Here is a 55184-nt window from a genome sequence, read left to right as displayed (position 1 = left end):
GTGGAGCACGGCCCGGCGGCCGAGGTGCTGCACCGCCCGCGGCACGAGTACACCCGGCTCCTCGTCGCCGAGCACGAGAGCTACGGCCTGGAGAAGTTCCGCGCGCCGCAGGAGGCATCGTGACCACCGCTCCCGTACTCGACGTCACCGGCCTGGACGTGCACTACGGCCTACGGCGCCGGCGGCGCCGGGTCCTGCACGGCGTCTCGCTGAGCGTGGCGCCCGGCGAGACCGTCGGCGTGATCGGCGAGACCGGTTCGGGCAAGTCGACGTTCGCCCGCGCCGTGCTCGGCCTGACGCCCGCCTCGGCGGGCCGGATCGTGATCGGCGGCGAGGACGTCGGCCGGTACGGCAGGCGGCAGTGGCGCGGTCTGCGCCGGCGCGGTGTGGTCCAGTACGTCTTCCAGGACCCGCTGCGCAGCCTCGACCCGGACCTGACCGTCGGGGAGTCGCTGATCGAGCCGCTGCTCGTGCGGGGAGTGCCACGCGCGGAGGCGGCGGACCGGGCCCGTACGTTCCTGGACCGCGTCCGGCTCTCCGAGGAGCTGCTCGGCCGGCTGCCCGGCGAACTGTCCGGGGGCCAGCGGCAGCGGGTCGCGGTCGCCCGTGCCCTGGTCACCGAACCGAAGCTGGTCATCCTCGACGAACCGGTCAGCGCCCTGGACTCCGCGAACCGGGTGCAGATCCTGCAGATCCTCAAGGAACTCCGCGACGCGGGCACGGCGCTGGTCTTCATCTCGCACGACCTCGGCTCGGTCGCCGGGATCGCCGACCGGATCGCGGTGCTCTACCGCGGCGAACTGGTCGAGACCGGCACCGCGCGGGACGTGATCACCACCCCGAAGCACGTGTACACCCGGCTGCTCGTCAGCTCCGCGCCCACCCTGCGCTCGGCCCCTGCGGACCGGGCCGGCCGCGAGGCCCTGCGCGCCCTGCTGCACGCCTGAACCGCCCGACTCCCGCCGCACAGAACGGACTCACCGATGGCACGCACGATCCACCTCGCCCTCCACCCCTACGGCGTCGGAGGCCCCGGCCAGCACGGGCTCTGGAAGGACCCACGGGTCGCGAAGAACGCGAGCATCGACATCAACTACTACATAGCGCAGGCGCAGGCCGCCGAACACGCCCTGTTCGACGCCCTGTTCATCGTCGACAGCCAGTTCATCAACGCCACCTACCCCGCGCACTACCTCAACCGCCTGGAGCCGCTGACCCTGTTGTCGGCGGTCGCCACCCACACCCGGCACATCGGCCTGGTGGGCACGGCGAGTTCGACGTACAACTCGCCGTTCAACCTGGCCCGCCGGTTCGCCTCCCTCGACCACATCAGCGGTGGCCGCGCCGGCTGGAACGTGGTGACCAGCTTCGACACCGGCACGTCGCGGAACTTCGGGCTGGACGAGCACCTCGACTACACCGCCCGGTACGGCCGCGCGCTGGAGTTCGTGCAGGTCGCCCGGGGCCTGTGGGACTCCTACGAGGACGACGCGTTCCCCGCGGACGTGGCGCGGGGCGTCTTCCTCGACCCCGCGAAGCTGCACGAACTCAACCACGAGGGAGAGCACTTCAGGATCGCGGGCCCGCTCAACCTGTCCCGTTCGCCGCAGGGCCAGCCGGTGATCTTCCAGGCCGGGGTCTCCGAGGAGGGCCGGGACCTGGCGGCACGGGTCGCGGAGGGCATCTACGCGCCGGGCGGCTCGCTGCAACAGGCGCAGGACTACTACGCCGACATCAAGAAGCGCACCGCGTCCTACGGCCGCGACCCCGAGCACATCAAGATCTTCATCCACGGCGGTCCGGTCGTCGGCCGCACCGACGAGGCGGCCCGGCTCCGCGAGCGGGAGATCTTCGAGGAGGACAACGACTTCGCGGGCAACCTCGCGCTGCTGGGCCGCTCGTTCGGCGCCTACGACTTCAGCGTGCACGACCTGGACGGCCCGTTCCCGGACGTCGCGCACCTCGCCGAGAGGGGCGGCCGCACCGGAGCGGCCAGGCTGATCGAGCGGGCCAGGTCGGAGAACCTCACCCTGCGTCAGGTCGCCAACCTGGTCAGCGAGTTCCGTCAGTCGCCGTTCGTCGGGGCGCCGCGGACCGTCGCCGACACCATCGAGGAGTGGTTCGACGCCGGCACCTTCGACGGCATCAACCTCGCCTTCCGCACCGACGAGGACCTCGAACTCTTCGTGGACGGCGTCGTCCCGATCCTCCAGAAGCGCGGGCTGTTCCGCACCGAGTACGAGGCCGACACCCTGCGCGGCAACCTCGGCCTCCCCGTCCCCGCCAACCGCCACACCGTACGAGCCGGAGCCTGAGATGAGCCAGTACACCGATCACCACGCCCCCGAGGGCCTGCTCACCCGCGGGACCGTCGTCGTGGTGCCGGGCCGGGGCGAGAGCCGCGCCGTCTACGGGCGGTTCGGCAGGCGGCTCGCCGCCGACGCGTACCGCGTCCGGGTCGTGGACGGCCCGGAGATCGACGCCGCGGACCTGGAGGGTTCGCTGGCCCGGTTCGGCGACCGGCTCGCCGCCGCCGTGGCCGGCACGGCGGCGGCCGGCGAGGAGGTGACCGGGCCGGTGGTACTGGTGGGTGCCGACTCCGGTGCCGCGGCCGTGGCGGCGCTGCTCGGTCTTAGCGGCTCCGCGGCCGCCGTACGGCCGCAGGCGGTCGTCCTGGCGGGTCTGCCCGGTGCCGGCCAAGCCGTCGCCGCGACCGCCGGCAGCGCGCTGACCTGGGACGACGAACTCGACGTCCGTACCTCCTGCCCGACCCACCGCGGTGTCCTCGGCGACGACCCGCGGGCCCGGTCCGGCGCGCTCGGCGTCCCGGTGCCCGGTGCGCTGCTGGACGCGGCCCACCACGCCGATCTCGCGGTCCCCGCCCTGCTGCTGGTCGGCGACGCGGACCCGCTCGCCGACCGCGACGCGCTGGCCCGCACCGCCAAGTCTCTGTCCCGCGCCCGGCTCGCGGTGGTCCGCGACGCCCACCACGACGTCCTCAACGACCTCCAGCACCGCTCGGTCGCGGCCGAGGTCGTGACCTTCCTGGAGGCACTGCGCACCGGCCTGGTGCCGGCGGTCGCGGTGGCGTCGAGCGCCTGGTGAGCCCCGGCGCCGCGGGCCACGGCCCGTACCACTCCCCCGCCTACCGAAAGGACAGGGCATGACCGTCCCGATCCGCCGAGGTCCGTCGCCGTCGGCCACCGTCCCCGACGGCGCGGACATCCTCCGCGACACCCTGCGCCGGCACGCCGCCGGCGTCACGGTGATCACCTTCCCCGGGCCCGTCGGCTTCACCGCCACCTCCTTCACCTCCGTCTCGCTGCGGCCGGCCCTGGTGTCGTTCTGCATCGGCCTCGAAGCGTCCAGCACTCCGGCCGCACGCCTCGCGGAACGCTTCGCCGTCCATGTCCTCGGGACCGCGAACGCCGGTCTGGCGGCACGGTTCGCGCGCAGCGGCATCGACCGGTTCGACGGCGTGCGCTGGCAGGCGCAGCCGGACGGCCTGCCGGTCCTCGACGGAGTCACCGGCTGGCTGTCGGCCCGTACCGTGCTGCGTCAGACCGTCGGCGACCACCTGCTGGTCGTCGGCGAGATCGACTCGGGCGCGGTGGCCGCGGACGCTCCGGCCCTCGTCCACCACAACGGCGGCTTCGCGTCGGCGCATCCGCTGGGGTGAGCACGGCCCCGGCCGGAACCGGCGGCGGCCGGCGGGGAGCCGGTCGCCGCCGAGGCGACGCGCGCCGTCGTCACCTCCGGTGCGGTCCCGGCCGATGGGACGTCCCGCCGCAGTTCTCGACGTCGATCCGGACGACCTGCGGGTCGTGGTCGCTCGCCTGGTCGGCGAACTCGGCGTTGACGTGCACGACGTCGTAGTCGAGGCGGGTCAGGGCGGGGCTGGTCAGGATGTGGTCCAGGGTCTGGCTGTTGCCGTCGTAGACGTAGCTGTACCGCTCGGACACCGGGAGGGTGTCGATCAGGTCGGTCAGGTCGTGGCCGTTGCCGGTGAGGGTCTTGACGGCGTCGGAGAACTCGAAGTCGTTCAGGTCGCCCGCGGCCACGATCCGGGCCCGGGGGTCGGCGGCGAGCAGCGACTTCACGAACGCGTTCTCCTGCGCGGCCTGGAGGCGTCGCCGCGTCTCCGAGGAGCGGGTCGGCTCCTGGTAACGGCCGTGGACCGGGTCGTCGCCGCCCTTGGAGACGAAGTGGTTGGCGATGACGAAGACCGTACGGCCCTGGAACACGAACTCGCCGACGAGCGGCTTGCGGCTGTCCGTCCAGGCGGTGCTCGCCGGGTCGATACGGCCCGGGGAGGCGGACAGGTGGGCCCGGCCCTTGCGGTCCTGGACCACGGAGACGGCGGTCGTGGAGGGGTCGCCGGCGGCGGCCCGGTCCACGAAGGAGACCCGCTTGGCGTTGAACAGGAACACCTGGCGGATGTTGCCGCCGGGCTCGCCGCCGTCCTTGTCGTTCACCGGATCGACGTAGCGCCAGGAGTACGTGGGGCCGCCGGCCGCGACGATCGCCGCGGTGAACTTCTTCAGGGTCGCCTCGGCGGAGACGGTGCCGTCGTCGGTGGCGCCGTTGTCGTCCTGGATCTCCTCCAGGGTGACGATGTCGGGCGAGGAGAGGTTCTTGACGACGCCCTTGGCGAGCCGGGCGAACTTGTCGTCGGCGTCGGTCGGGTCGAGGTTCTCCACGTTGTAGGTGGCGAGCGCCAGTTCGCCGCGGGACTGTCTGCGCGTCACCTCCTGCCTGAGGCCCTTGTCGACGGCCGTGCCGGTGCCGGCGGCGGAGGGCGCGAGCAGGTAGCCGCCGAAGTCGGAGTAGTCGACCGGGCCGGTGGTGGTGCCGGCCAGTTCGTCACCGACGTTGAGGACGGGGGTCGTTCCGTCGGCCGAGACGATCTCGATGCGGCCGGTGTTCTGCTGGTCGTAGCCGCCGTAGAGGGTGCCGCCGCGCCGGGTGGGGTGCTCGTGCGGCTTGGCCGTCACGAACATCTCGCCGTAGCTGTTCGTGGCACCGACCACGCGGGCGTCCGTGACCGAGGCGCGCATGCCCTCGATGGACTCGTAGAAGTCCTGGGAGTACACGGCGGGCTGGAGGGTGAGGCCCTCGATGCTGCCGCCGCCCGCGGTCGGCGTGTACGCGCCTGGGACGGTGGAGGCGTCGAGCGCGACCGGGGCCGGCAGGGCGTTGCCGGTGGAGAGGGTGGTGGAGACCGGGCTGCCCAGTTCGGTGACCGACTGGGCGGCGGAGGACGGGTAGTACTCCGAGACCTTGCCGCTGACCAGGACCGAGTCGCCGACCGAGACGGTGGGCGCGGCGGAGCCGGTGTAGACGAACAGGCCCTCGCTGGTGGCGGGGTCGGCGTCGGGGGCGGGGTCCTGGATCCAGTAGCCCTTGCTGCCGGTGGTGCGCACGGCGGTGACGACGCCGGGGACGCCCGCGACGCTCTGGCCCTTGAGGGGTGAGACGCGGGTGCGGCCCTGGATGTCGTGGATGCGGAAGGCGCCGGGCTCGGTCGGCCCGCCGGGGCCGGGGCCGCTGCCGCCGTTCGCGGTGTCGCCCGCGCTGTTGACCGGGGTGGGCGTGCCGGCCGTGAAGTCCGCCGCGTTGTCGTCGGTGTCGGCGAGCGAGGCGGCCCGGGACACGGAGGTGGTGTTGCTGGTCGCCGGGGCGTCGCGGCCCTCACGGACGACGGCGGTGCCGTAGCCGAGGAGGTCCACGACGTCGGGGTCGCCGGTGCAGTCGGCGGCCGTCTTGCAGGTCAGTGCCGCGGTGCCCTTGACCAGGGCCACGGTGCCCGCGGTGGCGGACATCGCGGTGGAGCCGGTCGCGTCGGCGGCGGGCAGCGCGGTCGTGCCGCCGGCGCCCGCGCCCTCGCCGACCAGGTAGGTGCCGCCGGCGGGCAGCGCGCCGGTGAGCGGGGTGACCTGCCAGGGCGAGTTCGCGGAGGCGGAGGCCGGGAGGTACTGGACGCTGTAGCCGTCCAGGGAGTAGGCGGCCGTGGAGCGGTTGGCCAGCTCCACGAAGTCGTTGGTGAGCGTCGCCCCGGAGTTGCCTCCGCCGCCGTACGCCTCCGAGATGACCGCGTTCGCCGACGGGGTGGCGAACGCGGCGGGCAGGGGCGCCACGACGACGGCCGCCGTGGCCGCCGCGGCCACGAACGCGGCGCCGGCTATCCGCGATGCGCTGGGTCTGTGAATCTGCACGAGGATGACTCCTTCAACGTCCGCCCGAGCAGGGGCACATGACGTGCCGTCGGCCGGTGGGATCCATGCGACCGGCTGAGGTTACGCGCGTAGAAAAGGCGTCACAAGGTGTCCGCGGTGAAATCTGCGCATCCACTGCGCTCGCGGCGGGCCGGTTCCTGGCGCTACCGCAGCACGCCGCGCGGGCCGAACGCCCGGGGCAGGAGGCGTTCGGCCATGCGTGCGTAGCCGGCCGCGTTCGGGTGCAGGCCGTCGGGCAGGTCGGCGAGGTCTCCGGTGCCGAAGAGCGTGGTGCCGTCGATGAGATGCAGGCGGTGGTCGCCCGCCTTGCGTCTGCGTTCGACGTGGTCGGCCAGCAGCTCCCGCACCCGGGTCAGCGTCAGTGCGCCCGCGGCGAGTTCGGCCGGGCGGTCCAGGGCGCGGACCCTGCCGTCGGGACCGGGCAGGGTGGGGCCCGGCCGGGTCTCGACGGCCGGGCAGACGATGGGGCTGATGACGAGGACCGGGGTGTCCGGGTGGCCGTCGCGGACGGTGTCGAGGAAGCCGTGGAAGGCCGGTACGAAGGTGCGCTCGCGCAGGGTGTCGGCGCCCACGACGTTGATGCCCAGTTCCAGGCTGATCGCGTCGGCGGGCAGGTCACGGACGGTCCGGGCCATGAAGGGGTCGAGGTGGCACTCGCCGCCGAGTCCGAGGTTGACCAGGGAGCGGCCCGCGCGCCGCGCGACGAGGGCCGGCCAGGTGCCGGTCGGGCGGTCCGCCTCCGAGCACTGGCTGATCGAGCTGCCGTGGTGCACCCACACCGGTCCGCTCGCCGGGGCCGGACGCACCGACGCCGCGGCCGGGACGCGGACGTCCACGAGCGTGGTCGCCCGCGAGTTGGACAGCCAGATCTCGACGCGGCGCTCGCGGGGTTCGGCGCCGATCGGGAACCGTACGGTGGCCGGCGGGGCCGGGTGCTCGTCCAGGGCCATGGTGTCGGGGTCGACCCGGATGAGGGTGCGGTGGGACGTGGTGACGGGAGGCCGCAGTTCGCCGTCGACGACCAGGTCGAAGACCACGTCGGCCGGCTCGGACCCGGCCATCACCACCTGGGTGAGCTGGGCGTCCACCTCGATCCCGGTGGCGTCCGTGAGCATCTCCAGCCGGACCCCGGAGGGGATGGTGCCGGCGAGCTCGAAGGCGGTGTCGGCCAGTTGGGCGCGGCCGGCCGCGGGGGCGCGGTGCAGGGCGAACCCGGCGGGACCGGGGGTCTTCTCCAGTGCACCGACGACGCAGTCGAGCGCGAGAGGGATAATGGAACGCACGGGGCGGATCTCCTTGGGACGTGGCCTGGAAGTGTGCTTCTTCCCCGGATACCGGCCCGTGCTCGCGAACCGGCCGCCGAACGGCTCCAGGACATGACGATCATGCCCGTTCCGGTCCGCCCGGCCGCCGTCCTGGCAGGATGTCGCCATGGAACACGTACTGGGAATCGGCGGACACTTCCTGCGGGCCGCGGACCCGGCGGCCCTGACCGCGTGGTACCGCGACTGCCTCGGCCTGGACGTCGACGGCCACGGTCTGTGGCAGCAGGAGGCCGGGCCCACGGTCTTCGCCGCCTTCGAGTCCGGCACGGACTACTTCGGGTCCCCCGCCCAGCAGACCATGCTGAACTTCCGGGTCCGCGACCTGGACGCCATGCTCGCGCAGCTTCGCGCGGCCGGAGCGGACGTGGCCGGGGAGACCCAGGACATGGACGGGGTCGGCCGGTTCGGCTGGGTCACCGACCCCGAGGGCAACCGGATCGAGCTGTGGCAGCCCGCCTGAGCGTGCCCGAGCAGCACGACGGACCCCGCGCTCAGGCCGCCCGTCAGTGGTGGTGGCCGTGCCGGCCGAGGGTCTCCACCGGGGTCGCGCCGGGCCGGGTCCACTGCGGCACCGGGCGGCTGGTGGGACCCCAGGTGGCGTTGCCGTCCGCGTCCGTCCGCCAGGACCAGCAGGGGCTGTCGCCCTTGGGCCGGCCCTCGGGGTTGTCCTCCCAGGCCTCGCCGCGTCCGTAGGGCGTCATGTCGAGCAGGCCGAGGGAGCCGTTGACCCGTTCGTTGCCGCGGCCGGTGGTGGAGTAGGTGAGGAAGACGCGGTCGCCGTCGCGCAGGTAGCTGGTGAGGTAGCCCATGGGTCCGCCGGCCGGTCCTTCCAGGCCGCGCACCGAGTACCAGGGCTGGGTGTAGCCCATGAACTCGACGTAGGGCGCGACCTCGTGCCAGGGGCCGGTGGTCAGGACGGCGAAGGAGACGCCGCGGGCGCCCAGGTAGGAGGAGTCCTGGAGGTGCCAGGCCGTGGTGGTGCAGCCCTCGCACTGCCCCTGGTGCGGCGCGCCGTCGTGCCACATGTGCTTGTAGACGACGAGTTCGTCGCGACCCTGGAAGAGGTCCAGGAACGGGACCGGGCCGTCGGCCCCGACGACCTCGGCCGTGCCGTCGAACTCCACCATCGGCAGCCGGCGGCGGGCCGCGGCGATCGCGTCGCCCTCGCGGGTGTGGGCCTTCTCGCGGGCCAGCAGCTCGTCCCTGGCCGCCTGCCAGGTGGCGAGGTCGGTCACCGGCGGCCGGCCGGGCAGGTCGGCGGTCGGTTCGTCGGATGTGGCGGCCATGGGGTCCTCCGTGGGGTCCGGTGGCGGGCGGCGGCGCCGGGCGGTGCCGTCCTGCGGTGCGGTCAGGGGGACAGACTCCCGGCCCGGCCGGAACTCATCGCCGCCGAACGCTTTGGCGCGCCGGTGGACGTCGGCGGAGATCGGGTGGCCTGCCGGAGCCCGCAGCGGGCAGGCGTACGACGAGGAGGTTTGCCAGTGACCGAGTATCCGAACAGCCCGGCTCCGCCGACGGCAGGGGCCACGGGGCAGCAGGGCACGGACGAGCGCAACAGGCGGCTGGCGCGCGACGGCGTGGCCCGCGCCGAGCGACTGCTGTGCCGGTACTACCGCCTCTCCTCGCCCGAGGAGTCCTTCGAGCTGCTGCGCGACACCTCCCAGCGGTTCAACCTGAAGCTGCACACGCTCGCCGCGGCCGCCGTCCGCCTCCCGGTCCCCGAGGCGACGGCCCCGCGCTGGGTGGCACGGCGGCCGCGCGGCGGCCCGCCGCCGGTGCCGGCCCTGCACCTGGACGGTGCCCCTGCGACGGACCGGGGCGCGGTCCTGGACGCGACGCTGCGCGTCACCCTGCGAATCACGGACACCGGGATGGGCAACGTGCAACTGGTGGAGAACCGCCTGCTGCGCATGGTCCGGCACACCGGGCTCAACCAGCGGTTCACCGACTACTTCGCCTTCGTCGACAGCGGGACCACCTCCTGCGCGCAGGCCGCCGAGGAGGTGCGGCAGGTCACCGTGAAGGACGTCGGCTCCTGCGACGTCTTCGACGAGCGCTCCCGGCACACGATCCTCCAGGCCGGCAGCCGCGCCTGCCACAGCGTGCCGCTGGTCAGCCCGCGAGGAGCGGTGATCGGCATGGTCTCCGCGCACCACGAGCGGCCGCTGCAGGACATGACGCCGGACCGGCTGGCCGCCCTGGAGCGGGTGGGCGGCGAGGCGGGCCGCTGGCTGGTCTGGCACCACAACACCGTCGTCGTCGACGCCCTGAACCATCTTCACGTCCGTGCCGTCCACCGACGCTGAACCCCGCGGCTGCGCGCCCGGAACACCGAGGAGTGAGAACATCCGTCTCATGGATCATGCGGGCGGCCGTACGGCCCGGTGGTGGGCGGCGCTGCGCCGCACCCCGGTGTCGGTCTGGAACGACGACATCACCGACTGGGCCGCCGCGCTGACGTACTACGCGGTCCTGGCCCTCTTCCCCCTCCTGCTGGTGATCCTCTCGGTGCTGGGCCTGACCATTCCCACGGCCAAGCCGGAGGTCATCGAACGGATCGCGCAGGCCGCCCCGCTCGCGTCCCGGGCCCTGCTGCGCGGCACCCTGCGGCAGATGGCCGAGCAGCCGTCGGCCGCCTGGACGCTGATCTTCCTGGGCGGGGCGGGCGCGCTGTGGTCGGGGTCCAGCTACCTGAGCGTCTTCCGCCGGGCGCTGCACGCCATGCACCGGGTCAGCTCGCACCGGCCGGTGTGGCGGACCGCGCCGCGCATCATCTGCACGGCACTGGTCCTGATCCTGCTGCTGCTCATCTCCGTGCTGGTGCTCTTCCTCACCGGCAGCCTGGCCGGGTTCCTGGGCCGGGCGCTGGACCTCGGCAGCGGGCCGCAGGCCGCCTGGTACGCGCTGCGCTGGCCGCTGGCGGTGGCGGTCGCCGTCGGCACCGTCCTCGTCGTGTACCACTCGGGTCCCGAGTCGTCCCGGCCGGTCAGGAAGATGGCGCCGGGCGGGGTGCTGGCGGTGATCCTCCTGCTGGTCGTCTCGCTGGGCTGCACCTTCTACACGTCCCACGTCGGCAGCTACCACCGGCTGTACGGCTCGCTGGGCGGCGTGGTGATCTTCCTGATCTGGCTGTGGCTGTCCAACCTGGCCCTGCTGTTCGGCGCCCAGTTCAACGCCGAGCTGGAGAAGATCAGGGGTGTGCCGACGCTGACCGCTCAGGACGCCTGAGCGGGTCCCTGCGGGCCGGCCGTGCGCCAGTCCAGGCGCAGCACGGCGAGGTCGTCGGTGTGGCGGTCCGCGTTGAGCGCGCGGGTGCGCGAGATGAGCAGGTCCAGGTGGGTGCCGGGGTCGGGGCTGCGCAGCGTGTCGATGATGCGCAGCAGGCCGTCCACGCCGAGCCGGGCGCCGGTGCCGTCCGCGAACCCCTCGATGAGTCCGTCGGTGTAGGCGATGAGCGCTCCGTCGGCGGGCAGCTCCAAGGTGGTGGCGGGCCAGTCGCCCAGTCCTGGTGCGATGCCGAGCGCGATCCCGTGGGCGGCCTCCACCTGCCGGGTGCCGTCGGGCGTGACGACCAGGGGTTCGTGGTGGCCGGCCAGGTGCAGGGTGAGGGTGGCGGCCTTCGGGTCCAGGGTGATCAGCGTGCAGGTGGTGAACAGGTCACTGCCCGCGCGCTCCGCGATGTGTATCTGTTCGAGCAGGTGCAGCAGGTGCTGGGCACGGTGGCCGCCGAGGGTCAGCGCACGCCAGGCGATGCGCAGGCAGACGCCGAGCGCGGCGGCGTCCGGGCCGTGCCCGCTGACGTCGCCGATGATCGCGTGGACCTGTCCGTCGTCGGTCTGCACGACGTCCAGGAAGTCCCCGCCCAGCAGGGCCTGGGCCCGACCCGGGTAGTACCGGCTGGAGGCGGTCACGGCCGGGGAGGAGAGCAGGGGCTCGGGCAGCAGCCCGCGTTCCAGACGGGCGTTCTCCTCGGCGCGCAGCTTCCCGATCTGGAGCGCGGCGCTCGCCAGTTCGACCTGCTTGCGCTGGACGGCGTAGCGGACGGCGCGCTGCATCAGGTCGGGTTCGACCTTGCCCTTGACGAGGTAGTCCTGCGCGCCGAAGGCGAGCGAGTCGACTCCGGCACGGGGCTCGTCCAGGCCGGTCAGGACGATGATCGCGGCGTGCGTGTCGGCCTGGATGGTCTGGATCGTCTCCACACCGGAGGCGTCGGGCAGGTGCAGGTCGAGCAGGACACAGTCGACGGGGCGGGCCGCCAGCGCCCGGTGGGCCTCGGCGGCGGTGTGGCACCGGGTCAGGGTGTACGGCAGGTCGGTGTCGTGGAGCAGCTCCTCGACCAGCAGGGCGTCACCGTCGTCGTCCTCCACCAGCAGGACGTCGTACTGCTCGGCGTACTGGCCACCGTGGCCTGCGGATGGACCGGTCACGGCTGTGTCTCTCTGTCCGGGGCGGCCGTCGCGGCCGCCGGGGCGGGTGTGGCGGGCAGGGCGGGCAGCGTGAAGACGACCCGGGTGCCCGACGGGTGGTCGGAGTCGATCGAGATGGTGCCGCCGTGGAACTCCACGACCTTCTTGCACATGGCCAGCCCGATCCCGGTCCCCGGATAGGCGTCCTTGGTGTGCAGCCGCTGGAAGATGACGAAGACCTTCTCCCGGAACTCCTGCGCGATGCCGATGCCGTTGTCGCGGACCTCGAGCTCCCAGTCGTCCCCGGTCCTGGCCGCTCCGACGTGGATCCGCGGCGCCCGGTCCGGGTGCCGGAACTTGATCGCGTTGGAGAGCAGGTTCTGCAGCAGCATGCCCAGCTGGGTCGTGTCCCCGAGGACGGTCGGCAGCGGGTCGTGGGTGATCTCGGCGCCGGTCTCCTCGACGGCCACGCTGAGGTCGCCCAGCGTCGTGCCCAGCACCCGCTCCAGGTCCACGGTCCGCTGCTCGTTGTGGACGCGGCCGACGCGGGAGAAGGCCAGCAGGTCGTTGATGAGGCTCTGCATGCGGTTGGCGCCGTCGACCGCGAAGGAGATGTACTGGTCGGCCTTCTCGTCCAGCTGTCCGCCGTAGCGCCGCTGCAGGAGCTGGGTGAAGCTGGACACCTTGCGCAGCGGTTCCTGGAGGTCGTGCGAGGCCACGTAGGCGAACTGCTCCAGTTCCGCGTTGGACCGCTTCAGCTCCTCCGCCTGCCCGTCCAGCAGCCCGCGGGCCTCCTCGCTGAACCGCAGTTCGTCCACCAGGCGCAGGCGCATCGACTCGACGTCGGAGGCAAGCTGTCGCAGGTCCGCGGGCCCCGTGGTGTCCAGGGAGCGGTCGAACCGGCCCTGCGTCACCTCCCGGACGGCCGCGCCGAGCCCGCTGAGCGGGCCGGTGACGCCGCGCCGCAGTCCCTCGAAGACGAGTCCGGCGACCAGGACGATGACGGCCGCGATGACGGCGAACGCCCAGTTGCGCAGGGTCACCGCCCGGTTCAGCTGGCTGGTGGCCGACTGCCGCTCCTGTTGCAGGCGGTCCTGCTGGCGGCTCATGGCACGCCGCAGGGCGTCGAAGGCGGCCTTGCCCTCGGCGGTGCGGGCCGCGCTGACCTGGGCGGCCTCGGCGGGAGAGGCCACCGAGACCGGCCGCGCGATGCGCTCCTGCCAGGTCCCGGCGAGCTTCTCCACCTGGGCCAGGTCGGCGCGGGCCCGGCTGTCGTCGGCCAGCCTGGGCCGCAGTCGCGCGAGCGCGGCCCGCTCGTCGATCACGCCCTGCGCGTAGGGCTGCAGGAAGTCCTTCTGGCCGGAGAGCCCGTAGCCGCGGATGCCGGTCTCCTGGTTGACCAGGGCCTCCTCGACCCGTATGGACTCGATCAGCGCGGGCGAGCGCCGGTCCACCAGGGCGGTGGTGAGCTGCGAGGTACGCCACATCGCCCAGCCGCCCAGCGACCCGAGGACGGCCAGGACGACCAGGGTGGCGGCGACGCCCGCCCGGAGCCAGCGCCGGGTGGTCCAGTCCGCGAACGCGCCGACGGCGCCTGACGGCTTGCTTGTCATAGCTGTGCGCTGCTCCCTAGGCCGGCCGTCCGGGCCGCACCTCGGCGCGCGGCAAGCACACTGTACTCGTGGCCCGACAACGCATGTTGTCCCGCCTGGATCAACGCCCTAGGGTGAGGTCATGTCCGCTGCCCCGCTCCTGCCCGGTTCCGTGAGCAAGAACACGGCGGACGAGGCCCGCCGGCATGCTCCGGTGCGGCCGCGGGTACTCGCAGGTGTCAAGCTGACCGTCAGACACCTGAAGGACCGGGCCGTCCACGCCGCCGACAGCGGCGCCGGACACCCGGAGACCGGCCGGGCCGTCGGCCTGAGCCGCCAAGGGCTCGGCGCCGCCGGGCCTGGCTCACCCCCCACAGCACAGACCACTCGACCCGCCCCACACACCGGAGTTCTCCCATCATGGCTGCCGCCGCAATCCGTCCGTACGATGTGCTGCTGGTCGAGGACGACGCCGCCGACGCGATGCTCATCCAGGACGCCCTCACCGAGCGCGGTACGCGCAATCTCACCCAGGTCTCCAACGGCGTCGAGGCGCTGGACTACCTGCGCGACCCGGACAACGAACGCCCCGACCTGATCGTGCTTGACCTGAACATGCCGCGGATGAACGGGCGCGAGTTCCTCGCCGTGGTGAAGGAGGACGCCGAGCTGCGGACCATCCCGGTCGTCGTGCTCACCACGTCCGTGGCCCCCGACGACGTCAACGGCGCCTACCACCACCACGCCAACGCCTACGTCACCAAGCCCGTCAACCTGGAGGAGTTCGAGAGGGCGGTGCGCAGCATCGACGCCTTCTACCTCGACATCGCCGTCAAGCCGCCGAAGAGCTAGCCGACCGGGCCGGTGGCCGGTCTTACGGAGTCGTGACGTGCGGGCGTGGGCGCGGGGTCCGGTGGCCGTGCGGGCCTAGCGTGGCCGTATGCGAGTACTGGTCACCGGCGGTGCCGGATTCATCGGGTCCCACGTCGTGGAGGCGCTGACGGCGCGCGGGCACGAGGCGGTCGTGTTCGACGTGCGGGACGACCCGGGTGCCGACGTGCGCAACCCGGCGGCCGTCGGGCGGGCGCTCGACGGCGTGGACGCGGTCTGCCACCAGGCCGCGATGGTCGGGCTGGGCGTGGGGTTCTCGGACGCGGCCGAGTACGTCTCCCGCAACGACCTCGGTACGGCCGTCCTGCTGTCCGCGATGGCGGAGGCGGGCGTCGGACGCCTGGTGCTGGCCGGGTCGATGGTCGTGTACGGCGAGGGCCGGTACGAGTGTCCGCGCCACGGTGTCGTGCGGCCGGGGCCGCGTGCGGTCGCCGCTCTGGAGGCCGGCCGGTTCGAGCCGGTCTGCCCGGTGTGCGGGGCCGACCTGGCGCCGGGGCTGGTCGCGGAGGACGCGCCGGCCGATCCGCGCAACGTGTACGCCACCACCAAGCTGGCCCAGGAGCACCTTGCCGCCGCGTGGGCCCGGTCGACCGGCGGGTCCGCGGTGGCGCTGCGCTACCACAACGTGTACGGCCCCCGGATGCCCCGCGACACCCCGTACGCCGGGGTGGCCGCGCTGTTCCGCTCCGCGCTCGCCCGGGACGAGGCGCCCCGGGTGTTCGAGGACGGCAGGCAGCGCCGGGACTTCGTGCACGTCCGGGACGTGGCCGCGGCCAACGTGGTGGCCCTGGAGGCACGGCCGGAGCCGGGTGCGCTGACCGCGTACAACACCGGCAGCGGCGAGCCGCACACCGTGGGCGAGATGGCCCGCGCGCTGGCCGACGCCTACGGCGGACCGGAACCGGTGGTCACCGGGGAGTTCCGGCTGGGTGACGTGCGGCACATCACCGCCGACTCGGCGCGGCTGCGGGCGGACCTCGGCTGGAAGGCCGAGATCGGCTTCGCCGAGGGCATGCGGGAGTTCGCGCGGGCCGGCATGCGCGGCGTGTGACACCCCCGGACCGGTCCTCCGCCCCCTCCCCCGGGGACCGGCCTGCCGTCCGGCGGGCGCCTGCGCGCCCCTCCCCGGCCTCGGCCGGAGCGGGGCCGGGGGGCCGATGAGCCGGTGGTGCTGCCCGCGATCACGAAGCGGCGGCGGGCAGCACCACCTCGAAACGGCAGCCGCCGGGAATGTTGCGCACGCTGGCCTGGCCCTGGTGGGCCTCCACGATGCCGCGGACGATGGCGAGGCCGAGGCCCGCTCCCGCCGGGGGCGTCCGGGCGTGGCTGCCGCGCCAGCCGGTGTCGAAGACGCGCGGCAGGTCCTCCTCGGGGATGCCGCCGCAGCCGTCCGTGACGGACAGCACGACGCCTTCGGGGCCGCGCTCGGCGGCGACCGCGACCGTGCCGTCGGGCGGCGTCCGGCGGATGGCGTTCACCAGCAGGTTGCCCAGCACCCGGCTCATCTCCTTGCCGTCCACCTCGACCGGCACCGGTTCCACCAGGCCGCCGACCAGCCGTACGCCCTGTTCACGGGCGAGCGGGTCGGCGCCCGCGAGGGCGTCGCCGACGAGGTCGTACAGCGACATCCGGCTCGGGCTCAGCGCGAGCGCCCCGGCGTGGATGCGGGAGAGTTCGAAGAGGTCGCCGACCATGTCGTTGAGGCGTTCGACCTCGGTGCGGATCTGCTTGAGATACCGGTCCGGGTCGGTGGCGACGCCGTCCTCCAGCGCCTCCGACATGGCCCGCAGCCCGGCCAGCGGGGTGCGCAGGTCGTGCGAGATCCAGGCGACCAGTTCCCGGCGGGAGGTCTCCAGCGCGCGTTCCCGCTGCCGGGACTCGGCGAGCCTGGCACTGGTGGCCGCCAGCTCGCGGCTCACCTCGGCCAGTTCGGCGGTGGCCGGGGCCGGCGGCGCGGCGAAATCGCCTTCCTCGCCGAACGAGCGGGCCGCGAGGGCGAGTTCGCGGCTGCGGGCGCCGACCCAGCGGCCCAGTATCAGCGCGCTGGCGAGCGAGACCGCGGCCGCCATGGCCACCACCGTCGTCACCACCGACAGGTCGTGCGAGGACAGGAACATCGCCCAGGCGACGGCCAGGGTGCCGGCGAGCATCGCGACCACGCCGACGGCGGCGACAACGGCGATGGACGCCGTGAGCGAGCGGCGCCGCAGCAGGCGCAGCGCGACCGCGCCGACGAGCCCGGTGAGGGCGGCGCCGCCCAGCGCGTACAGGGCGATCAGCAGGGTGTCGCGCACGTCAGTCCTCCTGCGGGCCGGCGGCCTCGGCATCGAAACGGTAGCCGACACCCCACACGGTCTGGATCAGCCGCGGCCGGGCCGGGTCGTCCTCGACCTTGGCGCGCAGCCGGCGCACGTGGACCGTCACGGTGGACAGGTCGCCGAAGTCCCAGCCCCACACCTCGCGCATCAGGTCCTCCCTGCCGAACGCCCGTCCGGGGTTGCGCAGGAAGAAGGCGAGAAGGTCGAACTCGCGCAGGGTCAGGCCGAGTTCGGCGCCGTTGCGGGTGGCCCGGCGGGCGCCGGGGTCCAGGGTGAGGCCGGCGGTGGAGAAGGAGCGGGCGGCGGGTGCGGGCCGGGCGCGGCGCAGGACCGACTCCACCCGCAGGACCAGTTCGCGGGGGCTGAAGGGCTTGGTGACGTAGTCGTCGGCGCCGACCTCCAGGCCCAGGATCCGGTCGTCCTCGTCACCGCGCGCGGTGAGCATGATGACCGGGACGGGGGCCCGGCCGCGCAGCCGCCGGCAGACCTCCAGGCCGTCCATGCCGGGCAGCATCAGGTCGAGCACCACCAGGTCGGGCCAGTGGGCGGCGGCGCGGGCCAGGGCGGCGGGGCCGTCGTCGGCGTGGTCGACCAGGTACCCGGCCCGGTCGAGGTATCCGGTGACGACCTCGGCGACGGTCGGGTCGTCGTCGACGACCAGGACCCGGGTGGCGGCGGGGGCGGCCCGGTCCTCGGTGAGCTCGTGCGGCTGCTGCATGCCTCCACCCTCGCACCGGGCCCTCGCGGGCGTCGCACCCGAGGGCGGCCGCGGGCCGCGACGTCCGCGTTTCGTAAGGAGCCGGCGCCCTTTATGTCCGGTTCGCGTTCGTAGGGTGACACCGTGACCATCTCACCGGACTGCCCGACGACGGACGTGGACGTCGTCCTTCCCTGCCTGAACGAGGCCGATGCCCTGCCCTGGGTGCTCGGCCGGATCCCGCCCGGCTGGCGGGCCCTCGTGGTGGACAACGGCTCCACCGACGGCTCGGCGGACATCGCCCGGTCGCTCGGCGCGACCGTCGTCCACGAGGAGCGGCGCGGCTTCGGCGCCGCCTGTCATGCCGGGCTGACCGCGGCGACCGCCGGCATCGTCTGCTTCTGCGACTGCGACGCCTCGCTGGATCCGGGGCTTCTCGTGCCGTTCGTGCGGGAGGTCCACGACGGTGCGGCGGACCTGGTGCTCGGCCGCCGGCGGCCGCAGGGCCGCGGGGCCTGGCCGGCGCACGCCCGGGCCGGGAACCTGGCGCTGGCGCGGATGCTGCGGCGCCGGACCGGGCTGCGGCTGCACGACCTCGGTCCGCTGCGCGCCGCCCGGCGCGAGCCGTTGCTCGCGCTCTCCCTCGACGACCGGCGCAGCGGCTATCCGCTGCAGATGGTGGTGCGGGCGGCGGACGCCGGCTGGCGGATCGTCGAGCACGAGGTGCCCTACCGGCCGCGGACCGGCGTCTCGAAGGTCACCGGCACCTGGCGCGGCACCTGGCAGGCGGTGCGGGACATGAGCCGGGTGCTGAAGGAGGCGCCCCGGGTGCCGGCCGGCGCGGACCGGCCGCGCAGTTCCGCGCGCCCCTGAGGGCGCGCGTCGCGCCGACCGTCCGCACCAGCCAAGGAACCCTCACATGACCACTCTCCTCGTCATCGCCAAGGAGCCCCGGCCCGGCCGGGTCAAGACGCGGCTCACCCCGCCCTTCACACCCGAGCAGGCCGCCGGCCTCGCCGAGGCGTCCCTCGCCGACACCCTGGCCGCCGTGGCCGCGGCCCCCGCCGACCGCCGCGTCCTCGTCCTCGACGGGGACCCGGGGCCCTGGCTGCCGGCCGGCTTCGACGTCGTACCGCAGTGCGCGGGCGGCCTCGACGCGCGTCTGGCCGACGCCTTCGGCCACTGCCGTGGTCCGGCCCTGCTCATCGGCATGGACACCCCGCAGGTCACCCCGGCCCTGCTCACCGTGGACTTCGCGGACTGCGACGCGTACTTCGGTCCCGCCGAGGACGGCGGGTTCTGGGCGCTGGGGCTGGCCGACCCGGACCCGGCGCTGCTGCGCGGGGTGCCGATGTCCACGGCGGAGACCGGCGCCGTCCAGCGCCGGCGGCTGTCCGCCGCCGGACTGCGGGTCACCGACCTGCCGCGGCTGCGGGACGTGGACACCGCCGCGGACGCGGCCGCCGTCGCCGCCCTCGTCCCGCACGGCCGCTTCGCCGCCCGTCTCGCGGAGTGTCCGGCGCACGGCGGGACGGGCCGCCGATGACCACCTCACCGCCCCTGCCCTGGACCGGCGCCGACCCCTACGCCGCCGCCCTGCGCACCGGCCGCGGTCCGCTGTTCCTGCGCCGTGCCGACGGATGGCTGCTGCCGCTGGAGGTGGAGCGCTGGTGCGCGCGGGCCGACCAGGTCGACCGGCAGGTCCTGGACCGGTGCGAGGGCGCCGTCCTCGACGTCGGCTGCGGGCCCGGACGGCTCGTCGCCGAACTCGCCGGACGCGGCCGTACCGTTCTCGGGATCGACGTCAGCGCGGCCGCCGTCGACCACACGGTGCGCCTGGGCGGCCAGGCCCTGCGCCGTTCGGTCTTCGACCCGCTGCCCGGCGAGGGACGGTGGGGCACCGTGCTGCTCATGGACGGCAACGTCGGGATCGGCGGCGATCCGCGCGGCCTGCTCGACCGGACGGCCCGGCTCCTGGCGCCGGGCGGCCTGCTGATCGCCGAGACCGCCCCGGTGGACGTGGACGAACGCGCCCGGGTCCACCTCACCGACGCCCACGAGGCGGTCGGTGCCCCGTTCCTGTGGGCGCGGCTCGGCACCGCGGCCCTGCTGCGGTACGCGCGGGGCTGGGAGCGGGCCGGTCAGTGGGCGGCCGGCGGGCGCCGCTTCGTCGCCTTGCGCAGCCGGAAGGCGAGCAGCAGCGCTGAGCCGCCGAAGAGCACGGCGGTGATCAGCAGCCAGCGGGCCGGATAGCCGTCGGCGGACCGGCCGGTGGCCGACCGGTAGTGCCCGGCCACCGTCCCGCTGATCAGCGGGAACCACACCAGCAGGAGCAGCAGGGAGAGCGCGGCCGGCACCCGGACGTACATCGCCCACCGCCGGCGCCCGGCGGCGCCCAGTTGGCGGACCGCCGCCCGGTCGGCGAGCGAGTACAGCGGCAGCAGGACGAGGTCGTGCAGCAGGGCCGCTCCCACCACCCACAGCACCACACCGAGCCAGTCGCCGGACAGCAGCCGTACGCCGGCATAGGCGGCGAGCGCGAACGAGCAGGCCAGCAGCAGGATCTGGAGCGGGCTGCCGAGCGGGAGGCGCAGCCGGCGCAGCAGGGCGCCGGTGGGCAGGGACGGGCGCATCACAGGTCTCCGAAGGTCATCCGGGCCACCCACTTGGTGTTGAGCACACCGGGCGCGGCGGGCACGATGACGCGCGCCGGGTAGCCGTGGTCGGGGGACAGGTCCTCGCCGTTCACCGTCAGGGCGAGCAGCGAGCGCGGGTCGGCGACCTGGTTGGCGCGCAGGGCGGCGCGCCGGAAGGCGCCGTGCAGCTGGATCGACTCGACGAGCACGTCCGGGGGGTCGCCCTCGTGGCCGACGAGTGCGGCCAGGTCGCGCAGCCGCACTCCGCGCCACCACTGGTCGGTGGTGGACCAGCCCTCGACGCAGGCGATGGGCAGCGCGGCACTGTGCTGGGGCAGGGCGAGGAGGTCGGCGCGGCTGAGGCGGACGGTCCGGCCGTCCCGTCCGGTGACGGCCAGCCGCCAGGCGTCGCCGCCGGTCGTCCTGGCGTCGATCCCGGCGTAGGCGGCCGTCTTGTTGATCTGGAAGCCGTTCGGCCCGCTGCCGGGGTCGGCTCCGCCGTGCGGCGCGAGCAGCGCGGTGCGCCGCAGCGCGCCGCCGATGCTCTGTCCGGCCGTGGTGACGAGCAGCAGCAGGGACGCGCCGCCGACGAACCACAGCGCGCCGCGCCGCGACACGGTCGGCGCGTCCGGCCGGGCGGGTGCCAGCTCGCCCTCGTCCCGCCGCAGCTGCCGGACCGCCCGCAGCGCCGTCGGCGTCTTCAGCGCCGCGTGCGCGAGGAAGGCGGCGAAGAACACCCAGGCGCCGTAGAAGTGCAGGGGGTAGAAGGAGCCGGGGAAGACGTAGTCGAGCTGGACGTTGAGGACGCCGGTGGTGAACTCGAACAGGCCGCCGCCGACCAGCAGCAGCAGCGAGATCCGCTCCAGCGCGTGGGCGAGGGAGCGGGCCGGGGGCAGCGTGAACAGCTTCGGCACCACCGACCACAGCTTGGCGAGCAGCACCGGGATCAGGGTGACGCCGAGGGTGACGTGCAGGCCCTGGGTGAGCCGGTAGAGCCAGTACGGGTCGGTCGGCCACGAGAACAGGTAGAAGCCGAGGATCCCCTTGTCCGGGGTCTGGTCGTTCACCGGTGCCAGGTTCGGGTTGTAGGCGGCGTACGACAGCAGGCCGGTCACGAACAGCACGGTGATGCCGACGAGCAGCACGAGGCCGAGCACCGAGGTGAACCAGGTGCCGCGCAGCGGGCTGCGCCAGAAGCCGGGTGAGGTGGGAAGCCGGGGGTCGTCGTGTCGCATGGTCAGACCGTAGGCCGGTCACACCCCCGAGACGGCCGCACGACCCATGACGAAAGTCTGACGTCAGCCGCCTGATCCAAGGTTTCGCCCGGTCGCCGACCTAGCGTTCCGCTGTGACCCGCTCCCGCCGCCGTGATCGCCGCGCCGATCTGTTCGCCGTCCTCGCCGCCGTCCTGCTGGTGCTCGCCGCCGTCCTGGTCGGCCGGCATCTCCAGGACGCCTACCGCGTCCTGTTCGTGCACTGGCCGCCGCTGTTCGCCGACTGGGACCCGCACGTGGGTCCGGGCACCCCGGCCGCGGTCCTGGTCGCGGCCGCCGTGGTGGCGTACGGGCCGAACCTGGCGGTGCGGCTGCCGTGGCGCGGGCTGCTGGCCGCGGCGTGGGCCGCCTGTCTGGCCTGGACGTGGTCGCTGGCGCTGGTCGACGGCTGGCGGCGGGGCGTGGCCGGCCGGCTGACCAGCACGAACGAGTACCTCACGGTCATCGGCCGCTTCCACGACATCCCGGCGACCCTGCGCGACTTCACCCACCACATCGTCAGCGGCACCCCGTCCCCGTGGCCCGCGCACATCGCCGGACACCCGCCGGCGGCCACCCTCACCTTCGTCTACCTGGACCGGATCGGGCTGCGCGGCGGCGGCTGGGCGGGGGCCTGGTGCATCACCGTCGGGTCCACGGCCTGCGTCGCCGTGCTGATCGCGGTGCGGGCGCTGGCGGACGAGCCGCTCGCCCGGCGGGCCGCGCCCTTCCTGGTGATGGCACCGGCCGCGGTGTGGGTGGGTGCCTCGGCCGACGGCTACTTCGCGGCGGTCGCCGCCTGGGCGGTGGCGCTGCTGGCGTGGGCGGTGACCGGCCGGTCCGTGGGGTGGGCGGCGGGCTCGGGACTGCTGTACGGGCTGACCTGCTACCTGTCGTACGGCCTGACGCTGTTCGCGCTGATCGGGTTGGCGGTGCTGGTGCTGGGCCGGCGCCGGGTGCGGGCGCGGCCGGTGATGCTCGCGCTGCTCGCGGCGGGCGCGGCGGTGGTCCCGGTGGTGTTCACGCTCGCCGGGTTCCACTGGTGGGAGGGGTACCGGCTGCTGGTCACCCGCTACTACCAGGGGGTCGGCGGCACCCGCCCGTACGGCTACTGGGTGTGGGCCAACCTGGCCTGCACGGTGGTCGTCGTCGGCCTGGCCACGGTGGCGGGGCTGCGGCGGGCGGGCGCGACCCTGGTGCGCCGCCGTACGGCGGGCTCCGCGCCGGTGCGCCTCGCGTTCCTGGTCGCGGTCACGCTGCTCGCGCTGCTGGTCGCCGACGTGTCCGGGATGAGCAAGGCGGAGACGGAGCGCATCTGGCTGCCGTTCGCGATGTGGCTGCTGCCGGCGTGCGCCTTCCTGCCCCGGCCGCGTACCTGGCTGACGGCACAGGCGCTGGTCGCCCTGCTGGTGAACCATCTGCTGTTCACCGGCTGGTGACGGCCCGTCGGCGCCGGACACGGGCACGGCCCCGCCGGGCGGCGAGCGGCGGCCCGCGTCAGGGCCGGGGTGGTGGTCAGGCCCGGTCGGACGCGGGGGCCGCGTCGTCGTCCTCCGCCTCGGCGCACGGCTCCGGCTCCTCGGCGCCCGGCAGGGTGGACGGGAGCAGCGAGAGGTGGGCCATGTCGCCGGGCGGCGGCGTCCGGAACGACCACAGCGGCGGCGGGGTGCCGTCGGCGACCGCGGCCGGGGCGTCGGTGAGGTTCATGCGCTCGCGCAGCCGGCCGTAGAAGTCCATCGGCGAGAGCCGGATCACCCGCAGCCGGGCCGGGGCCGCGTACACGCCGATCCAGTCGCCGGGCTCCAGGACACCGCGCACCTGACCGTCGACACTGACCGCGGCCTGACCGGAGCGTTCCAGGACCCGCAGGCCGACGGCCTCGTTCGGGGCGGTGACGACCGAGCGGCTGAAGGTCATGTGCGGGGCGACCGGCGTGAAGACGAGCGCGTCCGCGCGCGGCGAGACGACGGGGCCGCCGGCGGCGAAGCTGTACGCGGTCGAGCCGGTCGGCGTGGCCACCAGCAGGGCGTCGGCGGAGTAGGAGGCGAGCAGCCGTCCGGAGACGTACACGCCGACGGAGACCTGGCGGTCCCGGGACAGCTTCTCCAGGACGATGTCGTTGACCGCGTAGAGGTGCAGGGGCACGCCCCACTCGGTGTCCTCCTCGCAGTCGCGGCGGACCTGCGGCGGCGGCAGCAGCGGGCCGCGGCCGTAGCGCATCAGGTCCTCCATGTCGGAGGGCACCTCCAGCCGGCGTGAGGCGCGCATGGTGAGCAGCATGCGGCTGTCGACGGTGAAGCGGGCGTCGCGGACCGCGTCCAGCGCCGCTTCCACCGAGCGGGCCGGCACCTCGGTCAGGAAGCCGACCCGGCCCAGGTCGACACCAAGGACCAGGGCGTCGCTGTGGGCGGCGAGCCGGGCGCCGCGCAGGAAGGTGCCGTCACCGCCGAGGGTGACGATCAGGTCGGGATCGCCCGCGGCCGCGACCTCCTCGTCGGAGCTGTGCCGTCCGCCGTCGTTCCACACGTCGATGTCCTTGCACGGCACGCCGTGCACCGCGGCCCACGCGCGCACGGTCCCGGCGGCCTCCACCGCCTCCGCCCGGCCCCCGTGCACCACCAGTCCGATCCTGTAAACCGTCATCTCCGCCTCCAGGGCACCGTGCGCCGCCGTTGTTCATACGCTGTCACGGCCGGGCGGATCCCACAGGCCCGGGGAGGCGGCGAGCCGGATCAAGTCGGCGGCGCCGGGTTCGCGGGACGGCGGATTGGTGCTCCGTGTCGGCCGGGATCATCCTGGGAGAAGAGCCGGTCGTGCAGGTTCCGCGAAGGATGAGCGGCATGGAACGACGTCCCACCCCTCCCAGCAACCGGGCGCAGGGCCAGGCCGTGCCGCGGGGGTCGTACACCGCCGCGGTCACGGTCGACGAGCGGGGTGCCGTGACGGGGTGGAGCGACGGGGCGCGGCTGCTGCTGGGCTATCCGCCCGCCGAGATCCTCGGGCAGGACGCCGCCCTGCTGCTGGCCGAGCCGGGCGCGGACACCTGGCGGGAGGCGGCGGCCGGTCTGCGGTGGAGCGGGACCGCGGCCCTGCGCCACCGGGACGGGCACCGGCTGGACCGGGAGGTCCTCGTGCACCGCCGGCCCTCCGGGGAGCGGTCGGGCGGCACGGAGTGGCGGGTGGTGTCGGCGGTCACCGGACCGGCGGCCGCCACCGACCGGACCCTCGGGGAATGGGCCTTCGACCAGTCCCCGTGCGTCGCCGCCGTCTTCGACGACGGCCTGCGGCTGGTGCTGGCCAGCGTCGGGATGCAGCACAGCCTGTCGCTCACCGAGGCCACGATGCGCGGGCTGCGGCTGACCGACATCGCGCCCTACCGGGGCGGCGCCGAGGCCGAGTCCGGCATGCGGCGCATCCTGGACGGCGGCGCCCCCGAGGACGTCCACCTGCGTCTGGACCCGGCCGACCCCGAGCACGACTGGCACGGACAGCTGGCCCCGCTGACCGACCACGAGGGGCAGGTGCGGGCGGTGACCCTGACCGCCCACGCCGATCCGGCCGAGCAACTGGTGTGGCGGCGGATGCTGCTGCTCAGCGACGCCGGAGTGCGCATCGGCACCAGCTCCGACATCCAGCGCACCGCGCGGGAGCTGGCCGACGTCGTCGTCCCCGCCTTCGCCGACGCCTGCGCGGTGGACCTGCTGGACGCGCCCAGGCCCGGCGCGGCGGTCGCCGACGGCCGCGCGCTGCGCCGGGCGGCCGTCCGGGCGGCGCCCCAGGGACCGCCGCTCGCCCATCCCTCCGGCGACGTGCTGCACTGCCCGCCCTGGTCACCGGGGGGCCGCTGCCTGTCGGAGGGGCGGGGCGCGGTGTACGCGAGCGACGACGAGATCGTGACGCGCTGGGCGCGGGAGGATCCGCCCGCGGCCGCGTGGATCCAGGAGAGCCGCACGCACTCGCTGATGGTGGTGCCGCTGCGGGCGGCCGGCACCACGTTCGGAGTGGCCCTGTTCGGACGGAACCTGCGCAGCGAGCCCTTCGACCCGGACGACCTGTGGCTGGCCGAACAGCTGGCCGCCCGGACCGCCGTCAGCATCCACGGCGCCGAGCGCGCCCAGCGCCAGCACACCACCACGATGACCCTCCAGCGCAGCCTGCTCCCGCAGACGCTGCCCGAACAGGCGGCGCTGGACATAGCCACCCGCTACCTGCCCTCGGTCAGCCAGGCCGGGGTGGGCGGCGACTGGTTCGACGTGATCCCGCTGTCGGGCACCCGGGTCGCGCTCGTCGTGGGCGACGTGGTCGGGCACGGCATGCGGGCCGCCGCCACCATGGGCCGGGTCCGCACCGCCGTGCGCACCCTGGCCGACGTCGACCTGCCGCCCGACGAACTCCTCAGCCACCTGGACGACCTGGTCGTCCACCTCTCCGCCGAGGAGGCGAGCGCCGACAACGCCGAGGAGTCCGCCGGCGGTGTCGGCACGACCTGCCTGTACGGCGTCTACGACCCGGTCACCCGCCGGTTCACCGTCGCCCGCGCGGGACATCCGCCGCCCGCCGTGGTCGCCTCGGGCGCCGTCCGCTTCCTGGACGTCCCGGCCGGTCCGCCGCTGGGTCTGGGCGGGCTGCCCTTCGAGTCCTTCGAGACGGAACTGCCCGAGGGCAGCCTGATCGCGCTCTACACCAACGGCCTGCTGGAGCCCCGCGACCACGACATCGACGAGGCCCTGGAGAAGATGTTCGGCGCGCTGGCCCGTCCCGCGCAGGACCTGGACACCATCTGCGACCGGGTCCTGAAGACCATGCTCACCCACCGCCCCGACGACGACATCGCGCTGCTCGTCGCCCGTACCCGGGCGCTGCACGCCGACCGGGTCGCCACCTGGGAGCTGCCCTTCGACCTGGCCGCCGTCGCGGACGCCAGGAAACACGCCACGGACCAGCTGATCGCCTGGCACCTGGAGGAGGCGGCGTTCATCACCGAGCTGATCGTCAGCGAGATGGTCACCAACGCGTTCCGGTACGGACGGCCGCCCGTCCGGCTCCGGCTCATCCACGACGACCACACTCTGACCTGCGAGGTCTTCGACTCCAGCAACACGGCCCCGCACATGCGGCGGGCCCACACCTACGACGAGGGCGGCCGCGGTCTGCTCCTGGTCGGCCAGCTCACGCAACGCTGGGGCACCCGCCACGCCACCACCGGCAAGACCGTCTGGGCGGAACAGTTCCTCGCCGAGCACTGACGACGCCCGAGGGCCGGACGGCGGGGGCCCCGCGATCCGTCCCGTGTCCGGCGGCCCGCCACCGGCTGGCGGCCCGCTAGCGGCCTGCGGCCTGCCAGCCGGTCCAGTGCGTCACGGTCACCCGGACCACCGGACCGGCCGGGGGGTGTTCGCGGTACTGCGGGTACTTCTCCCGCAGCGGGCCGATGACCGCCGCGTCGGCGGGGACCACGCGCGCGTGGCCGTCCGCGCGGACCCACCACAGGTGCTCCCAGTCCTCGTCGTACTCGTCCACCAGCAGGCTCACGGACGGCTGTACGGCGATGTTCCGCAGCCGCTTGAGGCGGACCGTGGTCTTGGGCTTGTGGTCCACGGCCGTCACGATCCCGTCGGTCCCGTACCGGGCGAAGACGACCGGCACCAGGTGCGGGCGGCCGCTCGCGTCGGCGGTGGCGAGCCGTGCCACCCGTGCCGCGGCGAACCGCCGCCGTGCCTCGTCCCCGGCCAGTTCCGGCACCGTGTCCCCTTCCGTTCAGGCGCCGCCCAGCGCGTCCAGCACGTCGGCGTCGGTCAGTTGCGCGAAGTCGTCGTAGAACTCGCCGACCGCCTGGAACACCGCCGGCCGGTACGGGCAGACGACGAGGTCGGCCTCGGTGGTGAGCGCGTCCAGGGAGTCGGGCGCGCCGACGGGGACCGCGAGCACGGTGCGGGCCGGGCCCCGGGCCCGTACGTGGCGCAGCGCGGCGCGGGCGGTGGAGCCGGTGGCCAGGCCGTCGTCGACGACGATCACGGTACGGCCGCGCACCTCGGGCGGCGGCCGCCCCTGCCGGTAGCGGCGTTCACGGCGGTGCAGCTCCCGCCGTTCCCGCTCCACGACCGCGGCCAGGCCGTCCTCGCGCACGCCCAGGCGGAGCAGGGCCGTCGGGTCCAGGAGCGGCGGGTCGTCCCCGGTGATCGCGCCGATGCCGTACTCCTCGTGGTGCGGAGCGCCGATCTTGCGGACGACGAGGACGTCGAGCGGGGCCCGCAGGCGGCGGGCGACCTCGGCGGCGACCGGCGCGCCGCCCCGTGGCAGTGCCAGCACGAGCGGGTCGGGCAGGCGTCCTTCCGCGCTCGGCCCCGCCAGCGCGGAGGCGAGTTCACGGCCGGCCTCGGCGCGGTCCCGGTAGCGCACGGCGCGTCCTCTCCGGTCGGGTCCGGTCCCCTTCCCCCATGGTCACACCCGACGGCTCCGGGAGCCGAGCCCCTCGAACAGTATTCGCACACGCATTCTATAAACTGTGTGTATAGTCCAGCCATGCCACTGTGGAGCAAGCTTCCGACCAAGAAGAGGGAAAGACGCGCCGTCGCGTTCCCCGTCGCCGCCGCCGTCTCACTGGTCCTGGCCCTGTCGGGCTGCGCGCAGGTCGACACGACCTCGCCCGCCGACGCCCGCGGCCACGCCCCGACGACGGGTCAGCACCGGTTCGGGAGCGTCGACTGCCGCAGGGCCAGATGCGTCGCGCTCACCTTCGACGCGGGACCCAGCGAGAACTCCGCCCGGCTGCTGGACATCCTCAAGCGCGAGCACGTCCCGGCGACGTTCTTCCTGCTGGGCAAGCGGCACATCGAGAAGTACCCGGAGCTGGTCCGGCGGATGGCGGCCGAGGGCCACGAGGTCGCCAGCCACACCTGGGACCACAAGATCCTCACCGAGATCTCCGAGCGGCACATACGCGAGGAACTCACCCGTCCCGACGACGCGATCGAACGGCTCACCGGCCGCAGGCCCACCCTGATGCGCCCGCCGCAGGGCCGCACCGACGCGCGCGTGCACCGCATATGCCGCGAGCTGGGCCTGTCCGAGGTGCTGTGGAGCGTGACCGCCAAGGACTACCTGACCACCGATCCGGCGCTCATCCGCCGGCGGGTCCTCGACCAGGTGTCCCGGGACGGGATCATCCTGCTGCACGACATCTACCGCGGCACCGTGCCCGCGGTGCCCGGCATCATCGACGCCCTCAAGGAACGCGGCTACGTCTTCGTGACCGTCCCCCAGCTCCTGGCCCCCGGCACACCGGAACCGGGAAAGGTCTACCGGCCCTGAGGCCGCCCGGCCGCGGCGGTCCGTCAGAAGACCACCCACCACCCCTCGCGGGCCGCCTGCCCGGCCGTGCAGGACACGCCGTGGCCCTTCAGGCCCGCGGCGTCGGTGAGGGTGATCGCGCCCCCGCGGTCGCCGAGCCGCGCGCCGCCGGACAGCGGTACGGCGAGCACGGCTCCGGCGGCCGGCGGGCCCGCCGGGACCGCGGACGCCTGGCCGGTGCGGTCCAGCAGGCGCCGGCCGGTGAGGTCGACCGGCGCGGGCGAGGCGTCGAGAAGGGTCACGGTCTCCGCCCCGGGCGCCGGCCGGCCGGATCGACCGGCGCCGCGACGATCCGGACCGGCTGGTCGCCCGCGGCCGGGCGGGAGGTGCCGACGCCGTCGAGGGCGTGCCCGGTGACGTCGCCGGTGTGCCAGGCCTGGTTCTGGAAGGCCAGGAAGATCGCGACCCGGCGCCCCGCGTCCCGGCCGTCACCGCCGCCGTCACCGCCGCCGGGTCGAAGAGATTGCCGCGCACGAAGTCGAGGTGGGGGCCGTAGGAGCCGGCCGGCAGGGTGTTCCAGCCGCCCGCCAGGCCTGCCAGGCGGTCGGTGAGCGGGTGCGTGAAGTCGTCGTCGACGAGGTACAGCAGTTCCGCGGGCTTCTGCTGCGAGCGGACGTTGACCGCGGCCCGGTAGTCAACACCGGCGTCATCCGTGAGGTGGATCTGGTGGTGCGGGCTGTCACCGGCACCCTCGCGCCGGACGCCGACGGCCCGGCCGACCAGTACGCCATGGCTCTTCAACGGCATGTCGACCAACTCCCCGTGGAGGCACGCCGGTTCGCCCGCCCATGACGGGCATCGTAGGCGCCGGGGACGCGGTCCGGCCCGCCTTGGACGTTTCCTGCGGTCCTGTGAACGGACGGCGCGCGTCCCGCGGAGCCCGGCCGGTTCTCTACGATCGTTCCGTGGTCACCTTCCTTCTCCACCGCACGGCCCCGCTCCCGGTCGACGAGGCGTGGCGCCGGCTCACGGAGTGGTCCGCGCACGCCGATGCGGTCCCGTTGACGCGCGTCACCGTGCTCACCGAACCACCGACCCGCGTGGGCACGGTCTTCGTGGCCCGCTCCGGGTTCGGACCGCTGTCCTTCGAGGACCCCATGGAGGTGACCGTCTGGGAGCCCCCCGAGGACGGCGGCCCGGGGAGGTGCCGCCTGGTCAAGCACGGCCGGGTGGTGCTCGGCTGGGCCGAACTGGAGGTGCGGCCGGGACCCGGCGGCCGCACCCGGGTGATCTGGCGCGAGGAACTGCGGGTGCGCGGAGTGCCGTCGGCCTTCGACCCGCTGGTGCGGACCGCCTCCCGCACGGTGTTCGGACGGGCCGTCAACGCCCTGCTCAGGAAGGCGTAGCCGCCGCCCCGGACGTCCGCCCCTTGGCAGAGCGGGGCCGCACGATGGACAGTGGCCCTCCGGTGCCGAACGGTCACCGTGCGTCGACGCGGCCGGGAGGCTCGGAGGTGGCGTTCTTCTCGCCCGGGGAAGTCGAGTCGCTGCGGCAGGCGGGGCACGCCCGCGCCTGGGTCCGCGGCGAGGTGCTGATGCGGGAGGGCGAACGGGCGGACTTCGTCGTGCTGCTGACGGCCGGTCTGGTGAAGGCCACCGTCGACTCGGCCAACGGCTACACCAGCCTGCTCGCCCTGCGCGGACCCGGTGAACTGCTCGGCGAACTCGCCTGCGTCGACGGCGGCCCGCGGGGCGCGACGGTCACCGCGATGCGCCGCTCGGAGGGGGTGGTGGTCGCCGCGGGCGCCTTCCTGCGGCTCCTGGAGCGGGAGCCGGGGCTGTCCCTGTCCGTGCTGCGCAGTGTCGTGGGCCGGCTGCGGGACTCCGACGGGCTGCGCGCCGAACAGGGCGCCCGCACCACCCGGGCCCGGGTCGCCGCGCTGCTGGTGAAGCTCGCGGTGGAGTACGGCTCGGCCGTGCCCGAGCCCCTGCCGGGCGCCGTCTCGGTCCAGATCAATCAGCGTGAACTGGCGTCCGCCGCCGGGGCGTCGAGGGAGTCGGTGGTGCGCTGCCTGCGGGCGATGCAGCGGGAGGGGCTGGTGGCCACCGGGCGGGGCCGCACCGTCGTCCTCGATCTGGCGGGGTTGCGGCGCTGGGCCGAGGAGTGAGCGGGCCGCGGCCGTGCACCGCGCGCGCACCGGGGCCCGGCTCCCGTGCGCGCGCACCGGGGCCCGGCTCCCGCGCCGAACGCGTCATCTGACGCTGTACGGCGTCAGGGAAGGCGCTTCCATCGTCCCCTGGCGCCCGGACCGGCGAGACGATCGGGGGAACGGGCCGGGCGCTCCGCCGCCGCGGGGTGAGCCGGCGGTCTCGTCCGGACCGGCGCCGGGTCCGGTGCTCCGGCCGGCGCCGGGAGGCACGAGGCCGTCGGCCGGGGGGAGTTCGGCCCGCGGGGGGGGCGGCAGGGCTGCGCCGGACCGCGTCTCCGGCTCGTCCGGCCGGCCGGCGAGGCCGCCGGCCCGCCGGCGGCGGGTCAGGCCACCGAGCCGATCCGGCGTGCCGGTGCCGGGTCGTGGTGGATCGGGGTGTGGGCGCCGGTCAGGGACAGGCCCCGGCCGCCGCGGCGGTCGGCGACGACCTCGGCCGCGATCGACAGGGCGGTCTCCTCGGGGGTACGGGCGCCGAGGTCCAGGCCGATCGGGGACCTGAGGCGGGCCAGTTCCCGCTCGGTGACGCCGACCTCGCGCAGCCGCCGGGCGCGGTCCAGGTGGGTGCGGCGGGAGCCCATCGCGCCGACGTAGGCGACCGGCAGCCGCAGGGCGAGCCGGAGCAGCGGGATGTCGAACTTGGCGTCGTGGGTGAGGACGCACAGGACGGTCCTGCCGTCCACCCGCGTCCGCTCCAGGTAGACGTGCGGCCACTCGACGACGATCTCGTCGGCGTCCGGGAATCGGGCGCCGGTGGCGAAGACGGGCCGCGCGTCGCACACCGTCACGTGGTAGCCGAGGAACTTGCCGACGCGGACCAGCGCCGACGCGAAGTCGATGGCGCCGAAGACGATCATCCGGGGCGGCGGCACGGACGACTCCACCAGGACCGTGAGCGGTGCTCCGCAGCGCGAGCCCTGCTCTCCGATCTCCAGGGTGCCGGTGCGGCCCGCGTCCAGGAAGGCCCCGGCCTCGGCGGCCACGGTCCGGTCCAGCTCGGGGTGGGCGCCGAAGCCGCCCCGGTGGTGGCCGTCGGCGTCCACCGACAGGGCACGGCCGAGGAGTTCGGCCGGGCCGCCGACGATCCGCGCGACGGCCACCGCCTCCCCGCGCGCGGCGGCGGCCAGCGCGGCCCGCAGCACCGGCCGGGCGGGATCGGCCGCCCGGACCGGGGTGACGAGGATGTCGATGACGCCGCCACAGGTCAGGCCGACGGCGAAGGCGTCCTCGTCGCTGTAGCCGAAGCGCTCCAGGACGGTGTCGCCGTCCTCCAGCGCCTGGCGGCACAGGTCGTACACGGCGCCCTCCACGCACCCGCCGGAGACCGAGCCCACGGCGGTGCCGTCGGCGTCCACCGCGAGGGCGGCGCCGGGCTGGCGCGGGGCGCTGCCGCCGACCGCCACCACCGTGGCCACGGCGAAGTCACGGCCGTCCGCGACCCACCGGTCGAGCTCCTCGGCGATGTCCAGCATGTCTCGGTCTCCTTACACGACGGCGGTGGTGCAGAGGGTCTTGGTGCGCGGCGGGCTAGTGGACGCCGAGCCAGCTCTCGATGGGATGGAGGGCGAAGTAGACCAGGAAGATCACGGTCAGGCCCCACATGAAGGCCCCGATCTCCCGGGACCTGCCCTGGGCCGCCTTGATGGCGGTGTAGGAGATGACACCGGCGGCCACACCCGTGGTGATGGTGTAGGTGAAGGGCATCAGGACGACCGTCAGGAACACCGGGATGGCGGTGGCGCGGTCGGCCCAGTCCACGTGCCGGGCGTTCATCAGCATCATCGCGCCGATGACCACCAGGGCGGCCGAGGCGACCTCCTGCGGGACGATCGCGGTGAGCGGGGTGAAGAAGAGACAGGCCGCGAAGAACAGGCCGGTGACCACCGAGGCGAGTCCGGTGCGGGCGCCCTCGCCGACACCGGTCGCCGATTCGACGAACACGGTCTGCCCGGAGCCGCCGGCCACGCCTCCGATCGCGCCGCCCGCTCCGTCGATGAACAGCGCCTTGGACAGGCCCGGCATCCGGCCCTTGTCGTCGGCGAGCTTCGCCTCCGTGCCGACGCCGATGATGGTGGCCATCGCGTCGAAGAACCCGGCGAGCACCAGCGTGAAGACGATCATCGCGACCGTCATCGCGCCGACCTTGCCCCAGCCGCCGAACTCGACGTGCCCGAAGAGCGAGAAGTCCGGCATGGAGACGGCGGAGCCGTGCAGTTCGGGAGCGCCGTTGGCCCACTGCTCGGGGTCGATGACACCCAGGCCGTTGAGGACGGCGGCCACGACGGTGCCGCTGACGATGCCGATCAGGAGGGCGCCGGGGACGTTCCGGGCCTGCAGCATGAAGATCAGCAGCAGGGTGCCGGCGAAGAGCAGCACCGGCCAGCCGGTGAGTTCGCCGGCCGGGCCGAGGCTGAGCGGGGTGGCCTTGCCCTGGTGCACGAACCCGGACTTGTACAGGCCGATGAGGGCGATGAACAGGCCGATGCCCATGGTGATGCCGTGCTTGAGCGCGAGCGGGATCGCGTTCATGATCATCTCACGCAGGCCGGTGACGACCAGCAGCATGATGACCACGCCGTAGAGCACGCACATGCCCATCGCCTGCGGCCAGGTCATCTGCGGGGCGACCTGCGAGGAGAGCACGCCGGAGACGGACAGGCCGGCGGCGAGGGCGAGCGGCACCTTGCCGACGGAGCCCATCAGGAGCGTGGTGAAGGCCGCCGCGAACGCGGTCGCGGTGATCAGCGCCTTCTGGCCGAGGGCGTCGCCCGCCACGTCCTTGCCGGACAGGATCAGCGGGTTGAGCAGGAGGATGTACGCCATCGCCATGAAGGTGGTGACACCGCCGCGGACCTCGCGCGCGACGGTGGATCCTCTCCCGGAGATGTGGAAGTACCGGTCGAGCCAGGACCGTCCGGCCGGGACGCGGGTTCCCTCACCCGCGTCGTCGGCGACGGTCTCCGGCTCCAGTGACTGCTGGGTCATATGGGCCTACTCCCAAGGTTCATAGGGGCACCCGCGGCATGCCGGTGGCGATGAGCGGGATTTGGGGAGTGCCCGACCCGGGGGACGGCCCGAGACGAACAGTTGACGGCCCTGGGGGACCCGGTCCCCCAGGACGGCTCACCGGATCAGGACCCCGAGGGGCCGGTGCCGGTGAGGTGTTCCGGACGGACCGGCGTGCGGTTCAGCTCCAGACCCGTCGCGTTCCGGATCGCCGCGAGGACGGCCGGTGTCGACGACAGGGTCGGGGCTTCGCCGATGCCACGGAGCCCGTAGGGGGCGTGGTCGTCGGCGAGTTCGAGGACGTCGACCGGGATGGTCGGCGTGTCGAGGATGGTCGGGATGAGGTAGTCCGTGAAGGACGGGTTCCTGACCTTCGCGGTCTTCGGGTCGACGATGATCTCCTCCATCACCGCGACGCCGAGGCCCTGGGTCGTGCCGCCCTGGATCTGGCCGACGACCGAGAGCGGGTTGAGCGCCTTGCCGACGTCCTGGGCGCAGGCCAGCTCGACGACCTTGACCAGGCCCAGCTCCGTGTCGACCTCGACGACCGCGCGGTGCGCGGCGAAGCTGTACTGGACATGGCCGTTGCCCTGGCCGGTGCGAAGGTCGAAGGGCACGGTCGGCCGGTGGCGCCATTCCGCCTCGATCTCGACCACGTCGTCGCCGAGCACGTCGGCCAGAGCGGCGAGCACCTCGCCGCCGTCGGTGACGACCTTGCCGCCCTCCAGGAGCAGTTCGGCGGTGGCCCAGGCCGGGTGGTACGTGCCGAACTTGCGGCGGCCGAGCTCCAGCACCTTCTCGCGGACGAGTTCGCAGGAGTTCTTGACCGCTCCGCCGGTGACGTACGTCTGGCGCGAGGCCGAGGTCGAACCGGCGCTGCCCACCTGGGTGTCGGCCGGGTGGATGGTGACCTGGGTGACGCCCAGCTCGGTACGGGCGATCTGCGCGTGGACGGTGACCCCGCCCTGGCCGACCTCCGCCATCGCGGTGTGCACGGTGGCGACCGGCTCACCGGCGACGGCCTCGACGCGGACCTTGGCGGTCGAGTAGTCGTCGAAGCCCTCGGAGAAGCCGACGTTCTTGATGCCGACCGCGTAGCCGACCCCGCGGACGACGCCCTCGCCGTGCGTGGTGTTGGACAGGCCGCCGGGCAGCTGCCGTACGTCCGCCGCGGTGCCGGCCGACAGCCACTGCTGCTCGGGCGGCAGCGGCATCGCCTTGACCCTGCGCAGGAGTTCGGCGACCGGGGCCGGGGAGTCGACGGGCTGTCCCGTGGGCAGCAGGGTGCCCTGTTCCATGGCGTTCAGCTTCCTGAACTCCACCGGGTCCATGCCCAGTCGGGCCGCCACCTTGTCCATCTGCGCCTCGTAGGCGAAGCACGCCTGGACCGCGCCGAAGCCGCGCATCGCGCCGCAGGGCGGGTTGTTGGTGTAGAGGGCGATGGCCTCGACCTGGACGTCGTCGACGGCGTAGGGACCGATGCCGAGCGAGGAGGCGTTGCCGACCACGGCCGGGGAGGCGGACGCATAGGCGCCGCCGTCGAGCACGATCCGGCACTTCACGTGCGTCAGCTTGCCCTCGCGGGTGGCGCCGTGCTCGTAGTAGAGGCGGGCCGGGTGGCGGTGGACGTGCCCGAAGAAGGACTCGAACCGGTTGTAGACGATCTTGACCGGTTTGCCGGTGCGCAGCGCCAGCAGGCAGGCGTGGATCTGCATCGACAGGTCCTCGCGGCCGCCGAAGGCGCCACCGACGCCGGACAGCGTCATCCGCACCTTGTCCTCGGGCAGGCCGAGGACCGGGGCGATCTGGCGCAGGTCGGAGTGGAGCCACTGGGTGGCGATGTAGAGGTGGACGCCGCCGTCCTCCTCGGGCACCGCGAGGCCGGACTCGGGGCCGAGGAAGGCCTGGTCCTGCATGCCGAAGTAGTACTCGCCCTTGACGATGACGTCGGCCCTCTTGGCGGCCTCGTCGGCGTCGCCGCGGATGATCGGCTGGCGGTGCACGATGTTCGGGTGCGGGACGTGGCCGATGTGGTGGTCGTCGCGGTTCTCGTGGATGTGGACGGCGTCCGGGGCGGTCGCGGAGGCCTCGTCGGTGATGACGGGCAGCTCGCGGTACTCGACCTTGATCTTGGCCGCGGCGCGACGGGCGGTCTCCGGGTGGTCGGCGGCCACGATCGCGACCGGCTCGCCGTGGTGGCGGACCCGGCCGTGCGCGAGGACCGGGGTGTCCTGGATCTCCAGGCCGTAGTTCTTCACCTCGGTGGGCAGGTCGTCGTAGGTCATGACCGCGTAGACGCCGGGCTGGGCGAGCGCCTCACTGGTGTCGATCGAGACGATCTCGGCGTGCGCGACCGTGGAGCGCAGGATCTGGCCCCAGAGCATGTCCTCGTGCCACATGTCCGAGGAGTACGCGAACTCGCCGGTGACCTTGAGGGTGCCGTCGGGGCGGAGCGTGGACTCGCCGACGCCGCCCCTGGTCCGGGAGCCCTGGGTGATCTTGGTGGGAGTGCCGATGGTGGGCATGGGGCTCAGACCGCCTCTCCCTGCCGGGCGGCCGCGAGGCGGACCGCGTCCATGATCTTCTCGTAGCCGGTGCAGCGGCACAGGTTGCCCGACAGCGCCTCGCGGATGTCCGCGTCGCTCGGGTTCGGGTTGTGCTCCAGCATCTCGTCGGCGGCGACCAGCAGCCCCGGGGTGCAGAAGCCGCACTGGACGGCGCCGGCGTCGATGAACGCCTGCTGGATCGGGGAGAGTTCGGTGCCCTCGCCGGTCCGGGAGTCGGCGGCGGGCCTGGCCTGCCCGCGCTTCGCCTCGTCGAGCGCCGTGCCGCGGGAGCGGTCCTTGGCGTAGTCGGCGAGACCCTCGACGGTGACCACCTCGCGGTCCTGCGCCTGACCGGCCGCGACCAGACAGGAGCAGACCGGCACGCCGTCCAGCCGAACGGTGCAGGAGCCGCACTCGCCCTGCTCGCAGGCGTTCTTGGAGCCTGGCAGGCCGAGGCGCTCCCGCAGGACGTACAGCAGGGACTCGCCCTCCCAGACGTCGTCGGCTTCCTGGGGGCGTCCGTTGACAGTGAAGTTGACGCGCATCAGGCGGCTCCCTCCGTGAGGCGGCGGGCGCCGCGGTACGACTCCCAGGTCCAGGTGAGCGTCCGGCGGGCCATCACACCGACCGCGTGACGGCGGTAGCTCGCGGTGCCCCGGACGTCGTCGATCGGGTTGCAGGCGGCGGCGCACAGGTCCGCGAACTGCTGGGCGACCGACGGGGTGATGATCTTTCCGTTGTCCCAGAAGCCGCCCTCGTCGAGCGCCGCGTTCAGGAAGTCCTCGGCGGTCCTCGCGCGCACCGGGGTCGGGGCGGCGGAACCGATGCCGGTACGGACCGTGCGGGTCTCCGGGTGGAGGGCCAGCCCGAACGCGCAGACGGCGATGACCATGGCGTTGCGGGTGCCGACCTTGGAGTACTGCTGGGGGCCGTCGGCCTTCTTCACGTGCACCGCGCGGATCAGCTCGTCCGGCGCCAGGGCGTTGCGCTTGACGCCGGTGTAGAAGTCGTCGACGGGGATGAGCCGGGTGCCGCGCACCGAGACGGCCTCGACCTCGGCGCCGGCCGCGAGCAGCGCGGGGTGGGCGTCGCCGGCCGGGGAGGCGGTGCCGAGGTTGCCGCCGACGCCGCCGCGGTTGCGGATCTGCGGGGAGGCCACGGTGTGCGAGGCGAGGGCCAGGCCCGGCAGCTCGGTGCGCAGGTTCTCCATGATCCGGGTGTACGGGACGGAGGCGCCGAGCCGTACGCTCTCCTCGCCGGCCTCCCATTCGTAGAGTTCGCCGATGCGGTTGAGATCGAGGAGGTACTCGGGCCGGCGGTGGTCGAAGTTGATCTCGACCATCACATCGGTGCCACCCGCGATCGGCACTGCGGTGGGGTGCTCGGCCTTCGCGGCGAGCGCCTCCTCCCAGCTGGCGGGGCGAAGGAAGTCCATGACCGGCTCTCTTCTCCGTCTCGTGAGTCTCGTGAGTCGTGCGGATTGAGCCAATCCGTGTGCGGCGGGCCCGGCTCGTTCATGTCCTGTTAACGCGGAATGACGTCAGTACACCGCCCCGTACTCCACCGGGGTCAGTCACCGAAACCATGAAGGAGTTGGCTGGCCAGCACAGGCATCTTGTAGATTCGTATGAACGGAGGTCATCAGTAACCTCCCGGCTTTCCTGTGGAAACGCTGGAAACGCCCAGGCACCTCGTGATCGCGGCCCGTGACCTCGCACGCCGGGCGCCTCAGCCATGACACTGCACGATTCATCGTAGATTTCGAGACACAGAACGGCGGCGACGAGATGCGGCTGCGCGCACTGCTGGACACCGATGCGCTGGGCCTGCGGCTGCTCGGCGGCGAGGACGAGCTGGACCGCACCGTGCGCGGGGTGATGACCACCGACCTGCGCGACCCCAGCCGCTACCTCTCCGGCGGCGAGCTGGTGCTGACGGGCCTGGCCTGGCGCCGGGACGCCGGGGACACCGAGCCGTTCGTACGACTCCTGGCGCAGGCCGGGGTGGCCGCGCTCGCGGCCGGCGAGGCCGAGCTCGGGGACATCCCGGACGACCTGGTGGCGGCCTGCGTCCGGCACCGCCTGCCGCTCTTCGCGGTGCACGAGTCGGTGGCGTTCGCGACGATCACCGAGCACGTCGTACGGCAGGTCAGCGGCGAGCGGGCCGGGGACCTGGCGGCCGTCGTCGAACGGCACCGCCGGATGATGACCTCGGGCCCGGCCGGCGGCGGCCCGGACGTCGTCCTCGACCTGCTCGGCTCCGACCTCGACCTGCGGGCCTGGGTGCTCTCCCCGACCGGCCGCCTGATCGCGGGCTCCAAGGTGTCCGGGCCCGCGCTGCCGGGCGACGCCTGCGCCCGGCTGGCCGCCGAGCACCTGGCCGCCGTCCGCACCGGCCGCCGGGGCCCGCACCGGGTGCTCCTGGACGGCTCCACGTTCTCGCTCTTCCCGGTCCGCAGCAGCGGCCGGTCCGCGCAGGGCGCCCGGGACGTGCGCGAGACCGTGCTGTCGGACTGGCTGCTGGCCGTCGAGGCGGACGCGAGCGACTGGCAGGACGAGCGCCTCGACCTGCTCCAGGGCGTCACGCAGCTGATCGCCGTCGAGCGCGACCGCCGCGACGCGGCCCGCACGGTGCGGCGCCGGCTGGCCCAGGAGGTGCTGGAGCTGGTCCAGACGGGCGCGGCCCCGGCCGAGATCGCCGCACGTCTGCGGGTGGCCGCGCCGGTCCTGCTGCCGGGCCTCGGCGCGGCCCCGCACTGGCAGGTGGTTGTGGCCCGGGTGGAATGGGACGGCGGCGAGGTCGAGGGCGGCCCGGTCGCGCAGTCCCTGCTGGAGGAGATCCTGGTCGACCCGCAGGCCACCGGGCCTGAACCCTCCGACCGGATAGCGGTGGCCCACACCGGCGACGAGGCGATCGCCCTGGTTCCGCTCCCCGCGGTCACCGCCGAGCACGACGGCTCGGAGTCCGGCATGCACGCCGACGCGCTTCTGAAGGCCGTGCGCGGCCCGCTGTCCGCGGGCCTGAACGACGACGGCCGGATCACCCTCGGCGTCAGTGCGGCCGTGCACTCGGCGGAGGGGCTGCGCGGCGCCCTGGAGGAGGCCCGGCACGCCCGCCGGGTGGCCGCCGCCCGTCCCGGCCGGGTCTGCGCGGCCGGCCACCAGGAACTGGCCTCGCACGTCCTGCTGCTCCCCTTCGTCCCCGACGACGTCCGCCGCGCCTTCACCGCCCGTCTGCTGGATCCGCTGCGGGACTACGACCGCAGGCACCGCGCCGAGCTGATCCCGACCCTGGAGGCGTTCCTCGACTGCGACGGCTCCTGGACCCGCTGCGCGACCCGTCTCCACCTGCACGTCAACACGCTGCGCTATCGCGTGGGGAGGATCGAGCAGTTGACGGGCCGGGACCTGTCGCGACTGGAGGACAAGCTCGATTTCTTCTTGGCGTTGCGGATGAGCTGAGGTCACCCGGACACGCGGCGGACTCACGCCGAGTGCCGCCGGCGTCCCACGACTTTGTGAAATTATTCACCCACCCTCTTGGCCCCGCGCGGCGATCAGTGCTGGAATGCGGCCACCACTTCACAGCTCGACGGCGTGCTAGGGGAGGGCAACGTGGCGTACTCCGCCATGTCTGGGAACGGGACGACCGCTGGTGACGATCCGCTCCAGACCGCGGTGTGGCGGCTGCGCTCGCGGGCCTGCTGGGCCGACGCGGCGGCACTGCTGCCGACGGACACGCCCACGTACACCCTGCAACGGGCGGGGCTGATGGTCGAGCGGTGCCTCTACACCGAGGGCGGCTGGAGCGAGGCGGAGGACGCGCTGCGCACGGCGGAGGCGGCGGCCCGCACCGACGAGGAACGCGGCGCGGCGGCCTGCGAACGCGGCCAACTCGCCTACGCGGCCACGCTGCACGGGGTGCGGGACCGGGCCGACGAGGCGCGGGCCGCGCTCGGCAGGGCGGCGGCGCTGATTCCGCCGGGGGCGCCGGGGCGGGCCCTGCTCGACTTCCGCCGGGGCCTGCTGGCGGAGAACCTGACCCGCTCCCCGCAGGCGGCACGGGCGGCCTACCGGCGGGCCCACGCCGCCGCCACCGCCCACGCGGATCCGCTGCTGCTCTCCTTCACCTGGCGTCATCTGGCCGGACTTGCCCTGCGGGAAGGGGAGTTGGCGGAGGCCCGGCACGGGTTCGCGGAGTCGCTGCGGATCAGGGAGGAGTTGGGCTATCTGGTGGGGACGGCACCGGCGCTCGCGTCCCTGGCCGACACGGAGTCCGAGCCGGAGGCGTCGCGGCTGCGGGAGGAGGCGGGCCGCCTCTTCCGCCTCCTGGGCGGCGTCCCCACCTGGCTGGCCCACCAACTGACCCCACCCACCCCAGGAACAGCAACGGCGTAGCACGATCCCCGCGCCACCGTCGTGGTTCCCCGCGCCCCTGGGGGCGCGGGGAACCGCGCGACCAACCACAACCCACCCGCACCCGCCGGACAGCGACCGCCCCCACGACCTAAGGGGCGCGGGGAACTGCGCGAGAAACCACAACGCGCCCGCACCCGACGAACAGCGACCGCCCCCACGACCTAAGGGGCGCGGGGAACTGCGCGAGGAACCACGACGCGCCCGCACCCGGCGGACAGCGCGAACCCCCGCGGCGGCCCGCCGCGTCCCGGCTCAGCGCACGGCGCCGAAGTGCCCGCCCACCAGCCGCCGCACCACGTCCAACTCCCCCGCGATCAACGCGTCCAGCAACGCCGCATGCTCACCCGCGTCCGCCACCAGATCCGCCCGCCCCCCGTGCAACGGAACCGCCCGCCGCTGCAGGTCCTCGGCGATCTGCACCAACTGCTCGTTGCCCGCGAGGGCGAGCACCGCACGATGGAAGGCACGGTCGGCCTCCGCGTAGGTCGCCCCGCACCCCAGCGCCGCCGCCCGCACCGTCTCCTCGGCCAGCGGCCGCAACGCAGCCCACCGCTCGGCCGGCACGCTGCGCGCCAGCCGCATCACCACCGGGACCTCTATCAGCGCCCGCACCTCGGCCAGTTCGGCGAGTTCCCGCGCGCCGCGCCGGACGATCCGGAACCCGCGGTTGGGCACGACCTCGACCGCGCCTTCGAGCGCCAGCTGCTGCATCGCCTCGCGCACGGGCGTCGCGGAGACCCCGAACCGCTCCCCCAGAGCCGGCGCCGAGTACACCTCGCCGGGCGTCAGCTCCCCGCCCGCGAGCGCCGTGCGCAGCGCGTCCAGGATCTGCCCGCGCACGGACGCCCGCTGCACGGCGGGCCTGGCCCCGGGGATCGGCCGTTCGCCGTGCGTGTGCTCGCCGCGTGCGGCCGGCGCGCCCGCGAGAGGACCGCCCGTCTCCCGGACCGGCTCCCCGGACCGCGCCTGCGCCGGCACCCTGGCCGTCTCGGCCGGAGCCGGGTGCGCGCGACGGTTCACGGGTCCTCCTCCGACTCGTCGGGACTTGGGTCATTAACGGTGGGTTGTCACCCGTCCGTCAAGCACCTTAGGCGCCCCGGGCGATAGTTCAAATTTCCGAATGAGTGGGTAAGGTAAGGCTTACTTATCCAGCAGTCGGCCCGCACCCGATCGGTGGTAGCCCATGACCTCGCCCGTCTCCGCCGCCTACACCCGTCTGACCGAGGTCTGCCCGGACCTCGCGATCACGGTGCTGGGCCGGGACGAGCCGGCCCCCCGGGGCGGCGGCTGGGTCGGCGCCGACGAGCTGGCGGCGGGCGGGACCGGCCTGGACACCTTCCTGGCGTGGGACGAGGACCAGATCCTGCGGGACTACGGGCAGCCGGGACGCCCGGACGTGGTGGCCGGCTTCGGCCTGCACCGCTACACCTGGGCCGCCTGCCTCCTGATCACCCTCCCCTGGTTCCTGGACCGCCGGGTCCCGCGGCTGCCCGTGGCGGACGTCTCCTACGACCGCGTCGCCGGCCGCATGGCGGTCCGCGCCGGCTCCTTCGCCTGCCTGCCGGACGACCCGGCGGCGGCGCTGCCCGGCGCGGTCGTCGTCCCGGGCGAGGAGGCGCTGCGGGCCGAGGTGCGGGCGGCCGTCGCCGAGCACCTGGAGCCGGTCCTCGGCGCCTTCGGACCGCGGATGCGGCGGCGCGGGCGCGCGCTGTGGGGCATGGCCACCGACGAGATCGTCGAAGGGCTCTGGTACGTCGCGGGACTGCTGGACGACGAGGAGCGTGCCGTACGGGAACTGGAGCGGCTGCTGCCGGGCGCCACCAAGCCGTACGCCGGGTCCGCCGCCTTCCGGGTGCTGACGGGCCCGGCCGGCGAACCGCTGCCGACCCGGGACCGGGCGAGCTGCTGCATGTACTACACGCTGCGCCCCGAGGACACCTGCGTCACCTGCCCGCGCACCTGCGACGACGAGCGGATCGCCAAACTCACCGCGGTCGCCGCGGCCTGAGGCTCCCTCAGCACCTCCCCCGGCACACGGCACCCGCCGGGATCCTCTAAGATCATCGCGGGCGGGACGCCCCCTGCGCGGACAGGGAATTCACAACTTCCTCACTTGCCGCAGGAACTTTCCGTGGAACCACTCGTATGGGTACTCTTACTCGAACTCAACTCCCGCCCCTCACGCGGCAGTTCGAGCAGAATGCCGCCCTGGGGCAACCCTTGCACTTCCTTGGCGGTCTCTTGCCCCGAAACCCCCTGAGGGCCAGTGGGATTGGGCCACTATGACGGGCGATACGCCCTATCCCAATGCAAGGGACCCCTAGATGAGACTGACCGACATATCGCTGAACTGGCTGCTTCCGGGCGCCGTACTGCTCCTGGGCATACTGGTCGCGGTGGCGGTGCTGACGCGGTCCAAGCGGTCCGGCGGGGAGCACGCGAAGGACGACTCGTGGGAGCGCAACGAAGAGCGGCGCAGGCGTAAGGAAGCCATATACGCCACGGCTTCCTATGTGCTTCTGTTCTGCTGTGCGGCGGTCGCGGCCGCCCTCTCCTTCCACGGACTGGTCGGCTTCGGCCAGCAGAACCTCAATCTGTCCGGCGGCTGGGAGTACCTGGTGCCGTTCGGCCTGGACGGTGCGGCGATGTTCTGCTCCGTCCTCGCGGTCCGCGAGGCCAGCCACGGCGACGCGGCGCTCGGCTCCCGGATCCTGGTGTGGACCTTCGCGGGCGCGTCCGCCTGGTTCAACTGGGTGCACGCGCCGCGGGGCGGCGGCCACGACGGTGCGCCGCAGTTCTTCTCCGGCATGTCGCTCTCCGCTGCCGTTCTCTTCGACCGCGCGCTGAAGCAGACCCGCCGGGCCGCTCTGCGCGAGCAGGGTCTGGTGCCGCGCCCGCTGCCGCAGATCCGCATAGTGCGCTGGCTGCGCGCGCCCGTCGAGACCTACCGGGCCTGGTCGCTGATGCTCCTGGAGGGTGTCCGCAGCCTGGACGAGGCGGTCGAGGAGGTGCGCGACGACAAGCGCCAGAAGGAGGAGAACCGGCTGCGCCGCCGCGAGCAGAGCCGGCTGGAGAAGGCTCAGCTGAAGGCGATAAGCCGGGGCCACCGCGGCTTCGTGGGACGCCCCGGCCGCCAGGAGGAGATGCATCAGGTCGAGCGTGGGCCCTCCCAGCCCGCTGCGGAGCCTGCCATATCGGCGCCGGAGCAGCTGCCCGTACGCCAGCGGCCCTCCCTCCAGCCAGTCCGCAAAGGGTCTGACCCGATCACGGTCGACCTGACCGCGGAGGACGACACCATGGCGCTGCCGCGCCTCGACTCCCTTGAGCGCAAGCTCAAGGACCTGGAGCAGCAGTTCGGCTGACCGGCTGCTGCCGGACGGCACCATCGGGACGGGGGCGTGACCTTCAGGGTCATGCCCCCGTCCCGTTGCGCCGCGCCACCGTCAGGCGGCGTCGGCGTCCAGTTCGAACCACACCGACTTGCCCACCTCGTGCGGCTGGACGCCCCAGGAGTCCGCGAGGGAGTCGACCAGCACCATGCCCCGGCCGTGGGTGCCGTCGCCGGTGTCCGGGGCGCACACCCGGGGCCGCCGGCCCACGAAGTCCCGTACCTCCACGCGCAGCTGGCTCGGTCCCACGACGGCGATCAGGACGGCCTCGTGGTCGGTGTGGACGAGCGCGTTGGTGACGAGTTCGCTGGTGAGCAGCTCCGCGATCTCCGAGCGGCCCGGTTTCCCCCAGTGCCGCAGCAGCTCCCGCAGTTCCCTGCGCGCCTCGGGCACCGCCCGCAGGTCCGACCGTCCCAGTCGGCGCCTGAGCCGTGCCGGATCTCCCCGTTCCGTCGAGCCGGTCTCTTCCCCCGCCGTCCTCGCCGAGGAGGCCCCGATGGCAACGGGACCGCCCCCTCGTGCCTGACTGTTCATGACCCCCGCCCGCGCGCTGTTGCCGGTTCCCCTCCTGATCGAACACGTTCACGGGGATCCATGCCCGTTCGGGCACGGGCCAGTCATGTCACGCCGATGACGACCGGGTGTTCGGCCATGTCCTGAACCGGCCCCGGCCCGTACGTCGTCTCCCGGACCGTCCCGTACGCGCCAACGGTGCCGCGGACCCGGCGTGAAACAGCCCCTGGCCGAACGGCCCGGCTGTTTCACGCGGTTCCCGGCACCGCCGAACCTGGCCGAAAGCGACCCTTCCGCCTACTTGCTCCCGAGGCCCTTGGTGCCGATGTGAATGATCTTGTGGGTGTTCCGGGTCATGTCGACGTGCAGCTTCGTCGTCACGTTCCGGCTCCAGGTGAGGGTGACGACGGCCTCGGTGCGGTTCTTCGCCGTGCCGGCCTCGGTGACCTTCCACCGCAGCGGGGTGTTCTGGGCCTGGAGCACCCCGTTGGCGTGCTCCCGCTCCTCCCAGGCCGCCAGCACCTTCGCGTAGGCCGGGTCGAGGTAGTAGGCGCGCAGCGCGGTGGGCAGGCCGCCGCTTCCGTCCGGGTCGCTGACGGCGTCGATGTAGGAGCCGTAGAAGTCGGCGATCCGGGTGAGGTTGTCCGACGGGTCGCCGGCGACGCTGCGCGCGGAGCCGGCCGACGCCTGGGCGGTGACGCCGAGCCCGAGGGCCACGGCGAGGACGCCGGCGGTGAGGGCGGTGCGGGTCTTGGTGCTCATGTCTGATTCCCCGTTTTCTGCGATGTCTGCGGTGACTGTGGTGTCTGTGGTGTCTGTGGTGTCTGTGGTGTCTGTGCTGTTCACGGTGGCTGTCGAAGGCGGATGGCCGATGTGGGGCGGGGCCGTCCTCCCCTCCCCCGGACGGGAGGACGGCCCGCGGTCCCTCAGTGGAGCTTGCCGACGGCCGTGACGGTCGTCCTCTTGAACGCCTTCACGGGTGCGTCCTGGAAGCCGCCCATCTGCCCCCAGTCCACGACCGTCATGGTGTTGCCCTCCCGTCCGAGCGAGAGCAGCCGGATGTCACTGGCGCCCCAGGAGGTCTCCGTGTGGATGGCGTACACGTGGGCGCCGTCGCCGACGGGCAGGTCGCCGTGGTCCTGGAACGCGGCCCGGGTCTCCGGGTCCTCCATCTCCATCCGGTCCGCGCAGGACACGATGTCCTCGTCCAGCTTCCTGACCCGGCTCTTCGCCGCGTCGGCGCTGGGCAGTCGCACGCTGACCTGACGCGCACGGGTGTCGAGGTCGGTCCGGAACTCCCGGTACCAGGTGTTCTGGCCGCCGCCGAGGACGACGCCGAGGCAGAGGTCCTGCTGGACCCCCTCTGGGACGCCGGCGGTGACCTTGCCCGCCGTCCAGGGCGAACTCGGGTGCGGCGGCAGGTCGGCCGCCGCGAGGAAGCCCGGCGGCTTCGGGGCGGCCGCCGTGGGGGCGGCCGCCGCCGGGACGGCGAGCGAGGCGCCCGCGGCCAGTGCGACGCCGATGATCATGGTGAGCGTGCCTGCTCGGGTGCGCTTGGGCATGGCTGGTCCCCCGTCGGGTCGGTTCATGGGTGTGGGACGCCGCTGACGGCGCCGGCTGGTCGGTCCGGCCCTGGTCGGTGCGGCACCAGAAGCATCGGCCGCCGCCCCCGCCGACCGCAACGCCCGGAGCCCGTTCCGCCGGCCTGGAACCATCCCAGCCCCGTTGACGTGCAGGTATATGAGTGCCTGGGACAGGGACGACCGGGAGAGGTGCCCGTGCGCGAGGACGTCGAGGAGTTCGCGGCGCTGCTGCGGCAGTTGAAGGACCGCACGGACCGGAGCTACGGCTCGCTGGCCCGCCGCCTCAACATGAACACCTCTACCCTGCACCGCTACTGCGCGGGCGAGGCGGTGCCGCTGGACTTCGCCCCGGTCGAACGCCTGGCCGCGTTCTGCGGTGCGGCTCCCGAGGAGCGGCTCGAACTCCACGAACGCTGGTTACGGGCGGTGGCGGCACGGCAGCGGCCGCGGACCGCCGGGGAGACCGCGCCCCGCGAGGCGGAACCCGCGTCTCCCGCGGAGCGGGCGGAGCCGGAGCCCGGCGGGCCGCCCGAGAAGGAGGGGGACCGGGAGGAGACCCCGCCGGACTCCGGTGCGGCGGCCCGTCCGTGGTACCGGCGCCGCCGGATCCTGGTGGGCTCGGCCGCGGCCGTCGTCCTGCTGGTGACGCTGGGCAGTCTGGTCGCCCCGTCCGACCGCCGCTCGCCCGGCGGCGCCTCGGCGCGCCCGCCCGTCTCCTCCCCGACGACCGCCGCCGGGGACGCCCGCCGCGCCGGCGGCGCCGTGTCCGCCGGCCCGTCCCCCGACACCACCGCCTCCCCCGGCCGCCGTTCACCGTCCGCCGCGCCCCACGGCTCGAAGCAGGCTCCCGCCTCCGCCGCTCCTGGCAGGTCGACCGCCGCCGCGCCTGCCGGGGTCCCGCTCGCCTGGACGGCCAGTTCGCAGGTCTGGGAGCTGGGCTGCGACCACGACTACATCATCGACAAGCAGCCGTCGCAGGTCCCGCCACCGCCCGTCCCGCAGGACGCGGGCACCTGGGCGGCCACCCAGAACGCGGTGCACGGCCGCGACACCATCGTCCAGATCTCGGTCCAGGGCCGGTCGTCCACGGCCGTCGTCCTGGAGGACCTGCGGGTACGGGTGGTCGGCCGGACCACGCCCGCGCCGGGCATCGCCTACTCGATGGCCGACGGCTGCGGCGGCGGCCTCACCCCGCGCTACTTCGACGTCGACCTGGACAAGGACCGGCCGCTGGCCCGCCCGGTGGCCGGGCAGGGCCCGGACGGGCAGACCGTCTCCACCATGCGGCTGCCCTACCGGGTCTCCGCCACCGACCCGGAGGTGCTCCGCGTCCAGGCGCGCACCGAGGGCTGCGACTGCCGCTGGTACCTGGAGCTGGACTGGTCCTCGCAGGGCCGGTCCGGCACGGTCCGGATCGACGACCACGGCAGGCCGTTCCGCACCAGCTCCGTCAAGGGTCTGCCGGAGTACTGGTACGGGTTCGTGGACGGCGTCCGCCAGTGGGTGCCGGTCGAAGGCTGAGCCCCCAGGACGTGCCCTACGGCCGCGGCACGTTGCGGAGGTTGGAGCGGGCCATCTGGACCATCCGGCCCACCCCGCCGTCCAGCACCATCTTGGACGCGGAGAGCGCGAAGCCGGTGACCATGTCGGCCCTGATCTTCGGCGGGATGGACAGCGCGTTGGGGTCGGTGACGACGTCGACGAGGGCCGGGCCCTTGTGCTTGAAGGCGTCCTTCAGCGCGCCCGCGAGCTGCCTGGGCTTCTCGACCCGCACCCCGTAGGCGCCGCAGGCCTGGGCGACGGCGGCGAAGTCGGGGTTGACGTTGGTGGTGCCGTACGAGGGCAGGCCCGCGACCAGCATCTCCAACTCGACCATGCTGAGAGCCGAGTTGTTGAACAGGACGACCTTCACCGGCAGGTCGTACTGCACGAGGGTGAGGAAGTCGCCCATCAGCATGGCGAAGCCGCCGTCGCCGGACATCGACACGACCTGGCGCCGCCGGTCGGTGAACTGCGCGCCGATCGCCATCGGCAACGCGTTGGCCATGGAGCCGTGCGAGAAGGAACCGATCACCCGGCGGCGGCCGTTGGGCGAGACGTAGCGGGCCGCCCAGACGTTGCACATACCGGTGTCGACCGTGAACACCGCGTCCTCGTCGGCGAGTTCGTCGAGCACGGAGGCCACGTACTCGGGGTGGATCGGGACGTGCTTGTCCACCTTGCGGGTGTAGGCCTTCACCACCCCCTCCAGCGCGTCCGCGTGCTTCTTGAGCATCCGGTCCAGGAACCGCCGGTTCTCCTTGGCCCGCACCCGCGGCACCAGACAGCGCAGCGTCTCGCGCACGTCGCCCCACACGGCGAGGTCGAGGCGGGACCGGCGGCCCAGCACCTCGGGGCGCACGTCGACCTGCACGATCTGCACGTCGTCGGGGAGGAAGGCGTTGTAGGGGAAGTCGGTGCCGAGCAGGATGAGCAGGTCGCACTCGTGGGTGGCCTCGTAGGCGGCGCCGTAGCCGAGCAGTCCGCTCATGCCGACGTCGTACGGGTTGTCGTACTGGATGTGCTCCTTGCCGCGCAGGGCGTGTCCCACCGGGGACTTGATCTTTCCGGCGAGTTCCATGACCTCCGCGTGGGCGCCCGCGGTGCCGCTGCCGCAGAACAGCGTCACCTTGTCCGCCGCGTCGATCATCGCGACCAGCCGGTCGAGGTCCTCGTCACCGGGGCGGACGGTGGGCCGCGAGGTGACGATCGCGCTCTCGGCGGGATGCTCCGGCGCCGGCTCGTCGGCGATGTCGCCCGGCAGGCTCACCACGCTGACGCCGCTGCGGCCGACCGCGTGCTGGATGGCGGTCTGGAGCAGGCGGGGCATCTGCTTGGGGCTGGAGATCAGCTCGCTGTAGTGGCTGCACTCCTGGAACAGGCGGTCGGGGTGGGTCTCCTGGAAGTAGCCGAGGCCGATCTCGCTGGAAGGGATCTGGGAGGCGAGGGCGAGCACCGGGGCCATCGAACGGTGGGCGTCGTAGAGGCCGTTGATGAGGTGCAGGTTGCCGGGGCCGCAGGAGCCGGCGCAGGCCGCCAGCTTCCCGGTGACCTGGGCCTCGGCGCCGGCCGCGAAGGCGGCGGTCTCCTCGTGGCGGACGTGGATCCAGTCGATGGCGGAGTTGCGGCGGACGGCGTCGACCACCGGGTTGAGGCTGTCGCCGACGACGCCGTAGAGGCGGCGGACTCCGGCGCGGACGAGGATGTCGACGAACTGCTCGGCGACGTTCTGCTTGGCCATGGCGGACGGGTGCCCCTTCCCTGTGGGCGGATACCTCTTATCCACGCACAGGGACCGGCGTCACGCCTCCCAGACGACCGCGGCCGTACGGTCGTCGGCGTACCCCTTCACCCGCACCTGGGTGTCGGCGAGGAACGCGGCGAGCCCCGGCGGGGTGCCGCCGGACCAGCGCCGGGCGAGATAGGCGCACAGCGCGGGTTCGCCGCGCAGCGGCTCGGCGAGGCCGGGACTGCACATGACCAGCGCGTCACCCGGGCGGGCTACCGAGGCCCGGAAGAGGAACGGGTCGCGGGGCGGTTCGGGTGCCGGTTCGTAGGGGCTGGGCGGGGTGGGGATGCCGAGGTCCATGGTGAGCCGGTCGCCCTCCGGTGTCTCGGCGGGCGGCGAGCCGTAGCCGACGACGGCCCCGCCGACGGTCTCGGTCCCGGCGTGCGGTTCGATGTCCTGCCACTCGCCGTCCCGGAGCCGGAACAGTCCGCCCTCCCCGACCCCGAAGAAGACCCGGGTACGGCACTGGGGGTGGGCGGGGACCAGCAGGCAGCGCAGGCCGGCCGCGTACTCGTCTTCGGCGACGCCCTGTTCGGCCGCGCTCGCGCGGAGCTTGCCGAGGCTGCGGTCGGTGAGCCGGTGCAGCCCGGACTTGAGGTCGCCGCGCCGGGCTGCCTGGATGTCCTCGGTGAGCCGCCGGTGGCTGCGGCCCACGGCGCGGGCGATCCACGCGCAGACCTCGGCGGCGGCCCGGTGGGCACCGGGGGTGGCGCGGGCGCCGGTGGCCGTCGCGATCAGGAGCAGCGCCTGGTCGCCGGAGCCGAACCGGGCGGTGAGCAGGGCGTCGCGGCGCGGCTCGCCGCGGTACCGGGCGGAGTCGCCGCGCTGCGAGACGGCCCGCAGGGTGGAGGTGCCGTAACGGGCGCCGTCCAGCACGGTGTCGGAGACCAGGGCGTCGAGGGCGTCGGGGTCGGCGGCGGGCAGGGCGGTCGGTTCGGCGTCGTAGGTGGGCGGGCCTGATCCGACGTACTCCACGGAGGAGACCCTGGCGGAGTACGGCGGGAGGGCGGCCAGGTCGGGCCGGGTGGCGGCGTGCACGTTCGCCCAGGCCTCGTCCTCCGGCTCCACGAACTCCGGGTCCTCCTCGTCCCACGGCCAGGGCTTGCGCACGGCGGCGGCGTCCTCGCCCGCGCCCCGCTGCACGGGCACGGCGGGCGGCACGTGCGGTCCCGGCGCCGTCTCCCGCCCGGCCTCCGGAGCCGGGGCCCCGAGCGGCCGCGGCACGACGGGCGGCCCGCCGGCCGCCGGAGGAGCGGCGGGAGGAGCGGCCGGAGGCGGCGGAACGGCGGCGCCCGAAGGACCCGGCGCGACCGAGGGCGAGGCCGAAGACGGCGGAACGGCGGCGACCGAAGGACCCGGCGCGACCGAGGGCGAGGCCGGAGGCGGCGGAACGACGGCGGCCGAGGGCCCAGGCGCGACCGACGGCGAGGCCGGAGGCGGCGGAACGGCGGCGACCGAAGGACCCGGCCCGGCCGAAGGCGAGGCCGAAGACGGCGGAACGGCGGCGGCCGAGGGCCCAGGCGCGACCGACGGCGAGGCCGGAGGTGGCGGAACGGCGGCGGCCGAGGGGCCCGGCGCGGCCGAAGGCGGGGGCGGGCCCGGCTGCGCCGGCGCTCCCTGAGGGCCGGGCGCGGCCGGGCGGTCCGGGGCGTCCGGCGCGTCGGGCGCCCCGGACTGCCTCGGTACCGCCGGCGGTATCCGCGGCGGCCGGGCCGGAGGCGGCGGGACCGCGGTGGCCGAAGGGCCCGGCACGGCCCAAGGCGCGGGCGGGCCCGGCTGGACCGGCACGGTCGGAGAACCGGACGCGGCCGGGCGGTCCGGAGCGTCCGGCGCACCGGACCTCCTGGGCGACGTCGGCGGCGGCTGGTCCGGAACTCCCCGGCGTTCCCGTCCCGTCACCGTGTTCTTCGCCGAGGCGAAGCGGTCGTCCAGGGAATCGGGTGCGGCCGTGGGGCCGGTGTCCTCGGTGGAGTCGTCGTACAACTGCCCCCACCAGTCGTCGTCCTGACGGGCGGGCCTACCCCCTGGCTGGCTCATGCCCCTAATTGTCCACCGCGGAGGCCTGATGAAAACGGGGCATCGGGAAAATCCCGCACACGACCCGGTGTCGAACGCCGTGGCGAGTGACTCCGTGAACGCTCGTGCGAGGAAAGGGAGTCGACGACACGCCGGGGACGGACAGTGCTCGTGACACGTGTGAGTCGCCGGGTGGTCCCACCCCCCACGGGAGAACCACCCGGCGACAGCTGAGTGACCCGGCCCCGGATCCCCTGCGCGTGCGCGCGTCACGGGACCGGGCCACCGTTCGCGCGGCCGGACGCGGGTGACGTCCCGGCCGGAGACCTCATGGTGACGGGCATTCCCGGCGACCAGCTGTGCGCCGCGGATCCGGAACCGGATCCGGGCCCCCTGGGAAGGTGCCGCGGTGACGTGATCTTGGCAGAGTGACCGCCGGTACGGCGATGATGGGCCACGGCGGGTTTGCGCCGTGGCCGGTTCCCGCCACGGCGCCGTAACGGCGAGGGAGGGACGCGAGGCGATGCTGGCAGCGCTCGGGCTGGACCAGCGGGACGAGTCGGCGTACCGGACGCTGGTCTCCGTGGGCGCCGCCGACGTGCCCGATCTGGCGCGGCGGCTGACGCTGGCCGAGCCGGACACCGAACGCGCGCTGCGCCGGCTGGAACGGCACGGGCTCGCCGCCCAGTCCTCGGGCCGGCCGGGCCGCTGGGTGGCGGCGCCGCCCGGGGTGGCGCTGGGCGCGCTGCTCACCCGGCAGCGGCACGAGCTGGAGAAGGCGGAGCTGGCGGCGGCGCTGCTGGCCGAGGAGTACCGGGCGGCTGCCGCCGAGCCCGCGGCGCACGACCTGGTGGAGGTGGTGACCGGCGCCCCGGCCGTCGCGCAGCGCTTCCTCCAGCTCCAGCTGGGCGCGGCCGACGAGGTGTGCGCCCTCGTCACCGGCAACCCGACGGTGGTCTCCGGGGTGGAGAACGAGGCCGAAGAGCAGGCGGTCGGCCGGGGCGTGCGCTACCGGGTGGTGGTGGAGCGCGCGGTGCTCGGCCTGCCGCACGGCATCGCGGAGCTGGCGGCGGCGCTGGGCCGGGGCGAGCGGGTGCGGGTGGTGGACCGGGTCCCGACCAAACTGGTCGTCGCGGACCGCGCCCTGGCGATGGTCCCGCTCACCTCGCAGACATCGGAGCCCGCCGCGGTGGTGGTGCACGCCAGCGGCCTGCTGGAGCTGCTGTCCGAGCTGTTCGAGTCGGTGTGGCGGACCGCGCTGCCGCTGCGCCTCGGGACCTCCGGCGCGATCGAGGAGGCGCCCGACGTGCCCAACGCCACCGACCTGGAGGTGCTGTCGCTGCTGCTGGCCGGGCTGACCGACGCGAGCGTGGCCAAACAGCTCGACCTGGGCCTGCGGACGGTGCAGCGCCGGGTGAGACGGCTGATGGGACTGGCCGGGGTGACGACCCGGCTGCAACTGGGCTGGCACGCCCGCGAACGGGGCTGGGTGGCCCGGGACTGACCCGCACGGCACCCTGGGCAGATGGGAGCAGGGGAACTCCTGCTGGTCGGTCTCGTGCTGGCGCTCGGCCTGTGCGGAGTGCTGGTGCCCGGCGTGCCGGGTTCGTGGCTGGTGTGGGCCGGCGTCCTGTGGTGGGCGCTGTACGACCCGCGCCCGCTGGCGTGGGCGGTCCTGGTCGGCGCCTCGGTCGTCCTGCTGCTCACCCAGGTGGTCCGCTGGGTCCTGCCGCCGCGCCGGCTGCGGGCGAGCGGCGCCACCGCGCGCACGGTCGGGTACGCCGGGGCCGGCGCCCTGCTCGGTTTCGTCCTGCTCCCCGTGGTGGGCGCGATCCCGGGTTTCATGGCCGGGATCTACCTGCACGAACGTCTCCGCCTCGGGCGGCGCGCCGAGGCGGTGGCCGCGCTGCGCGCGACGATGGACGCGGGCGGCTCCAGCGTGCTCGCCGAGCTGTTCGGCTGCCTGGTGGTGACGGCGGGCTGGCTGGCGGCGGTGGTCTCGGGCCGCTGAGGGGTCAGACCAGGTCGGCGAGGTGGACGGCGTCGGCCAGGGCGCGCATGCCCGCGTCGTTGAAGTGCAGATGGTCGCCGGGGTCGTAGCCGGGCCGGATCCGCGTCGGCTGTTCCGGGTCGCGGACGACGGCGTCGAAGTCGGCGTAGGCGTCGAAGACGTGCCGGGTGCGGATCAGCGCGTTGACCTGCTGCCGTACGGCCTCCCTGGCGTCGGTGTAGCCGCTGAACCCCTGGTAGGGCGTGAGCGTGGCGCCCACGACCCGGATCCCGCGGGCGTGGGCGCGGGCCACGATCGTGCGGTACGCCCGCAGGAAGTCGTCGGGGTCGGTGGCCTCGGGGGTGCCCTTGATGTCGTTGATGCCTTCGAGGAGGAACAGGGCCCGCACGCCCGCCCGGCGCAGTCCGTCGGCGTCCAGGCGGTTGAGGGCACCGGGTCCCCCGGTGCTGTCGAGCAGCAGCCGGTTGCCGGAGATCCCGGCGTTGAGGACGCCGGTGCGCGACGGGCGCAGCCGTTCCGCGAGACGGTCGGGCCACCGGTGGTTGGCGCCGAAGCTGGAGCCGTTGCCGTCGGTCAGGGAGTCGCCGAAGGCGACCACGGTGCCGCGGTGCGGACCGCGCACGTCGACCCCGGTGACGTAGTACCAGTTGCCGGTGGTCCCGGTGTACGCGTCGCCGTGCTCGTCGGCGGCCCGGCCGGCACCGGCTCGGGCGAGGTAGCTGGTCTGGAGCGCGACGCGGTGATAGGTGGCGGGGCCGGAGTCGCCCGGGGTCTCGACGGTGACCAGCAGGTCGGCGGCGTCCGGCACGGCGAGCGGCACCGGGTCGCTGACCAGGTCCTGCCCGGCCGGGACGATCGCGGTGCCGGAGCCGTCGAAGGCGGCGGCGCGCATGGATCCCGGTACGGCGTCCGCGCCGGTGCCCCGGCGCAGCGCGACGGTGACCGCGCCGAGCCGCAGCGGTGCGCTGCCCAGCCGGTTGCTGACGTGGATCCGTACCGCGCTGCCGCCGACGCTGAGGTGGACGACGTTGCGGTAGGCGGCGCCGGGTACCGCGGGTGCCGTGCCGGAGGGCGCGGACTCCCAGCTCCCCGCCCACGGCGTGGGGCCGGACGCGGCACCGGCCCGCCCCGTCGTGCCCACCGCGATCAGCAGTGCCGCGCCGAGGATCCGCCCGACCTTGCCCATCCGCACCCGTCCTTCCCTAGATCCACTGGAGGGGAAGGTGGCACACGGAGGGTGAGCGGGGGCGGCAACCCGACCGGGGGACCACCCGGGTGGCGGAGCGCGGCGTCGGAGCGGCGGACTGCCGGAGCGGCGGACTGCCGGGACCGGCGGACTGCCGGAGCGGCGGACTGCCGGGACCGGCGGACTGCCGGAGCGGCGGACTGCCGGGACCGGCGGACTGCCAGAGCGGCGGACTGCCGGGACCGGCGGACTGCCGGGACCGGCGGACTGCCAGAGCGGCGGACTGCCGGGACCGGCGGACTGCCAGAGCGGCGGACTGCCGGGACCGGCGGACTGCC

General features: G+C 74.0%; 51 protein-coding genes and 1 pseudogene (1 of these 52 only partly in view). 26 read left to right on the top strand and 26 right to left on the bottom strand.

Annotation, left to right across the window (positions count from 1 at the left end; all coding sequences use genetic code 11):
* The 5 genes in view from ACIRQ9_RS31110 to ACIRQ9_RS31090 are tightly spaced (at most 58 nt apart) and all read left to right on the top strand, a layout consistent with a single transcriptional unit that may run on beyond the window.
* Nucleotides 1–123 carry the 3' portion of an ABC transporter ATP-binding protein gene (locus ACIRQ9_RS31110; protein ID WP_404180856.1) on the top strand. 747 nt of this gene lie to the left of the window's left edge, so 123 of the gene's 870 nt are visible here — the last part of the coding sequence; the start codon falls outside the window, past its left edge; the stop codon is at nt 121–123.
* Complete coding sequence (locus ACIRQ9_RS31105) at nt 120–947, top strand: ABC transporter ATP-binding protein (protein WP_404180853.1); 828 nt, start codon at nt 120–122, stop codon at nt 945–947. The genes ACIRQ9_RS31110 and ACIRQ9_RS31105 overlap by 4 nt, the downstream gene beginning before the upstream one ends.
* Nucleotides 948–983: 36 nt before the next feature.
* Complete coding sequence (locus tag ACIRQ9_RS31100) at nt 984–2315, top strand: LLM class flavin-dependent oxidoreductase (RefSeq protein ID WP_404180850.1); 1332 nt, start codon at nt 984–986, stop codon at nt 2313–2315.
* Nucleotide 2316: 1 nt separating this feature from the next.
* Nucleotides 2317–3105, top strand: coding sequence for an alpha/beta hydrolase (locus ACIRQ9_RS31095; RefSeq protein WP_404180846.1), 789 nt, complete (start codon nt 2317–2319; stop codon nt 3103–3105).
* 58 nt (nt 3106–3163) lie between these two features.
* Nucleotides 3164–3679: a flavin reductase family protein gene (locus ACIRQ9_RS31090; RefSeq protein ID WP_404180843.1), complete on the top strand. Its 516-nt coding sequence runs from the start codon at nt 3164–3166 to the stop codon at nt 3677–3679.
* A gap of 70 nt (nt 3680–3749) precedes the next feature.
* On the opposite strand, the gene ACIRQ9_RS31085 is transcribed toward ACIRQ9_RS31090, so the two are convergent.
* Together ACIRQ9_RS31085 and ACIRQ9_RS31080 are read right to left on the bottom strand one after the other, a co-directional pair.
* On the bottom strand, nt 3750–6215 hold the full coding sequence (locus tag ACIRQ9_RS31085; RefSeq protein WP_404180840.1) for an endonuclease/exonuclease/phosphatase family protein: 2466 nt from the start codon (nt 6213–6215) through the stop codon (nt 3750–3752).
* Nucleotides 6216–6379: 164 nt separating this feature from the next.
* Nucleotides 6380–7519, bottom strand: a complete 1140-nt coding sequence (locus tag ACIRQ9_RS31080) for a GDSL-type esterase/lipase family protein (RefSeq protein ID WP_404180837.1) — start codon at nt 7517–7519, stop codon at nt 6380–6382.
* A 148-nt stretch (nt 7520–7667) separates the two neighbouring features.
* Between ACIRQ9_RS31080 and ACIRQ9_RS31075 the strand changes: the two genes are divergently transcribed.
* Nucleotides 7668–8021 carry a VOC family protein gene (locus ACIRQ9_RS31075; RefSeq protein ID WP_404180834.1) on the top strand — a complete coding sequence of 118 codons (354 nt, stop codon included), beginning with the start codon at nt 7668–7670 and terminating at the stop codon, nt 8019–8021.
* 43 nt (nt 8022–8064) lie between these two features.
* Here ACIRQ9_RS31075 and ACIRQ9_RS31070 read toward each other — a convergent pair whose 3' ends face one another.
* A complete protein-coding gene (locus tag ACIRQ9_RS31070; RefSeq protein ID WP_404180831.1) occupies nt 8065–8847 on the bottom strand; it encodes a DUF899 family protein in 783 nt (260 codons plus the stop codon).
* A 195-nt stretch (nt 8848–9042) separates the two neighbouring features.
* On the opposite strand from ACIRQ9_RS31070, the gene ACIRQ9_RS31065 reads away from it, so the two are divergent.
* Both ACIRQ9_RS31065 and ACIRQ9_RS31060 read left to right on the top strand, forming a co-directional pair.
* On the top strand, nt 9043–9867 hold the full coding sequence (locus ACIRQ9_RS31065; protein ID WP_404180828.1) for an ANTAR domain-containing protein: 825 nt from the start codon (nt 9043–9045) through the stop codon (nt 9865–9867).
* Between the two features lie 49 nt (nt 9868–9916).
* Nucleotides 9917–10789, top strand: a complete 873-nt coding sequence (locus ACIRQ9_RS31060) for a YihY/virulence factor BrkB family protein (protein WP_404180825.1) — start codon at nt 9917–9919, stop codon at nt 10787–10789.
* Here the strand turns inward: ACIRQ9_RS31060 and ACIRQ9_RS31055 are convergent.
* On the bottom strand, nt 10777–11988 hold the full coding sequence (locus ACIRQ9_RS31055) for a PP2C family protein-serine/threonine phosphatase (protein WP_404180822.1): 1212 nt from the start codon (nt 11986–11988) through the stop codon (nt 10777–10779). The genes ACIRQ9_RS31060 and ACIRQ9_RS31055 overlap by 13 nt on opposite strands.
* Nucleotides 11985–13580, bottom strand: coding sequence for an ATP-binding protein (locus ACIRQ9_RS31050; protein ID WP_404180819.1), 1596 nt, complete (start codon nt 13578–13580; stop codon nt 11985–11987). The genes ACIRQ9_RS31055 and ACIRQ9_RS31050 overlap by 4 nt, the downstream gene beginning before the upstream one ends.
* 399 nt (nt 13581–13979) lie before the next feature.
* Between ACIRQ9_RS31050 and ACIRQ9_RS31045 the strand changes: the two genes are divergently transcribed.
* Together ACIRQ9_RS31045 and ACIRQ9_RS31040 are read left to right on the top strand one after the other, a co-directional pair.
* A complete protein-coding gene (locus ACIRQ9_RS31045) occupies nt 13980–14411 on the top strand; it encodes a response regulator (RefSeq protein WP_404180816.1) in 432 nt (143 codons plus the stop codon).
* Between the two features lie 88 nt (nt 14412–14499).
* A complete protein-coding gene (locus tag ACIRQ9_RS31040) occupies nt 14500–15501 on the top strand; it encodes an NAD-dependent epimerase/dehydratase family protein (RefSeq protein ID WP_404180813.1) in 1002 nt (333 codons plus the stop codon).
* A gap of 130 nt (nt 15502–15631) precedes the next feature.
* Here the strand turns inward: ACIRQ9_RS31040 and ACIRQ9_RS31035 are convergent, their stop codons facing one another.
* Together ACIRQ9_RS31035 and ACIRQ9_RS31030 are read right to left on the bottom strand one after the other, a co-directional pair.
* Nucleotides 15632–16744, bottom strand: coding sequence for a sensor histidine kinase (locus tag ACIRQ9_RS31035; protein ID WP_404180810.1), 1113 nt, complete (start codon nt 16742–16744; stop codon nt 15632–15634).
* Nucleotide 16745: 1 nt separating this feature from the next.
* Entirely contained in the window at nt 16746–17486 is a 741-nt protein-coding gene (locus tag ACIRQ9_RS31030) for a response regulator transcription factor (protein ID WP_404180808.1), read from the bottom strand.
* Between the two features lie 123 nt (nt 17487–17609).
* Between ACIRQ9_RS31030 and ACIRQ9_RS31025 the strand changes: the two genes are divergently transcribed.
* From ACIRQ9_RS31025 to ACIRQ9_RS31015, 3 genes are read left to right on the top strand one after another with little or no spacing between them, the layout of a single operon-like run.
* Complete coding sequence (locus ACIRQ9_RS31025) at nt 17610–18338, top strand: glycosyltransferase family 2 protein (protein WP_404180805.1); 729 nt, start codon at nt 17610–17612, stop codon at nt 18336–18338.
* Between the two features lie 46 nt (nt 18339–18384).
* A complete protein-coding gene (locus ACIRQ9_RS31020) occupies nt 18385–19011 on the top strand; it encodes a DUF2064 domain-containing protein (protein WP_404180802.1) in 627 nt (208 codons plus the stop codon).
* A complete protein-coding gene (locus tag ACIRQ9_RS31015; protein ID WP_351937895.1) occupies nt 19008–19718 on the top strand; it encodes a methyltransferase domain-containing protein in 711 nt (236 codons plus the stop codon). The genes ACIRQ9_RS31020 and ACIRQ9_RS31015 overlap by 4 nt, the downstream gene beginning before the upstream one ends.
* On the opposite strand, the gene ACIRQ9_RS31010 is transcribed toward ACIRQ9_RS31015, so the two are convergent.
* Both ACIRQ9_RS31010 and ACIRQ9_RS31005 read right to left on the bottom strand, forming a co-directional pair.
* Entirely contained in the window at nt 19607–20098 is a 492-nt protein-coding gene (locus ACIRQ9_RS31010; protein WP_404180798.1) for a hypothetical protein, read from the bottom strand. The two genes, ACIRQ9_RS31015 and ACIRQ9_RS31010, sit on opposite strands and share 112 nt — an antisense overlap.
* Complete coding sequence (locus ACIRQ9_RS31005; RefSeq protein WP_404180795.1) at nt 20098–21336, bottom strand: molybdopterin-dependent oxidoreductase; 1239 nt, start codon at nt 21334–21336, stop codon at nt 20098–20100. Before ACIRQ9_RS31005 ends, ACIRQ9_RS31010 begins: the two co-directional genes overlap by 1 nt.
* A 113-nt stretch (nt 21337–21449) precedes the next feature.
* Between ACIRQ9_RS31005 and ACIRQ9_RS31000 the strand changes: the two genes are divergently transcribed.
* On the top strand, nt 21450–22793 hold the full coding sequence (locus ACIRQ9_RS31000) for a hypothetical protein (protein ID WP_404180792.1): 1344 nt from the start codon (nt 21450–21452) through the stop codon (nt 22791–22793).
* Nucleotides 22794–22869: 76 nt separating this feature from the next.
* On the opposite strand, the gene ACIRQ9_RS30995 is transcribed toward ACIRQ9_RS31000, so the two are convergent.
* The gene (locus tag ACIRQ9_RS30995) at nt 22870–23997 is read right to left on the bottom strand and encodes an NAD(+)/NADH kinase (protein WP_404180789.1); all 1128 of its coding nucleotides are present in this window, start codon (nt 23995–23997) and stop codon (nt 22870–22872) included.
* Nucleotides 23998–24194: 197 nt separating this feature from the next.
* On the opposite strand from ACIRQ9_RS30995, the gene ACIRQ9_RS30990 reads away from it, so the two are divergent.
* Nucleotides 24195–26600 carry a SpoIIE family protein phosphatase gene (locus tag ACIRQ9_RS30990; protein WP_404180786.1) on the top strand — a complete coding sequence of 802 codons (2406 nt, stop codon included), beginning with the start codon at nt 24195–24197 and terminating at the stop codon, nt 26598–26600.
* Nucleotides 26601–26676: 76 nt separating this feature from the next.
* Here ACIRQ9_RS30990 and ACIRQ9_RS30985 read toward each other — a convergent pair whose 3' ends face one another.
* Complete coding sequence (locus ACIRQ9_RS30985; RefSeq protein ID WP_404180783.1) at nt 26677–27096, bottom strand: TIGR03668 family PPOX class F420-dependent oxidoreductase; 420 nt, start codon at nt 27094–27096, stop codon at nt 26677–26679.
* Nucleotides 27097–27111: 15 nt separating this feature from the next.
* Nucleotides 27112–27753: a phosphoribosyltransferase gene (locus ACIRQ9_RS30980; RefSeq protein WP_404180780.1), complete on the bottom strand. Its 642-nt coding sequence runs from the start codon at nt 27751–27753 to the stop codon at nt 27112–27114.
* A 123-nt stretch (nt 27754–27876) separates the two neighbouring features.
* On the opposite strand from ACIRQ9_RS30980, the gene ACIRQ9_RS30975 reads away from it, so the two are divergent.
* Nucleotides 27877–28665 carry a polysaccharide deacetylase family protein gene (locus ACIRQ9_RS30975; protein WP_404180777.1) on the top strand — a complete coding sequence of 263 codons (789 nt, stop codon included), beginning with the start codon at nt 27877–27879 and terminating at the stop codon, nt 28663–28665.
* Between the two features lie 23 nt (nt 28666–28688).
* Here ACIRQ9_RS30975 and ACIRQ9_RS30970 read toward each other — a convergent pair whose 3' ends face one another.
* Together ACIRQ9_RS30970 and ACIRQ9_RS30965 are read right to left on the bottom strand one after the other, a co-directional pair.
* The gene (locus tag ACIRQ9_RS30970; RefSeq protein WP_404180774.1) at nt 28689–28946 is read right to left on the bottom strand and encodes a hypothetical protein; all 258 of its coding nucleotides are present in this window, start codon (nt 28944–28946) and stop codon (nt 28689–28691) included.
* A 253-nt stretch (nt 28947–29199) separates the two neighbouring features.
* A pseudogene (locus ACIRQ9_RS30965) lies at nt 29200–29451 on the bottom strand (DUF2278 family protein); the annotation flags it as partial.
* 158 nt (nt 29452–29609) lie between these two features.
* Between ACIRQ9_RS30965 and ACIRQ9_RS30960 the strand changes: the two are divergent.
* Together ACIRQ9_RS30960 and ACIRQ9_RS30955 are read left to right on the top strand one after the other, a co-directional pair.
* A complete protein-coding gene (locus tag ACIRQ9_RS30960; RefSeq protein WP_404180771.1) occupies nt 29610–30050 on the top strand; it encodes an SRPBCC family protein in 441 nt (146 codons plus the stop codon).
* Between the two features lie 107 nt (nt 30051–30157).
* Nucleotides 30158–30811: a Crp/Fnr family transcriptional regulator gene (locus ACIRQ9_RS30955; RefSeq protein WP_404180768.1), complete on the top strand. Its 654-nt coding sequence runs from the start codon at nt 30158–30160 to the stop codon at nt 30809–30811.
* A gap of 365 nt (nt 30812–31176) precedes the next feature.
* Here ACIRQ9_RS30955 and ACIRQ9_RS30950 read toward each other — a convergent pair whose 3' ends face one another.
* The 5 genes from ACIRQ9_RS30950 to ACIRQ9_RS30930 form a co-directional block, all read right to left on the bottom strand.
* Nucleotides 31177–32322, bottom strand: coding sequence for an XdhC family protein (locus tag ACIRQ9_RS30950; protein WP_404180765.1), 1146 nt, complete (start codon nt 32320–32322; stop codon nt 31177–31179).
* 55 nt (nt 32323–32377) lie between these two features.
* On the bottom strand, nt 32378–33835 hold the full coding sequence (locus ACIRQ9_RS30945) for an NCS2 family permease (RefSeq protein ID WP_404180762.1): 1458 nt from the start codon (nt 33833–33835) through the stop codon (nt 32378–32380).
* A gap of 146 nt (nt 33836–33981) precedes the next feature.
* The gene (locus tag ACIRQ9_RS30940) at nt 33982–36381 is read right to left on the bottom strand and encodes a xanthine dehydrogenase family protein molybdopterin-binding subunit (protein ID WP_404180760.1); all 2400 of its coding nucleotides are present in this window, start codon (nt 36379–36381) and stop codon (nt 33982–33984) included.
* A gap of 5 nt (nt 36382–36386) precedes the next feature.
* Entirely contained in the window at nt 36387–36947 is a 561-nt protein-coding gene (locus ACIRQ9_RS30935; protein WP_404180757.1) for a (2Fe-2S)-binding protein, read from the bottom strand.
* Nucleotides 36947–37837 (bottom strand): FAD binding domain-containing protein, encoded by an 891-nt coding sequence (locus ACIRQ9_RS30930; RefSeq protein WP_404180754.1) that lies wholly within the window; start codon nt 37835–37837, stop codon nt 36947–36949. The genes ACIRQ9_RS30935 and ACIRQ9_RS30930 overlap by 1 nt, the downstream gene beginning before the upstream one ends.
* 352 nt (nt 37838–38189) lie before the next feature.
* On the opposite strand from ACIRQ9_RS30930, the gene ACIRQ9_RS30925 reads away from it, so the two are divergent.
* Together ACIRQ9_RS30925 and ACIRQ9_RS30920 are read left to right on the top strand one after the other, a co-directional pair.
* On the top strand, nt 38190–39863 hold the full coding sequence (locus tag ACIRQ9_RS30925; protein WP_404181002.1) for a PucR family transcriptional regulator: 1674 nt from the start codon (nt 38190–38192) through the stop codon (nt 39861–39863).
* 168 nt (nt 39864–40031) lie between these two features.
* Nucleotides 40032–40799, top strand: coding sequence for a hypothetical protein (locus tag ACIRQ9_RS30920; RefSeq protein ID WP_404180751.1), 768 nt, complete (start codon nt 40032–40034; stop codon nt 40797–40799).
* 273 nt (nt 40800–41072) lie between these two features.
* Here ACIRQ9_RS30920 and ACIRQ9_RS30915 read toward each other — a convergent pair whose 3' ends face one another.
* A complete protein-coding gene (locus ACIRQ9_RS30915) occupies nt 41073–41840 on the bottom strand; it encodes a GntR family transcriptional regulator (RefSeq protein ID WP_404180748.1) in 768 nt (255 codons plus the stop codon).
* Nucleotides 41841–42003: 163 nt separating this feature from the next.
* Between ACIRQ9_RS30915 and ACIRQ9_RS30910 the strand changes: the two genes are divergently transcribed.
* The gene (locus tag ACIRQ9_RS30910; protein ID WP_404180745.1) at nt 42004–42828 is read left to right on the top strand and encodes a (2Fe-2S)-binding protein; all 825 of its coding nucleotides are present in this window, start codon (nt 42004–42006) and stop codon (nt 42826–42828) included.
* Between the two features lie 316 nt (nt 42829–43144).
* The gene (locus tag ACIRQ9_RS30905; RefSeq protein WP_404180742.1) at nt 43145–44182 is read left to right on the top strand and encodes a DUF2637 domain-containing protein; all 1038 of its coding nucleotides are present in this window, start codon (nt 43145–43147) and stop codon (nt 44180–44182) included.
* An 81-nt stretch (nt 44183–44263) separates the two neighbouring features.
* On the opposite strand, the gene ACIRQ9_RS30900 is transcribed toward ACIRQ9_RS30905, so the two are convergent.
* From ACIRQ9_RS30900 to ACIRQ9_RS30890, 3 genes are all read right to left on the bottom strand, one after another.
* The gene (locus ACIRQ9_RS30900) at nt 44264–44743 is read right to left on the bottom strand and encodes an ATP-binding protein (RefSeq protein WP_404180739.1); all 480 of its coding nucleotides are present in this window, start codon (nt 44741–44743) and stop codon (nt 44264–44266) included.
* A 276-nt stretch (nt 44744–45019) separates the two neighbouring features.
* The gene (locus ACIRQ9_RS30895; protein ID WP_404180736.1) at nt 45020–45484 is read right to left on the bottom strand and encodes a hypothetical protein; all 465 of its coding nucleotides are present in this window, start codon (nt 45482–45484) and stop codon (nt 45020–45022) included.
* A gap of 164 nt (nt 45485–45648) precedes the next feature.
* Nucleotides 45649–46284 (bottom strand): hypothetical protein, encoded by a 636-nt coding sequence (locus ACIRQ9_RS30890; RefSeq protein WP_404180733.1) that lies wholly within the window; start codon nt 46282–46284, stop codon nt 45649–45651.
* A 210-nt stretch (nt 46285–46494) separates the two neighbouring features.
* On the opposite strand from ACIRQ9_RS30890, the gene ACIRQ9_RS30885 reads away from it, so the two are divergent.
* Complete coding sequence (locus tag ACIRQ9_RS30885) at nt 46495–47826, top strand: helix-turn-helix domain-containing protein (RefSeq protein ID WP_404180730.1); 1332 nt, start codon at nt 46495–46497, stop codon at nt 47824–47826.
* Between the two features lie 16 nt (nt 47827–47842).
* Here the strand turns inward: ACIRQ9_RS30885 and ACIRQ9_RS30880 are convergent, their stop codons facing one another.
* Both ACIRQ9_RS30880 and ACIRQ9_RS30875 read right to left on the bottom strand, forming a co-directional pair.
* Nucleotides 47843–49585, bottom strand: coding sequence for a pyruvate dehydrogenase (locus tag ACIRQ9_RS30880; protein WP_404180727.1), 1743 nt, complete (start codon nt 49583–49585; stop codon nt 47843–47845).
* A gap of 60 nt (nt 49586–49645) precedes the next feature.
* Entirely contained in the window at nt 49646–50794 is a 1149-nt protein-coding gene (locus ACIRQ9_RS30875) for a protein phosphatase 2C domain-containing protein (protein WP_404180724.1), read from the bottom strand.
* A 571-nt stretch (nt 50795–51365) separates the two neighbouring features.
* Here ACIRQ9_RS30875 and ACIRQ9_RS30870 point away from each other — a divergent pair.
* The 3 genes from ACIRQ9_RS30870 to ACIRQ9_RS30860 all read left to right on the top strand — a co-directional run bounded on the left by ACIRQ9_RS30870 (nt 51366) and on the right by ACIRQ9_RS30860 (nt 53660).
* Entirely contained in the window at nt 51366–51641 is a 276-nt protein-coding gene (locus ACIRQ9_RS30870; RefSeq protein ID WP_404180721.1) for a hypothetical protein, read from the top strand.
* Nucleotides 51642–52172: 531 nt separating this feature from the next.
* The gene (locus tag ACIRQ9_RS30865) at nt 52173–53153 is read left to right on the top strand and encodes a helix-turn-helix domain-containing protein (protein WP_404180718.1); all 981 of its coding nucleotides are present in this window, start codon (nt 52173–52175) and stop codon (nt 53151–53153) included.
* Between the two features lie 21 nt (nt 53154–53174).
* On the top strand, nt 53175–53660 hold the full coding sequence (locus tag ACIRQ9_RS30860; RefSeq protein WP_404180715.1) for a DUF456 domain-containing protein: 486 nt from the start codon (nt 53175–53177) through the stop codon (nt 53658–53660).
* 4 nt (nt 53661–53664) lie between these two features.
* Here ACIRQ9_RS30860 and ACIRQ9_RS30855 read toward each other — a convergent pair whose 3' ends face one another.
* Entirely contained in the window at nt 53665–54846 is a 1182-nt protein-coding gene (locus ACIRQ9_RS30855) for an SGNH/GDSL hydrolase family protein (RefSeq protein WP_404180712.1), read from the bottom strand.
* Between the last annotated feature and the right edge of the window lie 338 nt (nt 54847–55184).

The sequence above is a fragment of the Streptomyces sp. NPDC101237 genome, assembly GCF_044767465.1.
GTDB lineage: Bacteria > Actinomycetota > Actinomycetes > Streptomycetales > Streptomycetaceae > Streptomyces > Streptomyces gramineus.
Note: the sequence above shows the minus strand (reverse complement) of the source record. Positions and strands in the feature narration are given on the sequence as shown.

What these genes read in the sequence shown, in the direction of transcription:
- ACIRQ9_RS30890 (WP_404180733.1), bottom strand. Translation starts at nt 46,284, where the DNA reads ATGCCCAAGCGCACCCGAGCAGGCACGCTCACCATGATCATCGGCGTC.
- ACIRQ9_RS31040 (WP_404180813.1), top strand. Translation starts at nt 14,500, where the DNA reads ATGCGAGTACTGGTCACCGGCGGTGCCGGATTCATCGGGTCCCACGTC.
- ACIRQ9_RS30945 (WP_404180762.1), bottom strand. Translation starts at nt 33,835, where the DNA reads ATGACCCAGCAGTCACTGGAGCCGGAGACCGTCGCCGACGACGCGGGT.
- ACIRQ9_RS31005 (WP_404180795.1), bottom strand. Translation starts at nt 21,336, where the DNA reads ATGCGACACGACGACCCCCGGCTTCCCACCTCACCCGGCTTCTGGCGC.
- ACIRQ9_RS31100 (WP_404180850.1), top strand. Translation starts at nt 984, where the DNA reads ATGGCACGCACGATCCACCTCGCCCTCCACCCCTACGGCGTCGGAGGC.
- ACIRQ9_RS30990 (WP_404180786.1), top strand. Translation starts at nt 24,195, where the DNA reads ATGGAACGACGTCCCACCCCTCCCAGCAACCGGGCGCAGGGCCAGGCC.
- ACIRQ9_RS30920 (WP_404180751.1), top strand. Translation starts at nt 40,032, where the DNA reads ATGTCTGGGAACGGGACGACCGCTGGTGACGATCCGCTCCAGACCGCG.
- ACIRQ9_RS31045 (WP_404180816.1), top strand. Translation starts at nt 13,980, where the DNA reads ATGGCTGCCGCCGCAATCCGTCCGTACGATGTGCTGCTGGTCGAGGAC.
- ACIRQ9_RS30865 (WP_404180718.1), top strand. Translation starts at nt 52,173, where the DNA reads ATGCTGGCAGCGCTCGGGCTGGACCAGCGGGACGAGTCGGCGTACCGG.
- ACIRQ9_RS30910 (WP_404180745.1), top strand. Translation starts at nt 42,004, where the DNA reads ATGACCTCGCCCGTCTCCGCCGCCTACACCCGTCTGACCGAGGTCTGC.
- ACIRQ9_RS30940 (WP_404180760.1), bottom strand. Translation starts at nt 36,381, where the DNA reads ATGCCCACCATCGGCACTCCCACCAAGATCACCCAGGGCTCCCGGACC.
- ACIRQ9_RS31030 (WP_404180808.1), bottom strand. Translation starts at nt 17,486, where the DNA reads ATGCAGCAGCCGCACGAGCTCACCGAGGACCGGGCCGCCCCCGCCGCC.
- ACIRQ9_RS30975 (WP_404180777.1), top strand. Translation starts at nt 27,877, where the DNA reads ATGCCACTGTGGAGCAAGCTTCCGACCAAGAAGAGGGAAAGACGCGCC.
- ACIRQ9_RS31095 (WP_404180846.1), top strand. Translation starts at nt 2,317, where the DNA reads ATGAGCCAGTACACCGATCACCACGCCCCCGAGGGCCTGCTCACCCGC.
- ACIRQ9_RS31060 (WP_404180825.1), top strand. Translation starts at nt 9,917, where the DNA reads ATGGATCATGCGGGCGGCCGTACGGCCCGGTGGTGGGCGGCGCTGCGC.
- ACIRQ9_RS31020 (WP_404180802.1), top strand. Translation starts at nt 18,385, where the DNA reads ATGACCACTCTCCTCGTCATCGCCAAGGAGCCCCGGCCCGGCCGGGTC.
- ACIRQ9_RS30895 (WP_404180736.1), bottom strand. Translation starts at nt 45,484, where the DNA reads ATGAGCACCAAGACCCGCACCGCCCTCACCGCCGGCGTCCTCGCCGTG.
- ACIRQ9_RS30950 (WP_404180765.1), bottom strand. Translation starts at nt 32,322, where the DNA reads ATGCTGGACATCGCCGAGGAGCTCGACCGGTGGGTCGCGGACGGCCGT.
- ACIRQ9_RS31090 (WP_404180843.1), top strand. Translation starts at nt 3,164, where the DNA reads ATGACCGTCCCGATCCGCCGAGGTCCGTCGCCGTCGGCCACCGTCCCC.
- ACIRQ9_RS30900 (WP_404180739.1), bottom strand. Translation starts at nt 44,743, where the DNA reads ATGAACAGTCAGGCACGAGGGGGCGGTCCCGTTGCCATCGGGGCCTCC.
- ACIRQ9_RS30905 (WP_404180742.1), top strand. Translation starts at nt 43,145, where the DNA reads ATGAGACTGACCGACATATCGCTGAACTGGCTGCTTCCGGGCGCCGTA.
- ACIRQ9_RS31070 (WP_404180831.1), bottom strand. Translation starts at nt 8,847, where the DNA reads ATGGCCGCCACATCCGACGAACCGACCGCCGACCTGCCCGGCCGGCCG.
- ACIRQ9_RS30935 (WP_404180757.1), bottom strand. Translation starts at nt 36,947, where the DNA reads ATGCGCGTCAACTTCACTGTCAACGGACGCCCCCAGGAAGCCGACGAC.
- ACIRQ9_RS30855 (WP_404180712.1), bottom strand. Translation starts at nt 54,846, where the DNA reads ATGGGCAAGGTCGGGCGGATCCTCGGCGCGGCACTGCTGATCGCGGTG.
- ACIRQ9_RS31015 (WP_351937895.1), top strand. Translation starts at nt 19,008, where the DNA reads ATGACCACCTCACCGCCCCTGCCCTGGACCGGCGCCGACCCCTACGCC.
- ACIRQ9_RS30925 (WP_404181002.1), top strand. Translation starts at nt 38,190, where the DNA reads ATGCGGCTGCGCGCACTGCTGGACACCGATGCGCTGGGCCTGCGGCTG.
- ACIRQ9_RS30880 (WP_404180727.1), bottom strand. Translation starts at nt 49,585, where the DNA reads ATGGCCAAGCAGAACGTCGCCGAGCAGTTCGTCGACATCCTCGTCCGC.
- ACIRQ9_RS31050 (WP_404180819.1), bottom strand. Translation starts at nt 13,580, where the DNA reads ATGACAAGCAAGCCGTCAGGCGCCGTCGGCGCGTTCGCGGACTGGACC.
- ACIRQ9_RS30995 (WP_404180789.1), bottom strand. Translation starts at nt 23,997, where the DNA reads ATGACGGTTTACAGGATCGGACTGGTGGTGCACGGGGGCCGGGCGGAG.
- ACIRQ9_RS31075 (WP_404180834.1), top strand. Translation starts at nt 7,668, where the DNA reads ATGGAACACGTACTGGGAATCGGCGGACACTTCCTGCGGGCCGCGGAC.
- ACIRQ9_RS31010 (WP_404180798.1), bottom strand. Translation starts at nt 20,098, where the DNA reads ATGCGCCCGTCCCTGCCCACCGGCGCCCTGCTGCGCCGGCTGCGCCTC.
- ACIRQ9_RS30930 (WP_404180754.1), bottom strand. Translation starts at nt 37,837, where the DNA reads ATGGACTTCCTTCGCCCCGCCAGCTGGGAGGAGGCGCTCGCCGCGAAG.
- ACIRQ9_RS30860 (WP_404180715.1), top strand. Translation starts at nt 53,175, where the DNA reads ATGGGAGCAGGGGAACTCCTGCTGGTCGGTCTCGTGCTGGCGCTCGGC.